Source organism: Anabaena sp. CCY 9402-a (assembly GCF_963920945.1).
GTDB lineage: Bacteria > Cyanobacteriota > Cyanobacteriia > Cyanobacteriales > Nostocaceae > Trichormus > Trichormus minutissimus.
In genome coordinates, this window is sequence record NZ_CAWUDL010000025.1 from 1 (window position 1) to 57,671 (window position 57,671).

At 41.4% G+C, this 57,671-nt stretch carries 43 protein-coding genes (1 of these 43 running past the window's edge); 23 read left to right on the top strand and 20 right to left on the bottom strand.

Translation table 11 applies throughout. The annotated features are described in order from the left end of the window. Positions 1-2,374: caspase family protein (locus tag ACM0OR_RS11340; RefSeq protein WP_414576287.1), on the bottom strand; the 2,374-nt coding region annotated here is incomplete at its 3' end. Between the two features lie 69 nt (positions 2,375-2,443). Between ACM0OR_RS11340 and ACM0OR_RS11345 the strand changes: the two genes are divergently transcribed. From ACM0OR_RS11345 to ACM0OR_RS11355, 3 genes are all read left to right on the top strand, one after another. Continuing rightward, positions 2,444-2,779 (top strand): CU044_2847 family protein, encoded by a 336-nt coding sequence (locus tag ACM0OR_RS11345; RefSeq protein WP_414576288.1) that lies wholly within the window; start codon positions 2,444-2,446, stop codon positions 2,777-2,779. Between the two features lie 813 nt (positions 2,780-3,592). Beyond that, complete coding sequence (locus ACM0OR_RS11350) at positions 3,593-4,870, top strand: serine hydrolase (RefSeq protein WP_414576289.1); 1,278 nt, start codon at positions 3,593-3,595, stop codon at positions 4,868-4,870. 305 nt (positions 4,871-5,175) lie between these two features. Beyond that, positions 5,176-7,662 (top strand): PAS domain S-box protein, encoded by a 2,487-nt coding sequence (locus tag ACM0OR_RS11355; RefSeq protein ID WP_414576290.1) that lies wholly within the window; start codon positions 5,176-5,178, stop codon positions 7,660-7,662. A 296-nt stretch (positions 7,663-7,958) separates the two neighbouring features. Here ACM0OR_RS11355 and ACM0OR_RS11360 read toward each other — a convergent pair whose 3' ends face one another. After that, a complete protein-coding gene (locus tag ACM0OR_RS11360; protein WP_414576291.1) occupies positions 7,959-9,815 on the bottom strand; it encodes a tetratricopeptide repeat protein in 1,857 nt (618 codons plus the stop codon). Between the two features lie 114 nt (positions 9,816-9,929). Next, positions 9,930-10,706 (bottom strand): ABC transporter permease, encoded by a 777-nt coding sequence (locus ACM0OR_RS11365; RefSeq protein ID WP_414576292.1) that lies wholly within the window; start codon positions 10,704-10,706, stop codon positions 9,930-9,932. A 383-nt stretch (positions 10,707-11,089) separates the two neighbouring features. On the opposite strand from ACM0OR_RS11365, the gene ACM0OR_RS11370 reads away from it, so the two are divergent. Beyond that, positions 11,090-12,238 (top strand): DegT/DnrJ/EryC1/StrS family aminotransferase, encoded by a 1,149-nt coding sequence (locus tag ACM0OR_RS11370; RefSeq protein WP_414576293.1) that lies wholly within the window; start codon positions 11,090-11,092, stop codon positions 12,236-12,238. 192 nt (positions 12,239-12,430) lie between these two features. Here ACM0OR_RS11370 and ACM0OR_RS11375 read toward each other — a convergent pair whose 3' ends face one another. Further along, complete coding sequence (locus ACM0OR_RS11375; RefSeq protein ID WP_414576294.1) at positions 12,431-13,180, bottom strand: DUF561 domain-containing protein; 750 nt, start codon at positions 13,178-13,180, stop codon at positions 12,431-12,433. A 505-nt stretch (positions 13,181-13,685) separates the two neighbouring features. Between ACM0OR_RS11375 and ACM0OR_RS11380 the strand changes: the two genes are divergently transcribed. Then, positions 13,686-14,558, top strand: a complete 873-nt coding sequence (locus tag ACM0OR_RS11380) for a peptidoglycan recognition family protein (RefSeq protein ID WP_414576295.1) — start codon at positions 13,686-13,688, stop codon at positions 14,556-14,558. On the opposite strand, the gene recJ is transcribed toward ACM0OR_RS11380, so the two are convergent. From recJ to def, 4 genes are all read right to left on the bottom strand, one after another. Next, positions 14,527-16,842 (bottom strand): single-stranded-DNA-specific exonuclease RecJ, encoded by a 2,316-nt coding sequence (gene recJ / locus ACM0OR_RS11385; RefSeq protein ID WP_414576296.1) that lies wholly within the window; start codon positions 16,840-16,842, stop codon positions 14,527-14,529. The two genes, ACM0OR_RS11380 and recJ, sit on opposite strands and share 32 nt — an antisense overlap. A 99-nt stretch (positions 16,843-16,941) precedes the next feature. Next, a complete protein-coding gene (locus tag ACM0OR_RS11390) occupies positions 16,942-17,745 on the bottom strand; it encodes a PD-(D/E)XK nuclease family protein (protein ID WP_414576297.1) in 804 nt (267 codons plus the stop codon). A 112-nt stretch (positions 17,746-17,857) separates the two neighbouring features. Beyond that, positions 17,858-18,061, bottom strand: a complete 204-nt coding sequence (locus ACM0OR_RS11395; protein WP_015138463.1) for a hypothetical protein — start codon at positions 18,059-18,061, stop codon at positions 17,858-17,860. Positions 18,062-18,073: 12 nt separating this feature from the next. Next, positions 18,074-18,637, bottom strand: coding sequence for a peptide deformylase (gene def / locus ACM0OR_RS11400; RefSeq protein ID WP_323267993.1), 564 nt, complete (start codon positions 18,635-18,637; stop codon positions 18,074-18,076). Positions 18,638-18,844: 207 nt separating this feature from the next. Here def and ACM0OR_RS11405 point away from each other — a divergent pair, with 207 nt between their 5' ends. Beyond that, positions 18,845-19,747 carry a cell division protein FtsX gene (locus ACM0OR_RS11405; RefSeq protein ID WP_414576298.1) on the top strand — a complete coding sequence of 301 codons (903 nt, stop codon included), beginning with the start codon at positions 18,845-18,847 and terminating at the stop codon, positions 19,745-19,747. A 16-nt stretch (positions 19,748-19,763) separates the two neighbouring features. On the opposite strand, the gene ACM0OR_RS11410 is transcribed toward ACM0OR_RS11405, so the two are convergent. Both ACM0OR_RS11410 and ACM0OR_RS11415 read right to left on the bottom strand, forming a co-directional pair. Continuing rightward, positions 19,764-20,408, bottom strand: a complete 645-nt coding sequence (locus ACM0OR_RS11410; RefSeq protein WP_414576299.1) for a Uma2 family endonuclease — start codon at positions 20,406-20,408, stop codon at positions 19,764-19,766. Between the two features lie 386 nt (positions 20,409-20,794). Further along, complete coding sequence (locus ACM0OR_RS11415; protein ID WP_414576300.1) at positions 20,795-22,594, bottom strand: SUMF1/EgtB/PvdO family nonheme iron enzyme; 1,800 nt, start codon at positions 22,592-22,594, stop codon at positions 20,795-20,797. A gap of 221 nt (positions 22,595-22,815) precedes the next feature. On the opposite strand from ACM0OR_RS11415, the gene rnhA reads away from it, so the two are divergent. Then, complete coding sequence (gene rnhA, locus ACM0OR_RS11420; RefSeq protein WP_414576301.1) at positions 22,816-23,721, top strand: ribonuclease HI; 906 nt, start codon at positions 22,816-22,818, stop codon at positions 23,719-23,721. Between the two features lie 192 nt (positions 23,722-23,913). Here the strand turns inward: rnhA and cruG are convergent, their stop codons facing one another. Then, positions 23,914-25,110, bottom strand: a complete 1,197-nt coding sequence (cruG, locus tag ACM0OR_RS11425; RefSeq protein ID WP_414576302.1) for a 2'-O-glycosyltransferase CruG — start codon at positions 25,108-25,110, stop codon at positions 23,914-23,916. Between the two features lie 158 nt (positions 25,111-25,268). Beyond that, the gene (cruF, locus tag ACM0OR_RS11430; RefSeq protein WP_190700702.1) at positions 25,269-26,177 is read right to left on the bottom strand and encodes a gamma-carotene 1'-hydroxylase CruF; all 909 of its coding nucleotides are present in this window, start codon (positions 26,175-26,177) and stop codon (positions 25,269-25,271) included. 405 nt (positions 26,178-26,582) lie between these two features. Here cruF and ACM0OR_RS11435 point away from each other — a divergent pair, with 405 nt between their 5' ends. Further along, positions 26,583-27,026 carry a hypothetical protein gene (locus ACM0OR_RS11435; RefSeq protein ID WP_414576303.1) on the top strand — a complete coding sequence of 148 codons (444 nt, stop codon included), beginning with the start codon at positions 26,583-26,585 and terminating at the stop codon, positions 27,024-27,026. Between the two features lie 64 nt (positions 27,027-27,090). Here the strand turns inward: ACM0OR_RS11435 and rpmA are convergent, their stop codons facing one another. Beyond that, positions 27,091-27,369, bottom strand: coding sequence for a 50S ribosomal protein L27 (gene rpmA / locus ACM0OR_RS11440; RefSeq protein WP_323267999.1), 279 nt, complete (start codon positions 27,367-27,369; stop codon positions 27,091-27,093). Between the two features lie 32 nt (positions 27,370-27,401). Further along, complete coding sequence (gene rplU, locus ACM0OR_RS11445) at positions 27,402-27,797, bottom strand: 50S ribosomal protein L21 (protein WP_190700809.1); 396 nt, start codon at positions 27,795-27,797, stop codon at positions 27,402-27,404. Between the two features lie 1,126 nt (positions 27,798-28,923). On the opposite strand from rplU, the gene ACM0OR_RS11450 reads away from it, so the two are divergent. Then, positions 28,924-29,103: a replication restart DNA helicase PriA gene (locus tag ACM0OR_RS11450; protein ID WP_237990313.1), complete on the top strand. Its 180-nt coding sequence runs from the start codon at positions 28,924-28,926 to the stop codon at positions 29,101-29,103. 18 nt (positions 29,104-29,121) lie between these two features. On the opposite strand, the gene ACM0OR_RS11455 is transcribed toward ACM0OR_RS11450, so the two are convergent. From ACM0OR_RS11455 to ACM0OR_RS11465, 3 genes are all read right to left on the bottom strand, one after another. Further along, positions 29,122-34,212 (bottom strand): eIF2A-related protein, encoded by a 5,091-nt coding sequence (locus ACM0OR_RS11455; protein ID WP_414576304.1) that lies wholly within the window; start codon positions 34,210-34,212, stop codon positions 29,122-29,124. Continuing rightward, complete coding sequence (locus ACM0OR_RS11460; RefSeq protein WP_190700715.1) at positions 34,182-35,519, bottom strand: P-loop NTPase fold protein; 1,338 nt, start codon at positions 35,517-35,519, stop codon at positions 34,182-34,184. Before ACM0OR_RS11460 ends, ACM0OR_RS11455 begins: the two co-directional genes overlap by 31 nt. A 631-nt stretch (positions 35,520-36,150) precedes the next feature. Then, positions 36,151-36,381: a hypothetical protein gene (locus ACM0OR_RS11465; RefSeq protein WP_323268001.1), complete on the bottom strand. Its 231-nt coding sequence runs from the start codon at positions 36,379-36,381 to the stop codon at positions 36,151-36,153. Positions 36,382-36,847: 466 nt separating this feature from the next. On the opposite strand from ACM0OR_RS11465, the gene ACM0OR_RS11470 reads away from it, so the two are divergent. From ACM0OR_RS11470 to ACM0OR_RS11485, 4 genes are all read left to right on the top strand, one after another. Continuing rightward, positions 36,848-39,850, top strand: coding sequence for a UPF0182 family protein (locus ACM0OR_RS11470; RefSeq protein WP_414576305.1), 3,003 nt, complete (start codon positions 36,848-36,850; stop codon positions 39,848-39,850). Between the two features lie 357 nt (positions 39,851-40,207). Further along, positions 40,208-41,290, top strand: a complete 1,083-nt coding sequence (gene psbA / locus ACM0OR_RS11475; RefSeq protein ID WP_414576306.1) for a photosystem II q(b) protein — start codon at positions 40,208-40,210, stop codon at positions 41,288-41,290. A 224-nt stretch (positions 41,291-41,514) separates the two neighbouring features. Beyond that, positions 41,515-42,906 carry a malic enzyme-like NAD(P)-binding protein gene (locus ACM0OR_RS11480; protein ID WP_414576307.1) on the top strand — a complete coding sequence of 464 codons (1,392 nt, stop codon included), beginning with the start codon at positions 41,515-41,517 and terminating at the stop codon, positions 42,904-42,906. 87 nt (positions 42,907-42,993) lie between these two features. Beyond that, the gene (locus ACM0OR_RS11485; protein ID WP_414576308.1) at positions 42,994-44,430 is read left to right on the top strand and encodes an FAD-dependent oxidoreductase; all 1,437 of its coding nucleotides are present in this window, start codon (positions 42,994-42,996) and stop codon (positions 44,428-44,430) included. 203 nt (positions 44,431-44,633) lie between these two features. Here the strand turns inward: ACM0OR_RS11485 and ACM0OR_RS11490 are convergent, their stop codons facing one another. Continuing rightward, entirely contained in the window at positions 44,634-46,118 is a 1,485-nt protein-coding gene (locus tag ACM0OR_RS11490; RefSeq protein WP_414576309.1) for a Rieske 2Fe-2S domain-containing protein, read from the bottom strand. A 158-nt stretch (positions 46,119-46,276) separates the two neighbouring features. Between ACM0OR_RS11490 and ACM0OR_RS11495 the strand changes: the two genes are divergently transcribed. From ACM0OR_RS11495 to ACM0OR_RS11520, 6 genes are all read left to right on the top strand, one after another. Then, the gene (locus tag ACM0OR_RS11495; protein WP_414576310.1) at positions 46,277-47,257 is read left to right on the top strand and encodes an aldo/keto reductase; all 981 of its coding nucleotides are present in this window, start codon (positions 46,277-46,279) and stop codon (positions 47,255-47,257) included. 96 nt (positions 47,258-47,353) lie between these two features. After that, positions 47,354-48,865, top strand: coding sequence for a threonine ammonia-lyase, biosynthetic (gene ilvA, locus ACM0OR_RS11500; protein ID WP_414576311.1), 1,512 nt, complete (start codon positions 47,354-47,356; stop codon positions 48,863-48,865). 144 nt (positions 48,866-49,009) lie between these two features. Next, entirely contained in the window at positions 49,010-49,240 is a 231-nt protein-coding gene (locus ACM0OR_RS11505; protein ID WP_414576312.1) for an addiction module protein, read from the top strand. A 28-nt stretch (positions 49,241-49,268) separates the two neighbouring features. Next, on the top strand, positions 49,269-49,523 hold the full coding sequence (locus tag ACM0OR_RS11510; RefSeq protein WP_414576329.1) for a type II toxin-antitoxin system RelE/ParE family toxin: 255 nt from the start codon (positions 49,269-49,271) through the stop codon (positions 49,521-49,523). 130 nt (positions 49,524-49,653) lie between these two features. Continuing rightward, positions 49,654-49,872 (top strand): hypothetical protein, encoded by a 219-nt coding sequence (locus ACM0OR_RS11515; protein ID WP_414576313.1) that lies wholly within the window; start codon positions 49,654-49,656, stop codon positions 49,870-49,872. After that, positions 49,869-50,153, top strand: coding sequence for a type II toxin-antitoxin system YafQ family toxin (locus tag ACM0OR_RS11520; protein ID WP_414576314.1), 285 nt, complete (start codon positions 49,869-49,871; stop codon positions 50,151-50,153). The genes ACM0OR_RS11515 and ACM0OR_RS11520 overlap by 4 nt, the downstream gene beginning before the upstream one ends. Positions 50,154-50,213: 60 nt before the next feature. Here the strand turns inward: ACM0OR_RS11520 and ACM0OR_RS11525 are convergent, their stop codons facing one another. Next, positions 50,214-50,552 carry a XisI protein gene (locus ACM0OR_RS11525; RefSeq protein WP_414576315.1) on the bottom strand — a complete coding sequence of 113 codons (339 nt, stop codon included), beginning with the start codon at positions 50,550-50,552 and terminating at the stop codon, positions 50,214-50,216. A gap of 165 nt (positions 50,553-50,717) precedes the next feature. Here ACM0OR_RS11525 and ACM0OR_RS11530 point away from each other — a divergent pair, with 165 nt between their 5' ends. Beyond that, positions 50,718-51,260: a Uma2 family endonuclease gene (locus ACM0OR_RS11530; RefSeq protein WP_414576330.1), complete on the top strand. Its 543-nt coding sequence runs from the start codon at positions 50,718-50,720 to the stop codon at positions 51,258-51,260. Positions 51,261-51,469: 209 nt separating this feature from the next. Here the strand turns inward: ACM0OR_RS11530 and ACM0OR_RS11535 are convergent, their stop codons facing one another. Continuing rightward, positions 51,470-52,936, bottom strand: a complete 1,467-nt coding sequence (locus ACM0OR_RS11535) for an AAA family ATPase (protein WP_414576316.1) — start codon at positions 52,934-52,936, stop codon at positions 51,470-51,472. Between the two features lie 266 nt (positions 52,937-53,202). Between ACM0OR_RS11535 and ACM0OR_RS11540 the strand changes: the two genes are divergently transcribed. The 3 genes from ACM0OR_RS11540 to ACM0OR_RS11550 form a co-directional block, all read left to right on the top strand. Then, a complete protein-coding gene (locus ACM0OR_RS11540; RefSeq protein WP_414576317.1) occupies positions 53,203-54,249 on the top strand; it encodes a zinc-dependent dehydrogenase in 1,047 nt (348 codons plus the stop codon). A gap of 129 nt (positions 54,250-54,378) precedes the next feature. After that, positions 54,379-55,671 (top strand): inorganic phosphate transporter, encoded by a 1,293-nt coding sequence (locus ACM0OR_RS11545; RefSeq protein ID WP_414576318.1) that lies wholly within the window; start codon positions 54,379-54,381, stop codon positions 55,669-55,671. Between the two features lie 549 nt (positions 55,672-56,220). After that, on the top strand, positions 56,221-57,671 hold the 5' portion of the coding sequence (locus tag ACM0OR_RS11550; RefSeq protein ID WP_414576319.1) for an EamA family transporter. 772 nt of this gene lie beyond the right edge of the window; the window shows 1,451 of its 2,223 coding nt (coding positions 1-1,451); its start codon is at positions 56,221-56,223; its stop codon lies beyond the right edge, outside the window.

The following is a 57,671-nucleotide window of genomic DNA, read 5'->3' on the forward strand; positions in this document are numbered from 1 at the left end:
ACAAGCGCACCGTGCCGTCATCACCTCCACTGACAATCGTCTGCCCATCCCTGCTGATGGCGACAGACCAGACCACACCCTTATGACCACGGAAAGGAGTGAATACTTTCATCGCTTGTTGCAGGCTATTCTTAACTGGAGCGAGAATTTGCTCTGGCATTTTCTCCAAGTTTTCACCTATGGCTTGTATTGCCAGCACAGAAGCTTTGAGTGGTTGGGTAGAGAGTATTTCCTGAATATTTGCTGTTTTCTTTTGCAATAAGGTTTTAGTGCGTACCCTGAGACCTATTTTCCGTTCAACACTCCGTTCTTTTTCATCATCATCACTGAGATGATAAAACTTTTTAGCCTGCGATGATAAATCAGGTTGTAACTTTTGCCAATTTTCCCGCACCTCTGCTAATAATCCTCTGGGCATGAGGTATTGTTCATCTTCTCCCTTGTGCAACCAATCCCGCAAAGCATCGGCTAATTTATCGTGTAAACGTCGCAAGTCTCGGTCTTGTTGTCGCCATTCTCGCAATCTTTGCCAACCTTCTATTAAGGCTTCATGAGCTAAATCAATCCAAACTTCTTCTCTAGCTTCGGTATCAGTTACTATTAAGCGTCCTTGGATCAAGTTTTCTAAAACTTGTTCTATGACTGGTTGCTCATCTGAGTTCTCACCAGCAACACTCAACAATTCATTTTTCGTTTGTCGCTGTCGCGTATCTTTATCTTCTGCACCAGTACGCACCAACTTTAAGAAAATCCGCTTAACCCAAGTTTGTTGCAGTTCTGTAAAACCTGCATATAGGTTTTCTGCATGACGATTCAATGCCCCAATTACTCCACCTAGTTCGTTAAAATTAGTGACTGTCAACTGGTGGGTTGTTCGATCGCGCTGTTCCCAAAGTTCAGTCAGGGCAAACTGCAATAATGGTAAGCAGCCTTTCTCTTGTCCTAATACTTCTTGCTGAATCGCTCCCAGTAATCCCTTTTCTAGCTGATAACCTTGTAACATAGCTGGAGATGCGATCGCTTCTTCTAATTCTGCACCCAATAATGGCGGCATATACACAGCCTGTTCCTGAATTAGTTGTGTCAGCGACTCATAGCTTAAACAGTATTCCAGAAAATCAGCTCGCATTGTGGTGACAATTGCTAACCGCCCTTCAGCAACTTGAGTTAACAACTCAATAAATCGCTGTCTCTCATCTTCCTTGCAACCAAGGGTAAAAATTTCTTCAAACTGATCTACCACCAACAACCAACGCTCAGAACCAGTCAGCCTAGAAATTACCGAAGATAAACCTGCTGTGTCAATCAACGCCGAAATTTCCCTAATTTGCGTGCGTTCAAACAACTGGGTAAAGGCTCGTTTTAACTCTGCTAACGGTTCAACTCCGGGCATAATTGGTTCTAAAACTCGCCAACCATTTTTTTCTAACACTGGAATCAAACCCGCCCGCACCACGGAAGATTTACCACTTCCCGACGCGCCAATAATAGGGACAAAATTAGCCTGTGCTAGTTTTTGTTGGATGTAGTTAACAACTTTTTGACGACCAAAAAAGAATTTGGCGTGTTGTTTATCAAAAGCTTCTAAACCTCGGTAGGGACATTCTTCACTCACTACCCCAGCAGCTACCGGATTTCTCGGCGGATACCAAACCAAAGGAATTGACCTACCGCCACCCATGTAAATTGCTTCTTGGCCGCTTCCCTTGAGTTTGCGTGTCACAAAACTCATCAAATCATTGGCGTTGATTTCTCCGGTAGCGTCATCCGCTTCTGAGTTAGCTAACCCGGCTAACACCGCCTGGGTAAATATTCCACCTTCAGCATCTTCCCTCGCTCTTTCAAAAGCACGGGAAGCAGTAATTAAACAATAGTCTTGTTTACTGTTGAATACCGGAAAACTAGACTTGATAAAGCTTCTCTCTAGTAAAGACCCGGCATAACAGCAGTCCAACAGTACCACAAGGCTGCTGAGTTGGGATTTACTAATGAGGGTATTGAAATCATCAAAGGCGATCGCATTTTGTCCATCTTTACTACAATCAGATGTCGCCAAATATCCTTTCGGTTCTCCTGTCAGGCTAGTTGCTTCAAAGCCATGTCCAGCAAAATAAATTAATGCTTCCGCACCTTTAGCTTTTTCTAGCAAAAATACTCTCAATGCTTGTCCGAGGTCTTTACCCGTTAACTTTTTATCAGGCGTGACTTGCCAAATATTCTCACTCTCAATTAACTTCCCTGGTAATGGCTGAACATCAAACCGACCATGTTGACTTAGTAGCTGTGCGATTTGTGCTGCATCGTTGACGGCTTTTGGTAGGTTAGTGAAGTTCTCATACTTAGCAATGCCAATTACCAGCGCATATCGAGCCATATTTATTTGGCAGATGTTTTTACGTAATATTACTAGAATAATAACTAAAAAACTAACTGAGGCTCTTAAATGTCAGAAATACAAAGTTTGATTATCAAAGACGGCGATCAAGAATACACTATCTATCTAGAATCCAAGACCGCCCCGGAAGTAATAGAAGAGGAAGAGCCTGGATACCGTGATGGTCTACCGACACTGAATATTAAAGATTTTCAAGACAAAATTCGTGGTTATGCCAAGTTAGCTGTTGGTGCATTTAAAAACTTACCTGAAGCTGAGGAGGTAACAGTTAAGTTTGGCATCAAGTTGGGTGGTAAAACTGGCATTCCATTTTTGACAGAAGGCTCGGCGGAGAGTAATTTTGAAATTGAGTTTAAGTATAATTTGTCCAAGAAAGTTACATGATATACTTACTCCTTTTCAGAAGACTCAAGTACCAATAAGCTTTGGTTAATGTCATTGCGAGCAAAGCGATCGCAATGACTGTAAATATTGTTACTCATCTATTTCACCTAACCGTATTGAGTGCGATCGCCTTCCATGCACCATAATTGCAGTTATGCTCTGGAAATTCGCTCTCAAAGCTTAAAGAGTCCTGCAATTATTTTTTAATTAAAAACATAAGCATTTTACTGATTAATGACTATAGTCGTAAATCAAGTCAATTAACCCAAGTTTAATAAATTTCACCTATTTTAAAAAATATTTTTTTTGTTATTATCTTGCGTATCAATCCTTACATATCGATATAAAATATTTTATCTTTCCAATCAATAAATCGAGTCAATTTAAACCCTTCAAAATCATAAAAAACATACAAATTTTCCTAATCGCATGAATTATATCATAGCCCCCTCCTCGCTTGCGGGGAGGGGGTTGGGGGTGGGTTTCTTGTACCTGAATCAACCAATAAAAACTCTATTTTCTATCTTCATTCCCCAAAAAAAGAGCAACTTGGCAACTATGGGATCACGATTTGTTGTAATCTTAATAAAATCTGTTCAGTTTGGCAACACCTGTTTCCAGGTGTATTGTCATGCTGTTAAAAAATATCGCTCTGATTTGTTGATTTCGCATTGGAACTATTTTATTTGACGAACGTCTCGATGTCAGCAAATACATAAAAGTACACCCTTGTTGGATCTTCTTCCGGAAAACCTAAACAAACCTGAGAAAATCTGGCACATACGCTCTATTGCTTCCTCATAACTCACACACATGAAATCACCTTTTGTCTTACTCAGCTTAATCAGCGCAGTCCTTTTATCGTCTCCAGTCAATGCAGCTAGACTGCAATCATGGAACTTCAACCCAGCTAAAAATCAACTGAGCATCACCACTGATTCTGAAGTTAAACCAAGGGCTTTTTTAATTAATAACCCGACAAGAATTGTCATTGACCTTCCTCAAACAAGCCTCAAAAGTGATACAATCCGTAAAAGCTTTGGGTCACAAGTAAAAGAAATTCGGGTTGGCAAAGTTGACGATAACACCACCAGAATCGTAGTTGAGTTAGCACAAGGTTATACGGCTTCTCCAGACAAGTTAGTAGTTAAAGGGGAGGCCGGATCAAACTGGATTCTCAACCTATCGGCAATTGAGAAGAGTGATACTCTAATATCTACTGCCAGTGAAGAAAAAGTTTTTATTCCTATCAGTAATAATTCCAATTTTGCAGGTGTTGTTCCTTTAAATAAAGAAATCTCCCAGCTTGATACTGAAATCAAAAAATTGATGGCTCGCTACAGTTCCCTCTCGCCGGGAATGTTTTTCTTGGATATGGAGACAGGAGAATATTTAGACATCAACGGAGAAAAAATATTTCCTGCGGCTAGCACAATTAAATTTCCCATTTTGGTGGCATTATTCCAAGAAGTCGATGCTGGTAGAGTCAAGCTAAATGAAACAGTGGTAATGCGACGTGACTTGATGACTGGTGGTTCAGGAAATATGCAGTATAAAAAAGCAGGGACTAAGTTTAGTCTTTTAGATACTGTCACTAGAATGATGACTATCAGTGACAACACTGCTACCAATATGGTGATTGATAGATTGGGCGGCAAAAATAAATTGAATCAGAAGTTTCGTACTTGGGGACTGCAAAATACTGTGATTCGCAATCTGCTAGGCGATTTTAAGGGTACTAACACAACTAGTGCCAAAGATTTAGTCCGCGTGGCAGCTTTAATTTCTAATAATAAGTTACTGAGTAGCAGCAGTAACACCAAAGTTATGGACATTATGGTGCAATGCAAAAATAGAAGTTTGTTACCAGTTGGTTTGGGTAAAGGTGCAGTGATTGCCCATAAAACAGGCACGCTGGGAAGAGTCATAGCAGACGCGGGGATTGTGCAAACACCTTCAGGCAAGCGTTACCTAGCAGGTATTATGGTGGCTAGGCCTTTTGGTGACGCCAGAGCAAAGAGTTTTATCAATCAAGTTTCTCGTCTAGTATATGGCTACCTAGAACAACCAGTATCAGCTAGACAGCTATAAAACTGATACAGCAAGACGTTAATTCAGTGCTGAATACATCAGGAGGTATTTCAAAACAGACTCAGCACTCATAACTTACTATGACTGTTGCGTAATTTATTTTTAGACATAAGCATCGGCAGGGTATCCATCACTGCCGATTATTTATTTGTAAATTTTTCCAGCAATCTTCTTGCTGATAGCAGTAATTGAAACATTTAGTTTGGGAATAATACTGGATGAGCCGCAATTGATTTTCAGGGAGCATTTAAATTAAATTTTGTATAAATATTCCAGTATGTTAGCTATCGGGAGGTAATACATAAATGTATGTTGAAGCACTAGAAGAGGAAATTCATCTTCTCCGGCAGCAAAACGCCGAATTAAAGCAACAATTAGCAACATCTACGCAAGAATCTTGTACAACGATCACCCGACTTGAAGGGGAATTAAAAGCATCCCAACACTTTTTGCAATTAGTCTTAAACACATTACCCCAGGGAATTTTTTGGAAAGACAGAGACTCGCGATTTTTAGGGTGTAATCAACGTCTATTGCAAGACGCAGGGTTGGCCTCACCCCAAGACATCATCGGTAAGAAAGATTGTGAACTACCTTGGCAAGAATTTGCCGAAGTTCATCGGCAAGATGATGCAGAAGTGATTTCAAGCAATATTCCTAAGCTTGGCTATGAAGAATCGCAAATAAGAGAAGACGGAACTCAAATTTGGCTCAAAATGAGTAAATTTCCCTTGCGTAATTTTGATGGGGAGGTGATTGGTGTTTTTGGTTTTTATGAAGATATCACCGAACGCAAAATCGTAGAAGATGAACGCGATCGCTTCTTCAATATCTCAATGGATATTCTCTGTATTGCTAGCTTTGATGGTTATTTCCAGCGCGTGAGTCCCGCAAGTGAGGCAATTCTTGGCTATTCCCAAGCTGAACTACTGTCAATACCCTTTTTGGACATAATACACCCAGACGACCAAGCAGCTACATTAGCAGAAATGTCAAAATTGAGCGAAGGAGTACGGGTTTTTCGGTTTGTAAATCGCTATCGTTGCAAAAACGATTCCTATCGCTGGCTATCATGGATTGCGGTTGCTTATGATAACTATATCTATGCTGTAGCACGAGACATCACTGAGAGTAAAATTGCTGAAGATGCCCTAGGCCAAAAAGAAGCCCAGTATCGCAACATTTTCGAGACTGTCAGTGATGGTATCAGTGTCATGGATTTAGATACTGGCAAGGTTGTTAGTATTAATCCCGCCTTTTGCCAGATGCACGGCTATTCAGAAGAAGAGATTTTTGGCTTAAGTCCCACAGATTATATTCATCCTGATTCTTTTCATTTATTTGAGAAATTCATCGCAACAGTTAAGACTGGAAGTGAGTTTCACTGTGAGGGCTTAGACGTCCGCAAAGATGGTACTTGCTTCGACGTTGAGGTGACAGCAAAACTCTTTAACTACAAAGATAAACCTCACGTCCTTTCAGTAGTACGCGATATTAGCGAACAGCAAGCTATACTTCGTGAACGCAAACGAGCTGAAGCAGAACAAACACGAATACTAGCCATTTTAGAAGCTACTCCTGATTTTATTGGCATTGCTGATAACACTGGTAAAGTTCTCTACTTGAACCAAGCCTGGAGGCAATTATTAGGTATCAAGACAACAGAAGAGTTCAAAACTTTAGTAATCGCCCAAAATCATCCTGATTGGGCTGGAGAAATTATCTTGCAGCAGGCCTTACCTGAAGCGATACGTTCCGGAATGTGGATTGGTGAGTCTGTGATTTTAAACCAATTTAGCCAGGAAATACCTGTTTCTCAAGTTATTTTAGCGCACAAATCCCTTAATGGTGAAGTTGAGTATTTTTCTACTATTGTGCGAGATATGAGCGAACGCAAACAAATGGAAGCTCGACTTAGACAACAAGCTCAAGATTTAGAACAAACTCTGCAAGAACTCAAACACACTCAGTCACAAATAGTTCAGGCGGAAAAAATGTCTAGTCTAGGTCAATTAGTCGCTGGAGTTGCCCATGAAATTAACAATCCTGTAAACTTTATTCACGGTAATCTTAACTATCTAGAAGAACATACACACGACTTATTAAGAATAATTCAGGTATATCAACAACAAAATTTAGCTTATAACTCTGAATTACAGGATTTATATACAGAAATTGACTTTGAGTACATCCAGGATGATTTACCAAAAATTCTAAATTCCATGAAAATTGGTACTCAACGTATCCGCCAAATTGTGCTGTCTTTAAGAATATTTTCTCGTATAGATGAAGCCGAGTTCAAAGAAGTGAATATCCACGAAGGTCTTGATAGTACCTTAATGATTTTGCAACATCGCCTCAAAGATCAACCAGAACATCCAGCTATTCAAGTTATTAAAGATTATGACAAATTACCTTTAGTAGAATGCTACGCCGGACAACTTAATCAAGTATTTATGAACATTATAGCCAATGCTATTGATGCTTTAGAAGAATTAATGATGAAAAAGCCTGAAATTTTGATTACTCCACAAATTCATATTCATACCAAGATTATAGATAAAAATTGTGTCTCTATTCGCATCACAGACAATGCTATGGGGATGTCTGAAAAGATTCAAAAACAAATTTTCAATCCCTTTTTCACTACTAAGCCTATTGGTAAGGGAACAGGTATGGGAATGTCTATCAGTTATCAAATCATTACAGAGAAACATGGTGGCAAACTAGAATGTTACTCAACTATAGGAAAGGGAACAGAATTTATCATAGAAATTCCAGTTCGACATTAAGCAGCTATTGATAATTAAAGTTATTAAAGACAGATGCCAAATTTTTCAGGATTTTCAACAAAAAAGCCTTTAAATATTAGTCATATTTAGCTCTAATTTTTGACTCCAGTTAGTTCAATACTTGTCGGTTAAGCTAAAAACATTAAATGAGGTAGGTTGGGTTGACATTAGAAAACCTAACATTTACGGACTTTTGTTGGGTTGCGCTGTCGCTTAACCCAACCTACAAAAACTCTTAACCGAACAGTATTGACTGCATTACTCATTACTCATTACTCATCACTCAGCACTCAGCACTACTCTTGGTATTGTGTTAACAACTTGGGAATATAATCATACCCATCGACACCAATAATAGCAATAATTTTAGGGCGATGTTGCTGGAGTAAAGTTTGAAAAACTTCTACTCCGATCTGCCCTTGTAAAATTATTAGTAATCCTGCTGGTTGTCGCCATTCACGCGAAGCTATTTGTTCTAAAAGATACATTCCTAAACAACCAGTGTAAACAGCTTTTTCAAAATTATGTAATTGATAATAAGCTTCAGCCAGATAAGCTAAATTTCTACCTTGCAGATATAAATCACCAGAAATTTGGGCTGTTTTAAAACCATCTTCTAGATATTTAATTGCATTTTGTGAGTCTGCAATTACTAAATAAGCAATACCCAAGCTGCTGAGACATAAGGCTTTACTTTGAATATCACCTAGTTTCTCTGATAACTTTAATCCTTGTTCTAAATAGTTAATTGCTGTTTCATAGGTTTCTGGTTCTACTTGTTCCAGTTGTTGTGCTTGCATGACTTCGCTGTAACCTAAGTTTACCAGGGCGTTGGCTTCTCCTGTGCGTTGGCTTTGCCCGCCGTAGGCATCGCCTACTTGTCGGCTTAACATTAATGCTCTTTGACTATTATTAATCGCTTCAGGATAATTTTTCTCTTGCACGTAAGTACGGCTTAAGTGATTGAGATTGGCAATTTCACAGGGGCGATCGCCTGAGTTTCTGGCAATTTCCAATGCTTGCTCATGAAAATGTATAGAACGCTTATATTGTCCCAAAGCACGTTGAGAATACCCTAAAAGTGTCAAAATTCGCGCTTTTTCCTGAGTTCTCGCCACTTTACTCAATGGTTCATCTAAATAATCTAGGGCATCTCGCAAATAACTACCAGAAAAGGACGCAAAAATCCCACCATAAAGGGGAAAATAGGGACGTTGGGCAAAGGTGCGTAAAATTTGGAGCATGATTTGTGATGCGCCATTACTGTACACTGCCTGACTTTGGAAACCACTTGCCAACTGACTCCAAAGGACAGCAAAGGTTAAAAAGGTAGAAATCGATAATTTTGAGCCGGCTTGAATATTGTATGCTTGTTGGTCAAACCAACTAACTAACCCCCGTTGTAAATACTGCAAAATTATCGCTATTTCCACCCAATCGCTGAGGGTGAGATTACTTTGGGTTTCTGCAAATGAAATGGCAGATTGCTCTACTGCTAAGGTACGTAATAATTTTTGGGGTAACTCACTATTAACTTTTTTCGCCCAAGTTCCCCAAGGGCCAGTTTCTCCAGCGACACCGCCAAATCCTAGGGCTTGATTTGACTCATACATCCAGCTTACCAAGTGGTCTTGCAACCTTTGCCAAGCAGCTAAACCACGGGTAATACCTTGGGATATTTGCGCTATATCTTCGTTAAACTGGGCAAATTGTTGCAAAGATTTGGATAATTGCTGTAGTTGGGATATATTCAGGGGATTTTTAAGATTGGGGTCAGTCAGACGCAAGAATATAGCTAGACGTTCATCAGCTGCAGCTGTCGTAATTTCTTGAGAGGCGGAGGCGATCGCTTCTGTAGTTTTATTTTGTTCTCTATACCGTTGCCATTGACTTTGAATTGTCTTAATGGCTCGTAAACTCCGGTTAGCCTTAGCTTTTTTCAGTTCATCTGTTTCACTATCTACCTGAGTTTGGATAGCGTTGAGGCGATCGCTCAAACCTAACTCGAAGATTTCTCCCGTGCCAGCTAAGATAGTTTTTTGCAGCATTTGATACACCATCTCTACAGAGCTAATTTTGCCCTGGAGGGTGAGTTGGACAATTTCATCAATCAGTCCGAGATAGCGATCGCGCAATGGCAATGAGTCTGACACTTTAGTTAATAGAGAACGTCACATCAATTCTAATTTTAGTGTACAGGGCATTGAGCATTGGGCATTGGGGTAAAATCTCCCCTGTTCCCCTGCTTATAATAAATCTCCAGTCTCTCACCTCACCAACTGCGCGGCGGAGTTAAAAAACTGACGACACAATCCTTTAGTAATCAAAACTGTTGTGAGTAAGTTGGCGAAAGCCACCATAAAAATAATCACAATTTCGTAGGATACAGCCTCTAGGGGTGTGATACCAGCTAGTAACTGTCCCGTGGTAATTCCAGGGATAGCTACCATTCCCACTAAAATCATTTGGTTAATTGTCGGTAGTAATGCGGCGCGGATGGCTTCCTTGCGGTATTGACTGGTGGCTTGTTGAGGGGTTGCGCCTAAACTTAAGTGCGTTTCGATTTCGTTGGGAAAGGTGTTCATACTGTTAACTAGACGTTCGCCAGCGATCGCAGCTGCATTCATCCCATTTCCTAACACAATCCCCCCCAGAGGAATGAGATAGCGCGGTTCGTACCATTTATCTGGTTGAATGATTAAGAAGTTGGTATACAGCAATGTCATCAGGGTACTGACAAAAATTGCCCCCCAAACCAAAGGCAATACACCAGGAATCTTTTGACTGATGCGATTTCGTGAGACAATCGCCGTAATCGTCAGCATAACTACTAAAATCGCCAAAACTGCCCAATAATTGTTTAAAGCAAAGATGAAGTCTAATATGTATCCCAAAACAGCTAACTGTAGGATGGTTCTACCAGTGGCGATCGCTAAATTTAACTCTAGTCCCAATCTTTCCCAAGCAGATATCCCAATAGCGATCGCCATTAATCCTACAGCAATCACTAAATCAACCAAATCCAACTTGATTAAATCCTGCATTGGTTATTTATCTCCTCAGAAACACAGGTGACAGGTGACAGGTGACAGGTGACAGGTGACAGAGAAGACGGAAGGAAAGTCTTCCTTTCATTTTTTACTATGCTCTATACCCAATCCCCAGCTTTTCAATGAGTGGATTTGCAATGAGTGGATTTTGGATTGAATAATCTAAAATTCCTAGTCCCCAAAATAGTCAGTTTGCAAACAGGCACTCATAATTTACCACTGATCCAAGTTTTACCCATAAAATTATTCCGGTAATAACCCCTGATTAATACGTATCTAAGGTGACAGTCCTTGCTAGCTTGTTTGAGAAAAATTCCCTGTGCAAAAATTGACAGTCGTAGTGTATCTTTTGTATCTTCAGATAAAATGAAAACTTTATGATCCAAAGCATAAATTTTGTTCCAGCTTTTGATATCAAGCAGCAATATGCCTCTCTAGAAGCAGAAGTTAGTGCTGCTGTGGTAGAGGTTCTGGCTTCTGGCCGCTATATTGGCGGCCCTTTAGTGGAAAGTTTTGAGCAGCAGTTTGCTAATTATCACGGTGTAAGTGATTGTGTAGCTTGCAACTCAGGCACTGATGCGTTATATCTGGCACTACGCGCCTTAGAAATTGGTGCAGGTGATGAAGTTATTACTACGCCTTTTACATTTGTCGCCACAGTCGAAGTGATTATTTCTGTGGGTGCGAAGCCAGTGTTTGTAGATATAGATGCAAAGACGTTTAATCTGGATTTGCAACAAGTCGCAGCAGCAATTACACCCCAAACTAAAGCGATTATCCCAGTGCATCTATTTGGACAGCCTGTGGATATGACAGAACTGATGGCGATCGCACAATCTCACAATGTAGCCGTGATTGAAGATTGCGCTCAGTCTACAGGTGCGATTTGGGATAATCAAAAAGTTGGCAGTATAGGACATTTTGGTTGCTTTAGTTTCTACCCTACCAAAAACCTGGGTGCTTGCGGTGATGGTGGAGCGATCACCACTAATGATCCGATGCTAGCTGCTAAGGTGCGGATCATTAAAGAGCATGGACAAAAAAACCGCTATCAATATGAAGAAATTGGGGTAAATAGTCGTTTAGATGCTATACAAGCCGTAATTTTGCAGATTAAGCTACGTTATCTCGATAAATGGAATCAACAACGTCAGGCGATCGCCGCTTATTATCAACAATTCCTCACTCAAATTCCCAGTATCATTGCACCGCAAGAATTAGTTGGTGGTGTCAGTGTATGGAATCAATACACTATCCGCGTATTAAGTGAGGGACAAAATGGTGCTACCGCCACACACCGCGACTCGGCACGCAATCAACTGCAAGCAAAGGGGATAGGTTCAATGGTTTACTATCCTTACCCTTTACATTTACAACCAGCCTATCAACATCTTGGCTATCAGCCAGGACAATTACCAGTAGCAGAGCAAATTTGTCATGAGGTGTTATCTTTACCCATGTTTCCAGAATTAACACCCCAGCAGCAAGAACAAGTAATTTATGCTTTAAAGGATATTCTGGTGTAGAGGGACTGGGGACTAGGAATTTTAGATTTTAGATTTTAGATTTTGGATTGAATAATCTAAAATCCACCCATTGCAAATCCACTCATTGCAAAGCTGGGAACTGGGGACTGGGGACTGGAAAGACTTTGTTCCCAATACCCCACTCAGCACTCACTACTCAGCACTCACTACTCAGCACTCACTACTCAGCACTCAGCACTCAGCACTCAGCACTTTTGTATTTGCCAAGGCTTCTACTAAACCACGCACAGCAGCAATCATCGCCACTTCGCTATTGAGTTGGTTGATTGCAGAACCGACACCCACACCAGCTGCACCAGCTGCGATCGCCAATGGTGCAGTCACGTTAGAAATGCCAGAAGCACACAATACTGGAACTGAGACAGCACGAGAAATTTCATAGGCTGCGGCTAAGGTAGGAGCAGCTTTTTCAATTAATCCCAAGCTTCCAGAGTGAGATGGCTGGCTGCTAGTACCGCCTTCAGTTTGGATGATGTCTGCACCAGCTTTGACTAGTTCTTCAGCTAGTTGTACCTGTTGATCTAGTTCTAGAATATGAGGAACAGTCACAGATAAGGTAATGTTTGGTAGGAGAGCGCGGGTTTGATATGTTAACGCCAAGACTTCCTCGGCTTCAAATTTGCGCCCTTGAGCGTAAAAAGCATCGAAATTACCGATCTCAATCAAATCTGCGCCAGCAGCTACTGCTGAGACAAATTTTTCTGGTTCTACTGCGGATACACAAACGGGTAGGTTGATTAATTTTTTAGCTAGCTGCACTAAAACAGGATCAGCTGCAATATCTACAAAAGTTGCACCACCCAGTTCAGCTGCTTTCACAACGGCTGCGACACGATCAGCATCAAAGTTGTTCAAACCGCTAATAACTTTCAGGACACGGTGGTTAGTAAATGCACTGTACAGTGTAGAAGGCATTGCCATAGTTGTTCTTTTGAAGCTACGAAAATAACCTCTATTTTACAGCCCCTTAGGGACTTCCAAGTAAAAAAATATCCCGTCGCTTTGATGACAGGAAAGCAGGGGGAGGGATAATCGGTTTGATTTCAGAAATTGGATAATTTATTTTTTGGAGTTCCCTAATCTCAGTACAAGGGACTCCATGCAAAGTTTCAGCTAAATTATCTCAACTGTTAGAGTTAAGATATCATCTGTTTAATTTCAGTCAAGCATTCTATCGGGTTTCAGCAGCATTTGTATTCACAGGGCATAGCAGATTAATTGGACACATCGCTACAATTTAGTAATTTATAATCTCTCCCAAGCGAGATTATAAAAACAAAAATATCAGTATTTATATAAATATAGAGAGAGAAAGTTTTTGCCAAAACTATCTAAATTTTTATGATCTTAAGGTCAATTTTTTAGTCTATTTTTGACTAAAATTAACATATTAAGATTATTTTTAGCTGTTTACCCAAATAAAAAAATGAGTTTTAGAGATTGGGCAACTAGGGTAATATTAATTTCTCTAGTGTTCTTGGCTTTGAGTATGGCACTGTTGATTGGGGAATTAACTAAACTAAAAACTAATACAACAACATCAGAGCCGGCAGCGATCGCCTGGAGTTCATACCCCCAAGCAAAATTACAATCTGATCAGATCCTAGCGGAAAAATCTCAAAATCTGCTCAAATCTTCTACAAATAATGATCAGAGTAGAGGTAGATATGAAACTACAAAGGCTTTTAGCAAATACAACCCTCGATATGTAGTGGCGGCGGTGCATCCTAGCAACTATGGAGAAAGGTATAGTAAAGATGCGAATGGTGCAGTTTTAAATAATCAACCTATTATTGTTATTCACGAAACTAGTAATAGTGCATCTAGCGCGGTGAATTTTTTTCAAACACCCCATGAAGATGAAAATGTGCAAGCGAGTTACCATGCCATCATTGTATTAGATGGAACTGTGATTTATCTTGTCCCTCCCCAATATCGAGCTTTTGGTGCAGGTAACTCTATTTTTGATGGCTTAGATGGGGCTGAAACCGTCGAAACTAAAGCTAATTTACCCCCATCTGTGAATAATTTTGCTTACCATGTTTCCTTAGAAACACCACCAGACGGACGGGGGAATAATTTCTTAAAATCTCATAGTGGCTATACGGAGGCACAATATCATTCTTTAGCTTGGTTAATTGCTCAAAGTCAAGTTCCAGGCGATCGCATCACTACCCATAAAGCCGTAGACCGTTCTGGAGAAAGAGTTGACCCTTTAAGTTTTGATTTTGATAAATTTAGGGGTTTACTCGATAACTATCGTCAGGTTAATCCAGTCTATTCAGCATCGCCACAATAGTAGACAAAGGGACTTCAGCAAAATACTGCTGCTGAAAATGTTCTTCGCTGATGGCGGCTAAAAACTGTGCAACTGCTACATCACCCTTGGTTTCGGAGACAGTGCTGGGATTCCAACTAACTAGCAAATCACGGTCTTGTCTTGTGACAGTGAATCCCCAATATTTTAAAGCTTTAATTCCCAAAAATAAGGTGCGATCGCTAATCTTCAGTTTCTCTAAAAGTTGGACACGGGTAACTAGTTGATTTGTCCGACTCAGATATTTAGCAATACCAACTAAAGTTAGCCAAATTTCCTTCGGTGGTTGATGGTTAGGTTTAGACCAAGCGATCGCTAATTGTTGATTATTATATAGACATCGCCGCCACCAAGCGCGTAAATCATCCCAATGAGTAGGGCATTCTTCTAGGATGAGGGATTGGGGATTGGGAAATTGGGAGGGACTGGGGAGGTTGCGCCAATCTAGGATATGTGCAGAGTGTTGGGTGTTGAGTTCTGAATTTTCACTGGGACGGACGGCGATTAATCTGATTTCATAGCGTTTTTTATAGGTGTTGTAGTCTAATTCTGCAATGCAATCACACTTACCTAGGGGTAATTCTTCTTTGTAGTGTCCCCACCAAATCCCAGGAAAGGGGTTTTTGGTAGAATCATCGTGGATATTAAAATCAGTCTTAATGTACTGTACTTTTTTCCCTTGCCAATCTTGCTGATTACGATGCCAAGCATTCTCAAACCAGCAGTTCTGAATGAATAATTTGGGTACAGGATTGCCCATTCCACAAGGTTCTAGCAGTTTCAGTTCTAAAAATAACTCTTTACCTAAATCGGCTACTGTGACTACTATATCTGCTTGCACTGTAGGGGTAAGGTTGACACTACCCAACGATTGCCGCAATTGCTGATTAATCGCATCCCTAAATAAAGGAATATTCTCTACTGGTAAACTCAACCCAGCCGCAAAGGGATGTCCGCCAAAGCGATGCAACAAATAAGCTTGGTCTTTCACCAACTGGTATAAATCGACGGAGTTTACCGAACGGGCAGAACCTCTTGCTAGGGGAGTGGGGGTAGAATTTTCAGTAGTCCCTTCTGTACTTAACAAAATCGTTGGGCGACCGGTTTCTTGGGCGACTTGTCCGGCGACTAAGCCTAAAACACCAGCCGGCCATTGGGGGTCTTCTAGGACAATCACGCTAGTAGTGGAGAGGTCTAACTGTGTGAGTTTTTGAGTTACTTGGGCTTGTACGTCTTTTTGTAGAGATTTGCGCCTAGTGTTGGCAAGTTCTGTAACTTCTGCTAATTCGTTGCAGTGTTTTACATCCCGACTGGTGAGTAATTCCACACAGAAACTAGCATCGCCTTGGATGCGACTAACAGCGTTGATGCGGGGGCCTAAACCAAAGGAAATATCTGTGGGGCGATCGCCATTTTTCTGGCATAATTCCAATAATCGCCCTACTCCTGGTCTACGACGCATGGCTGGTGGTTGTTGCAAATCAGCTTGCAGTCTTTGAATACCCAACTGTGCTAAATATCGACAATCGCCAGTTAACTGGACTAAATCGGCAATTAACCCGACTGCAACTAAATCTAATAAATTCTCTAAGGGGTCTTGGGGAATACTAGGTAATTTTTCATATAGAGCTTCAACTAACTTATAAGCCACCGCCACCCCAGACAGATGAAACAATTGATGATCCTGCGGTAAATAACGAGGATTAATAATTGCTGTAACTGGTGGACGTTCTGCGGGTAAAGTATGGTGGTCTGTCACTATCACATCTATACCTAATTTTTGGGCATAGATAATTTCATCAATATTTGTACTGCCAGTATCGCAAGTAACTATTAATTTACAACCTTGTTTTGCTAAATTATCTATTCCTCGTTCATTTAAACCGTGGGATTCTTTTAAGCGATTGGGAATGTAATAAGTTAACTGTTGATGTTGAATAAAAAATTGTCCTAACCCATCCCAAAGTACAGATGTAGAAGTGATACCATCCGCGTCAAAGTCTCCCCAAATGGCTATTTTCTCACCTGCATTCCGTGCCTGTTGCAAGCGTGCCATTGCTAGTTGCATCTCTTGCTCAAACTCAAATGGGCTAGCTGGTTGATATGTTTTATGGTTAATAAAAGCAGCTAATTGTGATTTATCTTTAATACCCCGTTGCCAGAATAATTGGGCTGCAAATAATCCACTTGATGCAGGCGTATGCTGTTTTACTAATTGGATAAACCACTCTGGGGGTTGTTCAGGCGTTGTTAAAATCCACTGCATTAAATTCACTCAAAATTAAAGTCAAGTTCGTAGTAAGGACTTTAGTCCTTATTTTTGCGTATAGCTTCTATCTGATAACTGATGATGCCCCATTCCCAATTAAATTGATACTTCTTGAATATTAGCGAGATTTGGTAAAGAGTTTTGAGTATTTGCTTCGTCAATAGTAGGAATCCGATCGCACTTCATGGCAAACTGACAATAATCACAGGCTTTGTTCCCTACCAACACTTGGGGAAATGGCTGGTTTTGTTGATAAAGTGCTAACCAATTAGTTAATTTATTTAACAACTGATGAAGTTTTTGATCTGTTTTTTCGTGTTCGCTAGTGCTGTAAGTAAATTTAAGATTTTGCGGTTTACCTTCAGACTGGATAAACCAATAGGTCATAGAAATATTTTCTGGCAAGTATACGCTAGTCTCCGCTAAGACGTACATATATAAGCGAGTTTGCCAATTTTGGGCTAACCTGCGTTTATCTGGTGGTTTGGGATAAGTTTTCCAATCTAAGATTTGGGCTTGCTGGGAATCGCCTATGAGTAAATCATAAATAACTGTCAGTAAATAATCTTGCACTTGCAGGGTGCGGTAATGTTCACTTTCACGGAAAGTTTGCTCATCTGTTGTAGGTTGAATAATCTCTGGTGCTGCATCCGCAAAAGCAGACATCCAACTTTGTAGTTTTATATCTGTTGCTAAAAGATAATGAATTGGTAAACCCATTTCTTGCTGCTGCATCAGCAAGTGAAAGCGACTACCTAAAGTCTGGCGTTCTTCCTGTTCAGGATCTAAAGGCGAGTTGAGTTGTTCTAAATAAGTGTGCTGGAATTTACGCGGACAAGTCTCCAGTAAATTGAGATGTCCTTGAGACAGCCTTAATAGTTGAGTAGGAGTGATCAGCATTCTCCTATTTTAGAAGCGATCGCCCAACTCTGCGCCCCCTGCAATGAGAAAAGGGGAAAGAATGAGTCTAACTTGTTCACTTCATCCTTTCCCCTTTTTATGTACCTGATGCTTATTTAATGTTAGCCCTTGCGTCCCTAACTGCGGCAACAAAAAATAATCCTGTCAGAGGAATACTCAACGCTAAGATAATTGAGGTGATTTGCACACCTAAATCTGGCTGTCCCGAACTTAATTCAAACACTGAACCAACAGCCGCGATCGCTGTTACACAAGAGCTTCCTAGAAAAAAACCGCTTTTTGGAGTTAAATACACTACTAGACCACCCTACCCTACTGGTTTGACTGCTTGATATGAGAAGCCATTTTTAGATAACTCCTGCGCCAAAGTCAAGGAGTTTTCCACACGATCTACAAACACTACCCCATTGAGGTGATCCATTTCATGCTGAATGCAGCGTCCGAGTAAGTCAGTTGCTTTCAGGGTTTGGGGACGGCCATTTTCATCTTTATAAGCCACTTCCACCACTTCGGGACGTTTTACATCCAGATATACGCCGGGAATGCTTAGACACCCTTCCTGAGCCATAGAAACGTCGCGGCTGACTTGTTTGATGGTGGGGTTAATCAAGATCAGTGGCGGATTCTCTGGTTTATCGGGTTCGCAGTCGATAACTATAAGTTGTTTATGAACTCCTACTTGGGGTGCAGCCAAACCTATGCCATCACTGCTGTACATGGTTTGTAGCATTTCGCGGATAAGTTGACGAATTTCATCATCTATTTTGGTGATGCGTTTGGCGGGTTGACGCAAGACGCGATCGCCTAGATAGTGAAGTTGCAACGGTGGGTTTTTTAACTTTTTTTTCTCAACAGCAATTTCAGAAGGCATGACTCTCGATTGGCTAGATTGTGAAAATTCTAATTAATTTAATTCTATCAATCTAGTTAGTGGTCAGCTTGACTGGGAGCATCTTAAATGTCTGATTTTTCAACGCAGAGGCTCGCTGAGTTTTACGCAGAGGGGTAAGAGGGTTTTAATACAAGCTTCGTGTATAAAAGGTAGTGTTGTCCTGCATGAAGCTAATTGGGGTGATCTATGTTTAAATTTCTGACAAAACTTGACTACCTGCTGAAAGAAACTTTCCTGGGGTTGCTGCGTGGCGGTTGGATGAATTGGGCGGCTGTTAGTACGGTGACTGTATTATTATTCTTGTTTGGTTTGAGTTTGCAAACTTCTTGGCAAGTGGAAAAACTCCTCAACCAATTCGGTAGTCAGCTAGAGGTATCAGTTTATCTGGATTCTGGTACACGCGCTCGAACTATTGAAACACTCGTGGTGCAAATGCCAGATGTAGTAAATGTGCAAACTATTACTAAAGAGCAAGCTTGGACTAAGTTAGTTAAGGAAATGGGAATTTCTGATATTGATGGTGCGACGCAACAACTAGGCGAAAATCCTTTGGTTGATGAGATGAAGGTGAAAGCACGTAACCCTCAAGTTGTCCCTAATTTAGCTACGCAACTGGCTAAGTTACAGGGAGTGGAGACGGTACAATATATCGATGAGGCGGTGAAACGCATTGCACAGTTACACCGGGGTTTAAATTTGGTAACTTTGACCATTACCAGCATTTTGACATTAACCGCGATCGCTGTCACCACTACTACCATCCGTCTGATTGTCTTAGCGCGTCGTCAGGAAATTGAAATTATGCAGCTAGTGGGTGCAACGGCGGCGTGGATTTACCTACCATTTATTTTACAAGGAATTGCCTTTGGTTTAGTTGGTGGTGCGATCGCTTGGAGTTTCATTTCTGTCATCCAACAGTTCATCAGTCAGTTACTCACCAATCAACCAGAATTTATTCAATTTATTACCAACGGTTTACAACTTACTCCGGCACAAATTTTACTCTTACCCTTAATTCTGTTAAGTTTTGGTGCAGTTGTCGGATTAATTGGCAGTTTATTTGCTGTCAGACGTTTTGCTAAAAGTTAATTCTTCTAAGTATTTATCAAATATTTTGATAAAACTCATTACCCGCTTCAACTGAGTCTGAAATTAAAACGCACCGCTCTAGCAAAGCAATATCTAACTGTGGTAACACTTCACTTCTAGTTATTGCTTCATAACCATAAGTATCAGTAAAAATGTTGGCTTGTTCATCTTGAGCATCGTCTCGCAGATGGTAAAGCTTAAGTTTGTCAAGCTGCCAAAACCAAACCTCTGAAACTCCTAAGCGTCGGTAAGTTTCCAGCTTACTTATGCTGCCACTAGTAACAACTACTTCTATCACTAAATCGGGAACTTCCTTTTCTTCTCCTATGCAGTAACATTCGTCTGGTTCTGCTCCTGCTTTTTTGGCTTGATTTTTAAAGGTTGTACTTCCCAAAGGAAAATGTTTAATCTGTTTTTTCCATAAATAAAGCCATAGAAGGGATACAAACCTGGTTTTTACTGATTCATGTTTTCTTGATGGCGACACAATTTCTAATATTCCATCTAGATAAGTAACATGGTACTGGGAATTATCCGCTAGTTTGGCTAATAGTGCCTCATAAAATTCCCAACTTACCCCGCTACTGATAAATCTTTCCTCTGGATCATCAACAAGACCCAGCCTTGACTCGTCAATTAGTTCTTTAAGGCTGCTAACCATCGTTCTGGAATTCCTCGTAAGCTATGTCGACTTTGCCAAATGTAATATATATTTTCACTCTTAATAAATGCAAAAAGCAAAGATTAAGTTGGGAGCATCCTGTTTCGGCAGCCCTGCGCTAAGGCGCACGCTACGCGAACAGACTAGAAGTCTGGGGCTACACATAACGAAGTCCGCCTGCGCGGACTCTCTGAAACCCGCGCAGGCGGGTTTTGTTTGTATAGCCGCGATTTCCAATCGCCCGGTATTTCTTCCAAAAGTGGATGCTCCCGATTAAGTTCTACTCAAATACATTTATTCAACTATTATGTAAACTAGGCTGTCCATTCTGTACAGACTTCATCCTCCTGCTACAGCTTAATTGTTGTCAAAAATCACCTAAATTCCTATAAAACGAGGCGAAAACCGAAATAGTCTCCACGGAGATTAGCTGCGCTTCTAAGGCGGTTCGTACTGCGACAGTTAGTTGGGTTAGAGAGCCAAGAGCCACCACGCATCAGTCGCAAAGTATTATCTCCACCAGCTAACCAAGCACTACCATCAGTAGGAGCTTCATTATAATTGCTATGCCCATAATCTTGACACCATTCCCAAACGTTACCGTGCATATCGTATAAACCAAAAGCGTTAGGGGAAAAACTACCTACGGGTGTCGTTTCTTTGTGATATTTACCTTTTGGTGCAGAGGCATATGTATAGTTGCCATTATAGTTGACTAAATCCGTCGTAATTGTTTTACCAAAATGGAATGGTGTAGTTGTTTTTGCACGACAGGAATATTCCCATTCTGCTTCACTGGGGAGTCTATATCTACGTCCTGTTTTCTGACTCAATTTTTTACAAAATTCTACGGCATCATTCCAACTTACATTTTCTACAGGCAGTTTCTTACCTTTGAAATTGGAAGGGTTAGTACCTATAATTGCTTGCCATTGTGCTTGAGTTATTGGATATTTACCCATCAAAAAATCTAGAACCTTTACCTCATGTTGTGGTTTTTCAAAATCGTACCCTTCTCTTGGTGGCGAACCCATCATAAAACTACCGCCAGGAATCGATACCATCTCTAGAATGACACCATTTCCTAAGTCTTCTTCAAAAAAGTTTGCACTCTGACGTTTACGGTCAATTTCTTTTCCTTTTTCATCGACTGTAACCACATCAAATTCAAAGTTTTTTAAAGGTAAGCCATTATTTGTTTGACTGGGTTGAAAAGGTGTTGATAGTGGTTGAGGAACTGATAAAATAGTGGGTGCAACTTGAGTTGGATGATTATTCAAATCTTGTAAAACTTCTGCTGCTGATTGATATCTTTCCCTGGGTAAATGTTTAAGCAGCTTATCTAAAATTTGTCCTAAATTATCACTAATACTGATGCCTTTTTCTTGTGAAATATCTCGCCATAACCACTGAGCATTATAGACATCATAAAGACGATCAAATAAATTACCAGAGGCATCCTGTCCAGCTAAACATTGAGTTAACAGCCGCGCACAAGTTGCACCCAACGCATATAAATCACTAGCTGGAGATGCAAAACCTGACATTTGTTCACTAGGTGCATAACCAACGGTAAAAATTCCTGTGGCTTGTCTGGCTAGACTGGTTTGAGTAACTTGTTTTGCGCCGCCAAAGTCAATTAACACTAGTTTGCCATCACTCTGACGGCGCATGATATTTTCTGGTTTAATATCTCGGTGGATGACGTTGCGATCGTGGATAAATTGCAGAACTGGTAATAAATCTGCTAGAACTTGGCGAATTTTTTCTTCTGTAAAAGTTTGTTGTCGCAGTTCTGTTAATAAAGTCTGTCCTTGAATAAATTCTTGGACTAAATATAAGCTTGAACCTTGTTCAAAGTAAGCCATAAGCCTGGGAATTTGGGAGTGATTTTCTCCCAGTTCATACAGGCGTTTTGCTTCTTGTTTGAATAATTCTGCTGCTTTGGCGAGTGCAGCCGTTCCTTGGACTTGAGGAAAAAATTGTTTGATGACACAAGGATCATCAAATCTAGTTATGTCTTGGGCTGCGTAAGTTTTGCCAAATCCACCTTCTCCTAGTAGGTTTAAAACACGGTAGCGGTTGACGAGTAGGTTGCTGAAGTTGCTGTGTCCGCAAGTCAGGCAAAATTTATTACCGTCTGGGTTCAAGGGGTTGGAACAATTAGGATTTTGGCAGATTTGCATAACTTAGAGTTACAGCAAGTTTATTGTCAACAGTATACTAATTTCCCTGCCAAACTTAAGTGTGTCATTAGAAAATCAGGATTAAAGTCCTGACTACGAAGCAATAAGTATATTTTTTAAACTCTACTGGAAGATTGATTTTTACTACGTTAACGTATATATTGCTTCCCATCTTTTGCCGCTAAATTCCTTGTCTCCCAATGCGGTTTGATATTTTTACTATGTCTACCCAAACAATCGAAAGCATATACACCGATGGTGCTTGCACCGGTAATCCTGGCCCTGGTGGCTGGGGTGTTGTTGTCTATTTCAGTGATGGCTCAATTCATGAAATGGGCGATGCCGCCAGTCATACTACGAATAATAAGATGGAGATGCAGGCTGCGATCGCCGCTTTACAATTTCTCCAGTCCTCTCGACAAACTGAACCTATCACCCTCTATACCGATAGCGAATATTTAATTAATTGCGTGACTAAATGGGTGAAAGGGTGGAAACGAAAAGGCTGGAAAAAGGCAGACGGCAAACCAGTTCAAAATCAAGACTTGCTAGAAAGTCTCGATGAACTCAATAGCAAACAGGTTAACTGGCATCATGTGCGAGGTCATTCTGGTAACGTAGGTAACGAACGTTGTGATGTAATCGCTCGCAGCTTTGCCACTGGCAAAATCCCATCTCTACAACAATTATCTACTTCTAATGCTTACAAATCTTTACCTAATAACAATGAAAATATTGTATCAAAAGTACCTAATCATGTTACAACCTCTACAATAGTTAACAAAAAGACACAAGAAGTCGCTACTTCCGCATCAAACACAATCGCTATGGAACTACCTACCGCACACGCTGCGGCTACAGTCGAAGAACAGCCACCTGAACAAAGGGTTGAACAACTCCGTAACTTAGTTGAAACTCTACGTATTGCTGACGAAATTGCCGCTAAAGGCTACCTGATTACCAGTTCTGAATTAGCTTACTTGATGGATGTCCATGCTAGTGCTGTCACCAGTCGAGGAGACCAATGGCGATGGCGAAATTGGATAGTCTCAAGGGTGCGACGTGAAGGAAATCAAATTCTCTGGGAACTAGAAAGAGGCGATCGCCTAGGAGGTGAAGAAGAGTGAGTGAGTGCTGAGTGCTGAGTGCTGAGTGCTGAGTGCTGAGTAAGTGAGTTAGGAGGGAAAAGTGTTGCGTCAGGGAGTCAGCGAGTAAGAACTGTTCAAGAATCACAACTCAACACTTACATATTCTTGTAATACTTCACTACTCATAACTCATAACTCATTACTCATAACTCAGCACTCATTACTCAGCACTCACTCACCATATTTTCTGCCTCGCCACTCTTTCGGCTGACGCAACGCAGATAAGAAAATTCTTACTACTGCTAGAGGATCAGCAAAGGGAGAAAGCCAAAATAGCCAGCTACCTTGAGCATTTTTAAAATCATAGGAAGGTGCGATCGCTAGTAACATGGCAAAGCGAATCACCACCAAGAATAAATTCAATCCCAATAGGCACAGTAGAGGCAATGTCCCAGGTAGGGGAAGCAGTAACCCAAGTAAGAAGTAACCCAGTAAAATTACTAGGGGTAAACCCTGAACTGACGACAGTAACCATAAGTCCCCCCAAACTTGAGCAGTAGGTGAAGCATCTTTGAGGTCGAGACTGCGCCCCCATTCTTTCCACGTTTCTAATGCTCCCTCATACATCCTGACTTTTAATACCTTCGCACCATCTAAAAAACCTACCCTAAAGCCTTGATCGGCAATGTAGCGTGCTAAGGTCACATCATCACAAAAAGAACTGCTAGCACTGCTATAACCACCTACAGCAGCCAAAACAGACCGCCTACATAAAAAGCACTGTCCATTGGCCATGACTCTCTCTGGTTGCTCTGTAGTGATTCCGGCTGGGTCGAAGCGATAAAGCAAAGTCATTAAGAGTGCAGGTTGCAGCCAACATTCTCCGGGATACTTGAGGATAAACTGAGGTGAGAGGGAAACTAAGTCGTAACCCTGTGCTACTGCTGTTTTTACTAAGCCAGCTACTAAGCTAGGATGCGGTTCTGTATCTGCATCCATTCCTAAAAACCATTGACTATCTTCTGAGCTATATAAAAATCCATTATGCAATGCCCAAGGACGACCCACCCAATTAGCAGGTAAAGGATCATCATTAATGAGACGAAAGCGGGGGTCTTTCTGCTGTGCCGTTTTTACTAAGTCAGGAGTCCCATCTTGGGATTTACTATCTACGACAATAATTTCTCGAACTTCGTAACTCTGCTGACTCAAACCAGCTAACAAGGGACTAATTCGCAAAGCTTCATTCAGTGTAGGGACGACAACGCTAACACTACCCAAAATTTCCGGTGTTGGTTGTTGGGGTTGAATGGGGGGATTGCGTCTTGGCCCCTTAACTAGACGCGAAAGCAGTATCGCTGTTGCAGGTAGTTGAATAAGTAAGAACAATAGCGATAGGGAGCTTTCTATGATCAAAGCGTTGTCCACAGTAAAAATATTGTGCAATTGAAATCGTAACAATAACAAAGATTTATTTTCGCTTGAATTGGGTATTGGGTATCGGGCATCGGGCATTGGTAATGAGGAAAATTTCTTCCTATTCCCCATTCCCTATTCCCTATTCCCCAATCCCTAATTCAGTTTCTTTACTTCAACGCAACTTTAACGCTAGCTACGGAGATTTCATTTGTGACTGCTCCAACAGCAATTTGAGATGGGGAAACTGTCGCTTTCCACCATAAAACTACTGCTGGTGCTACACCTAAGACAAAACCCAATAATACGGGAATAGAGAAGCCAGCAGCCAAACTCATGACAGTGGCAAAACCAAAGTTGCTTAAATAGATAGCTAGGGGTAAATTTAACTGCGATCGCTCAAATTGAATGGGGTTATTTCTCCACAACAATGCCGCCACAATCATAAATACCGAACCTGTACCCATCCAACCAGCAAAGTTTTGATAGGGCATTCCAAAAAATGCGCCTGGTTGTTGCCAATACCAGAAGGGTAAGGCAGTTTGGCTCATCGCTGGGTCAAGTACAAAATCCCAAGAAGTTAGTAGCAACGCACCCAAAACGATCGCACCGGCATGGCGTAACAAACTAGGCTTTTTGTCAACGGCTAAACCGGCACGTCCCAACAGATAGGCAGCACAGCCCACATAAAACCATGACAAGGGAATAGTAAATGGCACTAACCCAGCAATTTTATACCCTAAGCCACTTAAATAACTGTAGTGACCGAAAGGGAAACCTGTACTAGTTCCTAGAAGTTCACTGGTTAAGGAAATCAATACCGCAGGCAGCATAAACCCTAAAGTACGACCTAAACCTAATGTCCGCAAGGCATATAAAAATACAGCTGCTGCACCTAAAATCATGTAGACTACTCCACCTCCAGCCATACTCCACTGCATGGCTGTTTGTCCCATCTCAGATAGATGAAACAGGACTTCGGCATTAGGTACAATCAGTAGTATCCCCACCAATCCAAACACCATTGACACAATATGACCAATCAGGCATACGCGCTCAACGATAACAAGCTGTTTCATGATCATTCCTTAAACAAGATGTGAGATTTAGCTACTCTGCTGCTACCAGTTTACAAATGTTTACGAAAATATTTAACTAATTTTGACCGTAATTCTCTGCAAAAATTTGTTGAACTTTTTGCCAGAGAACGAAAATTTATTGGTTGTATCTACAATAAATGGGATGATAAGCTTATAGTTTAAGCTATATAATGCCACAATATATCTAGATCAGTTCAGCTTTCTCTGGAGATGAGTTTGGCTATACCCAATAGATTAGGACTTGCACTGACACTAATGAATTGGCGGCTTTCATCATGACTACAAAAAATGCTGTGAATGTGAGCAAGCCATGATACAAATCACTAACTCTTCAGTGGTGCAAGAACTAATTTAGACTAAATAAATTGCAATCATCACCAGCCCATGTCAATCGTCACAAAAATTCCTTGGATAGCCCTAGGGCTATTACTTCTTAGCTATAGTACCTTGGGTTGGGCATTATCTGATATACAAGCTCCCTTGTTTGTTTGGCTTGTGGTTGTACTGAGTTTGCTGCTTTTGGTTGGTACTCTAACTGCGCCTTATTCAACCTTGGCAAAATACTCTAGTATTTTGCTGGGTTCAAATACTAAGACTTTCGTCGCTACTATATTGGGGGCATTTTTATTTTTTATGATGCTTGCCTGGTTTAGAGTATTTCTTGATACTTTGCTGATTATTTCTTCTGCCATCCTAGCGAGAATTGATTTTCAATCAGCCGGTTTTAAAGAAGGACAAGCTTTTATAGTTACATCTGTTTTTTCAATCGCAGGTGTTGGTTTGGGCGGAATAATACATACAGTAGTTGTACAGCAGTTATGGTGGTAGCTTTTCTGCTTCAAAATCTACAACCGTTAAAATTTAGCTTGGGCGACTATGCCCAAGCTAAATTTTAGCTAGCTACTACTTCTGCTGCAACTGCTGGATAAACGCTGACCTTTTTGCGGGATTTACCCTTTCTTTCAAAGGTAACTACACCATCAACTAAGGCGAATAGAGTGTCATCTTTGCCAATACCAACATTGTTACCAGGATGAAACTTAGTACCACGTTGACGCACGAGGATATTTCCCGCAATTACAACTTGTCCACCAAACCGCTTCACACCTAGACGTTGAGCATTAGAATCGCGTCCGTTGCGCGTACTACCCGTTCCTTTCTTATGAGCCATAAATTCCTTCTTTTATTGCTTATTTTTGACTATTATTCAGCAGCCACAACTTCAGCAGCAACTTCCGCCACAACTTCAGCAGTCATTTCTGCTGGAGCAGTGAAGACTGTACCGTTAATGGTAATGGAATCAATCATCAGTCTAGTAATTTCCTGGCGATGCCCCCGTTTTTTGCGGGTTTTCTTTTTGGGCTTCATTTTGTAAACCAGGACTTTGCGGCCTCTCAGATGGCGCATTACAGTACCTTCCACTGTTGCACCTGAGACTAACGGCTGTCCAATGCTGACTTCGCCGTCATGCTGCACTAGTAAGACTGCATCTATTGTAACTTTTTCATCTGGCTCGACAGCGAGCAGTTCAATATCGTAAAAACGACCTGGCTCAACTTTAATTTGTTTGCCGCCAGTTTCAATAATCGCGTAAGTCATTAAATCGTCCTTGAGGTTGCCGTACAGGTAGCTGACTGAAAATGATTGTGTCAGCATTTGCATGGTGTCTACCTGATCCGAGCAGGAATAAGACAGACAATCTAAAATTGTATTTTATTAAATAGTAATAAGTCAATTCATTAATAATAAATTTTTGGATGATGGTTATAAAAATTCAAAATAGAGAATTTATGGAAAAATTTAGTCAGAATTTACGAAATCCTCAAAATGCTTGATGTAGTTAGTAGGGACACAGAACAGCACCAACAAATCTGAGCCAAGATATCTCCTGACTCAGATTTTCTCTTTATTTGGGTGACTCTCAATTTGTTGCTGGCTGCGATCGCCTGATAATCCTCCTATTCCTTTACAGTGCTGAGTGGTTGGTGCTGTTAGCGGTAGCGCGGCGTTTAGCCGGTGGTGAGTGCTGAGTGCTGAGTGAAAAACTACGTTTTCCAAATATTCTGATGACGATATTCTACGAAAATCAACCTAGATTCCTTGAATTTTCTGGGAACTATGGTTAGGTCGTACTATTTCAAAAAATTAATCATTGTTGCTCAGGATACTGTGTTGTTAGGGATCACAGGTAATCAAGAGTGTTTTCTGAGTTGCCCTTATCGTCAGCTTAAAGCAGCAGTTTTTGTTTGAGATAGTCAACTACCCCATAATATGTTTGTTTTTTGCTCGCTCTGTCTAGTTTCACAGATCCAAGATGTCTAATTTGTAAGTTTTAGATTAAATGAAAGATTAACTAAACCTTAAGAAAGTAATTTTGTTACTAAAGCTACAGTAATTAGCTAATTTTGACATTTGAATACAAAGATAGCTTTTTAGTTTTTTGGAAATGACTGTTAATACCTTTATCTCAAGATATTACCCATCGGGATCAGTCAAATTCTAAGGAACGTTCTATAAAATATTAATTCTTATATCTCTAGTAGGATGGTCAAATCACCGGAAAGTTAAGATAATAACCAATAATTCCGCCCAATTTTCAAATTGACAACCTTGTTTAAGATAGACAGCTAAAATTTTAGTTGTTTAAAATTTTCTCTGTTAATAAAATTTTTTAGCTACAATAGCATTTTTTTCGCATTTACCATCATTACAACCGGGGTTCACAATGCAGATAGTACAAAAAATTTACTGCCCAAACTGTGGTAGTGGGGCTGAACGTCACTATATTTCTGATAGCCAATTAACTAGAACACAATGCCATAGTTGTGATTACTTGATGATATCTTGCACTAAGACCGGTAGAGTAATTGAAGCTTATGCTCCAGGCATTTATGCAAGAAAATAGTTGAGGGCGTAGGGGTGACTATTTATTGGGACATAAGGCGCGATCGCCTGCAGTTAATTTAGAGTTAGTCTGTAAATAATCCTGGAGAAAATCACAACCCCTCTCCAGGAGATTGGCTAATTTTAAATCAGCTAAGTTGCGAAAAATTACCCTACCATTACCGCTACCGGCTGCCAAAATTTCACCATCGGGGCTAAAACTGACGCTGGTTATCTTTTCCTTGTCGCCTTTTAAGGAAATGAGTAAAGTCCCTTCCCTATTCCACAGCTTGATTTGCTCTTCACTACTAGCGGCTAAAGTCTGACCGTCGGGGCTAAAAATGACACTAGTAAAATTATTGCCATCTCCAGATAGAGTTTTTAACAACTGACCATCCCATCGCCACAGTTTGATGGTGCTGTCAATACTTGCGGAAGCCACAATTTTACTATCAGGCGACCAAGCTACACCGTTAACTTGGCGGTTGTGGTCTTTGAGGGTGTGTAGAAGTTGACCATCCCGATTCCAGAGTTTCACAGTTAAATCATCACTGACGGAGGCCAGTAATTTACCATCGGGGCTAAAGCTAACCCAATTTACGGCATCCTTGTGACCTTTCAGGGTGCGGAGTAATTTACCGTCTCGACTCCATAACTTCACTGTTTGATCTTCACTCGCTGAAGCTATGATTTGATGATCTGGCGACCAGGCTACACCCCAAACTGTATCTGTATGACCTATGAGTGTATGGAGCAATTTACCGTCTCTACTCCATAATTTCACCATTTTATCTCTACTTGCTGAAGCTATAACTTGACCATCTCCAGACCAAGCTACACCCCAAACTATGTCTTTATGGTCTTTGAGAGTTTGCAAGAGTTTGCCATCATGAGTCAAGATTTTCACTGTATGGTCGCGACTAGCAGCAGCTACTGTTTGAGTATTGGGTTTAAAACTAATGCTAGTTACCCCAACATGATCATTATTAGTTTGGGGGTTAGGCTGCAATACATCGTCCCAACGCCAAAGTTTGACTGTTTTGTCTCGACTGGTAGAAACTAAGGTGTGACCGTCAGGACTGAAACTAACACTATTTACCCAATTGTTATGTCCTCTCAACGTCCCCAACAACAAACCTTCTAAAGTCCAAAGTTTTATGGTTTCGTCGGTACTTGCGGAAGCAATTGTCTGACTATCAGGGCGAAAACTGACACTGGTGACTCCCCCGGTATGTCCTGTAATGTTTTTCAAAAGTCGCCCTTGGAAATTCCAAAGTTTGATGTTCTGGTCTAAACCCGCACTAGCAATAATTTGACCATCGGGCGACCAAGCGACACTTAAAATTACATCCTCATGACCATTCCAGCTTTTGAGGATTTGTCCGTCACGCTTCCACAGCTTAATAGTTTTGTCAGCACTGACTGAAACTAGAGTTTGACCATCTGGCGACCACGCTACAGCTTGAACTACATCCCGATGTCCTGTAAGGGTTTGGAGTAATTCACCATCCCGACTCCAGAGTTTAATTGTCTTATCGGTACTGGCGGAGGCGATCGCCTGGCCATCCGGGCTAAAATTAATACTATTCACCCCTGCTGTATGTCCTGATAGGGTTGTCAGCAGTTCCCCTTTGTGATTCCACAGTTGAACTGTATTATCTTGACTAGCTGAGGCGAATGTTTGACTATCAGGACTGAAGCTAACATGATTAACTACTTGAGTATGCTGGGATGTCGTCGGAACTAGGCTACCATCAGCACGCCAGAGTTTGAGGGTGTTGTCAGCACTAGCTGAGACGATTAACGACCCATCAGGACTAAATGAAGCACTGTTAACACCAGAAGTATGTCCTTCTAAACGGTTATATTCCTTCACTCCTACAACTGCTTGATATAGTGCTGTTTGTACCTTTTCTCTGGTGTAAGGGTCTACCCAAACAGCCCGTTGTAATTTGCGCCCCGCTTTTATCCCTTCTTTTAAAGCATCAATACCCTTTTGGGATGCAAATAACGCCTCACTGGAAACACTCAAAGTTTTAATTTCGCTATCTACGGCGGTGATAATCGAAATACTTAACCCCAATATGGCAAATACAGAAGCCCCCAAAGCAATTGTGAGTGAACGATTTAATTTCGCTTCACTGAGTCTTTGCTGTTTTTGACTTTCTGCAAGTTGGGCGGTTAATTCTTTTTCTTTGAGTTCAGCGCGGAGTTGTTCTATTTCTAGTTGACTCAATTCTTCACGCTTACGTAAATCTCGCAATTCTGTGACTAAATCTAATCCTTGCTGGGGTTGAAAATCTGTAAGTTTGCCTTGCTGCTTTTTTTGCCGGAGTTCGCGTTTGAGTCGTTCAATTTCTGTTTGGCTTTGTTCGACTTTGTGACGCAGTTGGTTGAGTTGTGCTTGGAAGCTTGATTCTTGTTGTTGCAAGTAACGAATTAAATCTACTAAGTAATCGTGAATTAGTTGATAACGTTCTGGCATATCGGGAAACAAAACGACTAAACCAGAACTAACTAAAATATTTAAAACTAATTCTAATTGGGCAGAATCTTCTAATTCTGCCAGTTCTGCACCTAGTTCTGCACGAGTTTTAAAGGGTCTGTTGTTGCTTTCATCTGTTAATAAATATAAAACTAGTAAAGCTGCCCGTTCATTTTCCTCTCCACAATCTTTGATCAGGGCTTTGATATATCTTTCTATCAGTTTATTGGGGCGATATGGCTGATATTGTGCTAGAGTCGTGATGCCTTCATCTTGCAATTGTGCGCCAACTAATTGCAATTCAATGGGGCGAATTTCTCCCATTTCTGTTGATAAATCTTCAACCAAGGCATCAATTAATTCAGATTCTAAATTAGAATGGGAACGGGCGGTTAATTTTTGAATAATTGCTTTGGCGTATTCTGGAGACAAATTATTTAATTGATAGCGGATATGTTTATCCAGAATATTATTATTAATGGCTTCTAGATGAGAAAGATGTTTGAATTCTAATAACTGATGTAAATAATCTTCTCTTAAAGACAGAATGACTTTGACAAAAGATATATTTAAACAGTCACTCACAAATTGATCGAATTGTTGTTTTTGTTGGCGGTCAGTGCAGCCAAAGAAAAATTCTTCAAACTGATCAAAAATTAAAACTGTAATGAGATGATTATCAGCATTTTGATGTAATTGCTCTAAGATATAGCCAATAGTTATAGGTGTTTCCGTTACTTTTGGAATAGCTGCATCCCCTTGGAGGTGAGAAATTGCCACATTCAAAGATTTACCCAATTCTCGTACCCAATCGGTGTAAACTTGCAGCACTACAGGCACAGCAATTTGATCACCAATAGCGCGATTTTGCAACGCTGGAACTAACCCGGCGGTGACGGTGGAACTCTTACCCACCCCAGAGGGGCCATGAATCACGATCAGTTTTTGGTCAGCGCGGCTAATTCTGCCAATTAAGTTATTAATATCTCGTTCCCGACCGGAAGCTGCTATTTCTAAAGCGATGCTACTACTTCCTGAATGTGACATTAAAGCTGGGTTGGTAGCTTGTCGCTGGGGTTGCAAACGACCTGCACCGATAAAAGCCCGAAAGCCGTATTGTTGTTCTACAGAACGGCGTTTTTGGCGGATGCAATAGGCTTCTAAATAACGCCCGGCTTCAAAGTAGAGCGATCGCAATTGCCGCAGCATTCTAATATAACGATGGGCATCATATTGATGCGTGCTATTTTCTAAAGCTATGGATAATGCTTGAGCAGCTTTATCTAAATATGCTTGCGCCACTACTTTTTCACCCAATTTTTGCTGGGCTTTGGCTAAGACTAGGTAATAAATCTGCGTTAATAGCAGAGGAAATAGACAATCATGGGGTTGAGTGTCGTTTTGTTGTGACTCATCTAACTTGAGTAGGGAAACATGGGCTAAAATACTCGCTTGTAACCAACGCGATGCTTGGACGGCGACTTGTGCTAAAAAACCATAGTCACAAGCTAGCTGAATTTGACTACCGTAAGTTTGATGTAACTCTAGAGCATTTTCGGCGACTATCTGTAATTCGTCCCACTCTTCTAGATGTTCCAAGACTTCCGCCAATTGACCGATAAATTCCGCCGCGATATCGGGTCTTTGCGCCACTTGTAAAATCTGCAAGCTTTGTTCTAAGCAAGATTTGGCTGCTTCCCAATGGGAACGGTTTTCTAACTTGTTCTGCTCGGCTAAACGACAATGACACAACCCAATATAAAATAGCAACACTCCCTGTCTAAGTAAGGGGGGAGATGGGGGATTGGGGGGAGATGGAGAAGAAAATACACCCTCATCAGCTTTATTTCCTGTATCTTCACTAGCTACTAGTTGTTGCCAAACCAGTAGACTTTGGCGAAAATGATTTAAGGCGTAGTGGATGCGATTACTCACATAATCATCCAGACCAAAAACAAACCTTAAACTAGCGTGTAATTCTGGCTCTAGGGTAATCCCACGCTCATGTAGTTCATTTATAGCCCAGTGGAGTTCATCACTATGTTCCCAAACTTGTTCTAGGGTGGAATAATTTTCTGTAACTTGTGCTGCTCTGCGTTGTCCTGGCTCGTTGGTTAATACCTTGGCGAACAAAGAGTCAGTTTCTTGTTGCAAAAACTGCTGCAACTCTGGAGTAGTCATTTCAAACCGAATCGGTGTCGCCGCCCAACTGGCAAAATCGGGAGCTAAACGCACCAATTTCTGCAAAACCTGCTCATTTACCCAAAAAACCATAGGAAAGTCATGACGTTTGGGTAATTCATCACGAATATGATTAATTGACCTGAGTAGATCGTCAATTTCATCTACAGTTTCTAAACCTAAAACCATCAATGCTGATGGCGGTTGACTCTCAGCCACAAGCTGAAAATGTAGGGCTGTGTAAAGACTTCTCGTGTTGTGGGGTAAAACAACTTTTTGGATGCGGGCTACCCCAACCGCTAATTTATCTAGTGATTCCAGAACACGCTCTTGTAATACTCGATAATTGCAGCAGACTACAACTACAGAAAAATGACCGCAAGAAAGCGTGATTGCTCGCCATAAACTCTGTAAAGCCCGTTCATTGGCTGCTTTTATATCTGCTGGTAATTGTCCTTCAACCATGACTTAAATTTTTGTGTCTCGGCTAAAACTGGGTTGACAGCAAACCAAGCCCCTTGGTGGTCGCGGTATTCAAATACAAATAAACTACGTAATAAAGTGTGGTATTCTATATCACCTCTAACCCGTTGTTGCTGCACCACTTGGAAGATTAACTCCCACTCGTGGCTGTCAATCGGGTTAACGCGGTAATCCCGTTGTCTTTGAATCACCAATTCGACACATTCCCGGCCAAAGGGTGGATCTTGTTCTCGCAGACAGTCAAACAGCAACCCCAACAAGTCGCGCACATGACCACCACTGATCAGGCACAATCGATCTAGTGTTTCTAAGTTATCAAACACTTCTGTAATTAAGCTTAAGCGATCGCTCGGCTCAATGTCAGGGAAGGCTCTAGCTAAGACCATTTGGCGGATCAAGTTTAGCCCTTGGTTAAAAATCTCCCCAGAACGCAGCCGCACCGGAATCATCGGTAAAACCTTCGGTGCTACCCCACCGCCTAAACGGTGTTGCAGTTCCGCACTATCATTGGAAAAAGTTAAAGCCAAGGGAATGGTGTAAACTACATGACAATTAAGTTTACGTAACTGTTCACCCCTGTCAATAAATAAGTATTCTGGCAGCGATCGCCCCGATGGTAAAGGGCGAATTGCTACCCTATCTAAGTTATCGACAATTACTACTAAGCCTTTTTTCCCTTTGGCTTTGAGTTCTTTGTCAGCCCGTTCTAATAGTTCTTGATTAATGGACTGCAAAATATTTTGAGTGCGCGGTTCGAGATAGTCACGCAAGCGGCGACGCAGTTGGGGGCTTTCTTTGGTTTTAGCGGTAATTTTGGCAATCCCTACAGATAACTCCGCTTCTACTCCCAAGTCGATGGGGGTTTGCAAAAAATCCACCACCTCACTAAACAACTTAGTGAAATAGTTGGGTTTGATGCGGATTTTCATCGCTTCGAGACTTTCGCTCACCTGACCCGCGATCGCGAGTAGAATATCAGTCACATCCACATCTGCCATTTCTAAGACGTGGGTTGACTCAAAATACACTACATGAAATTGCTGTTCTTCTAACTCAGCCTTGAGACGCAATAACTCTGTAGATTTCCCACAGCCCAAATGTCCTGTAAATAATTGACAGGTGGGTGCATTCGGTGATATGCGGCTAATAGTGCGCTGCAAGGCCTCAATGATTTTTCCACCCCGCACCGATGCAAAATCAATATAGTACCTGCGATCGTTTTTATTGCCGATCATTAGTGGTCTACTCGGATTGCAAGCCTGATAAAATTTTTCTAAGTCTAGGGGCATAGGTATAGAGGTTACAGGTGAGTATTTTGTAATTAGCACTCATTGCTAAATAGTCAGCACGTTGCTCACGCCACGCTAACAGGAATCTTATAGAGAAGCAATTAATACCATCTCTACTTGGTTCTCTAGCATCTAGCCAATATAAAACCTACTAATTAAATACGTTACTTTTTAGCAATTTATGCTTTAAATTAGGAATTATTATCCAAATTATGCAATAATTCAGCAAAATTCAGGTTATTTTGCTGCTTCGTTGTACTTTTGTATACAACAGAAAAAATTAAAACTAAATTTAATAAGTACAAATACAATTAAACTTACAGATCGCAAAAATATCGGATCTGATCAAATACCCTGTTATCAATATTAAGAATATTTCACAGTTCAAAAGGTACTATGAAGTACATTTTGAATGTATTTTTTGTATATAAAAAATACATTCAAATATTCTATTGAATATTTTTTGTAACCAAATTATTCCTCTACAACTAAAAAAAATCTTTGTATATTAAAATATACTTGGGTTCATTGAAACAAAAACTTAATCTTTAGCCGTATCAATATTTACAAACAAGCAACAGCAAGCAATCTGCCGTTTGCTCTTAGCTGCAACAATTTCTAGATGGAGAATTTATATTTTGCAGTCACGTCTCCGCAAGCAATCCTCTGTTTGATCTCGTCCATCTGCTATTTGCCATGACCTCACCTGTGATTGATTATTTGCTTTTTGATCAACCACAACATTTATAGGGAACGATTGATTTGTGAAACTAGATGCTTCACTATGACTGATAAGATTGACATCGGCATTAGATAAATAGATAGGTAATGCCACCATGCCAATATAAATCCTCCTATTCATACCAACCTCAGTAAGAAATTTCCGATTGCGTTACTTTGTAGATGCCACCTGATAAACCGGAATTAAAACCCTGAGCATTATATATTTGTGCTTATATTGTGTCGATTTACTCAATGCTACAGGTCGCAGAGACGCAATTGATCAATTACCTGTTCCGGGGTTGTTGAGCTTGGGTATTAACTACAATGTAGATACCAGTCACCAACGACAGTAAAATTGGTTAACAGGATTGATACCAAAAACCAAATGTTGAGACTGTCTTGAATGAACTTTTTTGTTTCGAGTCAAAAATCAACAGTCAATCAATTCCCATTCCTATTTTCTCATACTCAATTGGGTTTAAAAATAGGAAATAATAGGGACTGTTGACTGGGGATTGGGAACTAGGGGATAGAATATAAGTTTTTGACTTAGCAAGCTGCTCACGCCCTGTTACCGCTAACACAACTCAGCAATTACTAAAATTATGTTTAAGAACTGGTTCTTTAGAATATTAATAGTATTCCTGGGGCTGTGGATGTTCGTGGTTATCAGTTCGCGCTTGGGAGCAGAAATTTTTTGGTTTCAGGAAGTCGGTTATTTGCGAGCATTTTTAGTCAGGCTGGTGACTCGTGGTGGTTTATGGGTGGTCATAACTGCGGTGACGGCTGCTTATATATTGGGAAATCTGGTTTTGGCGCAACGGCTGAAGTATCCCCACTCTGTTGAGAGTGAAGAAGTTCAGCTAGAGGCGGTGAGTCTGAGTAGCGAATTAAAAAAACTGCTGAGTCCTCAATATGCTCAACGTCGTCAGCCTCGCAAACCCGATGAGAAACTTTTAAAACCGTTAAAATTACGCTGGCTACTACCCCTAGCTATAATATTGAGCTTATTAGTGGGGTTAATGCTGGCTCACTACGGTCAAATTGCTATTGGGTATTTTTCTGCTACTAACAAAACTCACCTCATCGTTCCCTTTCGACTAGAAACACTTTGGCAGTTAGGCGTACAGAGTTTTAGTCAAGTTTTATATTTAGGTTTGGCTATTGGTGCAGCGATCGCTATTTTAATTTATTCCCAGTTTTTACTCAATGCGATCGCTGTAATTCTCAGCGTCTTATTGGGCATGATCATGTACCATAACTGGGCTAAGGTGCTGCAATATTTCCACCCTACATCTTTTAATAGCACTGAACCTTTATTTGGTCTGGATATCAGCTTTTATGTCTTTTCTCTCCCCCTGTGGGAACTGCTAGAAATCTGGCTGATGGGGATGTTTTTGTATGGTTTTGTGGCTGTTACCCTTACCTATCTTTTATCAGGTGACAGCCTCAGCCAAGGTATATTCCCCGGTTTTTCATCCCAGCAACAGCGTCATTTATATGGGATGGGTAGTTTATTGATGTTGTTGGTAGCTTTCAGTTATTGGCTGAGTCGCTATGAACTAGTTTATTCTCCCCGTGGGGTGAGTTATGGGGCTAGCTATACCGATGTTCATGTCCAGTTGCCAGTTTACAACGGTTTGTGTGGGTTGGCGTTGGCGATCGCTACTTACTTACTTTGGCGAACTATCTTTTGGCGGCCAGCATCTCGGTATCGTCAATTTGTCTTTTATGGTTTAGGTTTATATTTATTTTCCGTGGTCGTAGCAGGTAATATCTTGCCCACGGTGGTACAGTATTTGATTGTTCAACCCAACGAATTACAACGGGAAGAACCATACATTCAGCGTACTATTGCTTTGACTAGGCAAGCATTTGATTTAGACTCAATCAACGCCAAAGATTTTAATCCCCAAGGCAAACTGACAGAAGCCGATATTAGAAACAATGACCTGACAATTCGCAATATTCGTCTGTGGGATCAGCGACCACTGTTAGAAACCAACCGCCAATTACAACAATTTCGACCCTACTATCGCTTTCCTGATGCAGATATTGATCGCTACACCATAGAAACTGAAGTTCAAGCACGGCGACCAGCAGCACCCCGATCCTTACCAATACCAGACTCGGAAATAGATGAGGCTACAGAACGGCGACAGGTACTAATTGCCGCACGGGAATTAGACTATAGTGCAGTCCCCCAGCAGGCACAAACATGGGTAAACCGACATTTAATTTATACCCACGGTTACGGCTTTACGATGAGTCCTGTAAATACAGTCGGGCCTGGAGGATTACCAGAATATTTTGTCAAAGATATTGCTGGCGGTGATGAAAGTCCATTAAATACCGCCAATCAAGCCATTCGTGACAGCATTCCCATTGGGCAACCCCGAATTTATTACGGTGAGATTACTAATAATTATGTAATGACAGACACAAGAGTTAGAGAATTGGACTATCCCAGTGGTAGTGACAATGCTTATAACACCTATGATGGTTTGGGTGGTGTGCGGATTGGTGCAACCTGGCGACGGTTGTTATTTGCCGCATATTTGAAAGATTGGCAAATGTTGTTTACACGAGACTTTTTACCGGATACTAAAGTATTGTTCCGGCGGAATGTCAAGCAAAGAATTCGCGCGATCGCACCTTTTTTAAAATTTGACAGTGACCCCTATTTAGTCAGTGCTGAAGCTAATCCAGAGTTTCCTGGCATTGAAAATTATCTTTACTGGATTGTGGATGCTTATACTACTAGCGATCGCTATCCCTACTCCGATCCCAATAACGAAGGCATTAATTACATTCGTAACTCAGTCAAGATCGTCATTGACGCTTACAACGGCACAGTGAAATTTTATATTGCTGACCCAAGAGATCCTATCATTGCCACTTGGTCGGCTATATTTCCTCATATGTTCCAACCCTTCAGTGATATGCCGGTCATGCTCCGCAAACATATCCGCTATCCGGTAGACTTCTTCTCAATTCAATCTGAACGGTTGTTGACCTACCACATGACAGATCCCGTAGTATTTTACAACCGGGAAGACCTGTGGCAGATACCCAAGGAAATTTATGGCAGTGAGTCCCGTCTGGTAGACCCTTATTATTTGATTACCAGCCTACCCGGTGTCCCCTTTGAAGAATTTATTTTGCTCTTACCCTACACACCGAAGCAAAGGACTAACTTAATTGCTTGGTTAGCAGCGCGATCGGATGGGGAAAACTACGGTAAGTTGCTGTTATATAATTTCCCCAAAGAACGCCTAGTATATGGGCCAGAACAAATTGAAGCCCGCATTAATCAAGACCCAGTAATTTCTCAACAAATTTCTCTATGGAATCGTCAAGGTTCTAGAGCTATTCAAGGGAATTTATTGATTATTCCCATTGAGGAATCTTTGCTATATGTTGAGCCAATTTATCTAGAAGCAACTCAAAATAGCCTACCGACTTTAGTGCGGGTAGTCGTAGCTTACGAAAACCGAATTGTCATGACGCAAACCCTAGAACAAGCATTGCAGGCAATTTTCCAACCAGAGGTAACACCAGCACCAGCTATTATTCGTCCTGTGGAAGAACCTACACCAGAAAGTTAGGAATTGGGAATGGGATTTTTTTAATTCTGCTTCCCCCTCGTTCCTGTGCAGTCAACAGTCAACAATCACTTCTTTTCTATTGCAATTTATTTAAGAAACTTAATTTAAATTTATGGGAAAACATCAAAAATTAATGTAAAACCGAAATTATAGAGCCGGGAAAATTGCCCCGTAATTCTACCATCTCCCAGGGGAAATGAGTTAACGATATTTCGAGTATTTGTAGTGTGAGGCGAGTTAAAATAATCCCGGTGATAGGGGAGAAGGTATTTGACGAAAGTCTTTGAAAACATCTGAACTTCTTAATTTTTAGGAATTGAGAAAGCTTGTTGTTAGCACTTTATCAATACCATAGCCATGACCTCAATTTTAGAAAGAAACGAAAGAGGTAGCTTTTGGGATCGTTTCTGTCAATGGATTACTAGCACCGAAAATCGGCTTTATATCGGCTGGTTCGGGGTTTTAATGATTCCCACATTGTTAACAGCTACCACCTGTTTTATCATTGCCTTTATTGCTGCACCACCCGTTGACATTGACGGGATTCGAGAACCAGTAACAGGTTCTTTGTTGTACGGCAATAACATCATTACTGGTGCTGTTGTACCCACATCCAACGCCATTGGATTGCATTTCTACCCGATTTGGGAAGCTGCGTCAATGGATGAATGGCTCTACAACGGCGGCCCTTATCAACTGATTATTTTGCATTTTCTCATTGGTATCTTTTGCTGGCTTGGTCGGCAATGGGAGTTGAGCTATCGTCTAGGGATGCGTCCTTGGATTTGTGTGGCTTACTCTGCACCTGTAGCGGCTGCGACCTCTGTTTTCTTAATTTATCCCATTGGTCAAGGTAGTTTTTCTGACGGGATGCCTTTAGGAATTAGCGGCACTTTTAACTTCATGTTTGTCTTTCAAGCCGAGCATAACATTCTCATGCACCCATTCCATATGTTAGGTGTGGCGGGGGTGTTCGGTGGGGCATTGTTCTCTGCCATGCACGGTTCTTTGGTATCTTCTTCCCTGGTGCGGGAGACAACAGAAGTTGAGTCGGTCAACTACGGCTACAAGTTTGGTCAAGAACAAGAAACCTATAGCATTGTGGCGGCTCACGGTTATTTTGGGCGGTTAATTTGGCAATATGCCAGTTTTAACAACTCCCGTTCTTTGCACTTTTTCTTGGCTGCTTGGCCTGTCGTGGGAATTTGGTTTACGGCTTTGGGTATCAGTACGATGGCGTTTAACCTGAATGGGTTTAACTTTAATCACTCGATACTTGATTCTCATGGTCGTGTGATTAATACATGGGCTGATGTGCTGAACCGTGCCAACTTGGGTATAGAGGTGATGCACGAACGTAATGCTCACAATTTCCCGCTAGATTTGGCTAGTGGTGAGGCTGTACCTGTGGCTTTGCAATCTCCGGTTATTCATGGTTGAATCTGCATGAGTTGAAAGGGAAATTTCAACGCAGAGGGACGCAAAGTGCAGCGCAGAGGTACGCGGAGAATTTGTTAGGAATTGGTGTAAATTAAAAAGCTCTCTAATTTAGAGAGCTTTTTTTGGGTGGGATGAAAAATATGGAAATGTCTTATTTTAGGTTTAGTCTCGATTTTTACTGAGCGATTCAATATACAATCTAGAATTTAAAATCTCTCATCAAAATGACAAACCTAACTCCTAATTCCAGTTTTAGTGTCACGCTGCGGTTACAAATTCCTAATCGGGTGGGGATGTTGGCAGCGATCGCTCAGGCTATTGCCGAAAGTGGCGGAAATATCGGTACAATCGATTTAATTGAACAAACTCGCCACGTTTCTATTCGTGACCTGAATGTTGATGCTGCTAGCACTGAACACGCGGAAACTATTGTGCAAGCAGTTAAAGGTATCCCTGACATTAAGCTGTTAAGTGTTCACGATCGCACTTTCAATTTACATCGGGGTGGCAAAATTAGCATTGTTAGCCGTATCCCCCTCAAGAGCGTGTCTGATTTGGCAATGGCTTACACTCCAGGGGTAGGAAGGGTGTGTACTGCGATCGCTCAAGACCCCACAGAGGTTTATAATTTAACTATCAAACAAAATACTGTCGCCATTGTCACTGATGGTAGTGCGGTTTTAGGCTTGGGTAATCTTGGCCCCCATGCAGCTTTACCAGTGATGGAAGGTAAGGCGATGCTGTTTAAAGAATTTGCCGGTCTGGATGCGTTTCCTATTTGCTTAAATACCCAAAATACAGAAGAAATTATCCAGGCGGTAAAACATATTGCTCCCGTGTTTGGGGGTGTAAATTTGGAAGATATCGCTGCTCCCCGTTGCTTTGAAATTGAACAGCGATTAAGGCAGGAATTAGATATACCCGTATTTCATGATGACCAACATGGTACGGCAATTGTCACCTTAGCAGCATTATTTAACGCTCTGAAATTGGTGCAGAAACCCATTGCAGATATCCGTATTGTCATTAATGGTGCTGGTGCGGCTGGAGTAGCGATCGCGCGTCTACTCAAGAAAGCGGGAGCAGAAAAAATCTGGATGTGCGACTCTAAGGGGATTATCTCCACCAGTCGCACTGACTTAAATGAAGAGAAACAGGAATTTGCCGTTAAAGCCCAAGGTACGCTAGCAGGCGCAGTCCAAGGTGCAGATGTATTTATCGGTGTTAGCGCACCGGGAGTATTAACACCAGAAATGGTGAAATCTATGGCTAAAGATGCCATTATCTTTGCTATGGCTAACCCCATCCCAGAAATTCAGCCGGAATTAGTTAGCAAAGATGTGGCTGTCATCGCTACCGGTCGTAGTGACTACCCCAACCAAATCAACAACGTTTTAGCCTTCCCTGGAGTGTTCCGGGGTGCTTTAGATTGTCGGGCGCAGACAATTACTACCACCATGTATTTACAAGCAGCTCATGCGATCGCGGCTTTAGTTAGTCCCTCAGAGTTAAATCGAGAACATATTATTCCTTCTGTGTTTGATGGGCGTGTTGTGACTGCTGTAGCGGCGGCGGTACAACAGGCGGCGCGTGAAGAAGGGATTGCGCGGAGCTAATCAATTCAATATGGGATGGACTGCTGACTCCATCCCTAAGCTATAGAGTTCTCAAATAGAATATAGTTAGTTTTGGTAAGCAAAGTTATGTTAGCTGATATCTACGATGTTGTCATAGTCGGGGCAGGGCCGATTGGACTAGCAACTGCGATCGGTTTACACAAGCGGGGAATTGAAAAAATTTTGGTATTAGACCAAACCCGCGCTTTTCTTCCAGTTGGTCAAATTTTAGATTTACTTCCCAATGGCTTAAAATCTCTGAAATATTTAGATGCTCATGCTTACATGGTTGTAAAAAATACAGCCCTTGGGTTATCTAATTATCAAGCATCTAATCAAGAAGAAAATCTTCCCAAAACTGTACCCAAATGGTTTTATAGAAATTTGCAAGGGCAGGTAATTCGCTCAGTTTCCCTCAGTTTTGATGATTGGGTTCAAGAATATGGCGAAGGAAGAGTGTCACTAGCTTGGTATGATTTGCAGACAACCTTAAGACAACAATTACCCCAAGAAATTGTCAAAGCTAATCACCGTTGTATAAATATTGTAGATGACCTAGAAAATGATTGTGTGCGGATAGATTGTGTTTCTGACACTACAACAGAAGGCAATCCCTATGCCCATTGGAATGATAACAAAGCCGAAAATGTAGATACAAATTCCCCAGCATCAGTCACTAATAAATCATTTCGAGCTAGGCTGGTTGTAGCTGCCGACGGAATTAATTCAACAATTCGTCGAGTGCTTTACAAAGGTAGCCCTTACCAAGATTATGCCCAGCCAGAATATTCTGGATTTGCTGCTATATATTGCCGGGAAATTGCTGATATTCCCCAAGAAGTAGAAACAGAAATTGCAGCAAAATTCTTACAGAACTCACGAGTTACTACTATCTGTCATGATGAGATATCCAAAAATGCGGCCGGTGAGATGGAAGATACAAGGATGATGTTATTCCGCAGTCGCATTACTAATCAATTTGGCTATCTCATCCACTTACCTATACCTTTGGTAGCTTTACAAGGTAAATCTGGTAATTCTTTGATTGAGTTAGCTGTACAAGCCTTTGAGCAAGCTGGATATCCCGATGTCCTAAAACAATTAGTCCGGTTATCACCTCCAGAAAATATAGAACAGCGTCCTTATTACATTCATCGGGCAATTATTTCTGAGAGTGAAACCAAACCAATTCAACCAACTTGGAACGCCGGGAGAGTTGTTTTAGTTGGTGATGCGGCGCATGGAATGCCTCCATTCATGGCTCAAGGTGCTAATCAAGGTTTAGAAGATGCTTTAGCAGTGGTGGTATTAATTGCTCAAATTGCCGCAGAAAATAACTGGAATAACAGACAAGCCATAGCAGAAGCTTTCCAAAAATATGAGCAGTTGCGTCGTCCGTGGATGGCCTATGTGCAACAAGCAACATTAAATCGACATCCCTATTCTTCAGATGATAATTGGCAGCAATATAGTCAACAAATTTATGGGCGTAATGTTGAGCAAGTGATCAAAGAGTTAGTTTAGTTCGTAACGATGCTCCCCCCCGCTACGCTAAAGTAATTCGTAATACCGCTACGCGGAAGCAAGTTCTGATTTTTCACGTTATGTGGAAAAGCTAACGCGAAACCTAACCCCCTTCCCTACTTTCGCGGAGCGTGTCGTAGACAGGGAAGGGGGAATATGTAGAGATGCGATAAATTACGTTTCTACAAGTGGGGTGCTTTGTATTATGGATTGCGAAAGTGTTGAAATTCATAGGCATAAAATAGCCGACTGAATTTTTGCAACAGGTATCCAACTACTGCAAACAAAATTCCGCCTCCTAGTGCTAACCAAAATCCTGTCGGTGGGAGAACTGCCACAAATTTCTCTAAAGCGGCTTGTGTCGCTACCATGCGTGCGTCTAATATAACTGCCAACAAGAAACATACAGCTGCTACTACATAAGCCGACATCTTTAAACGATTGATGTTAGCAAGGGCATTTTGGCAAACTGTACAGTGTTGCGTGTGGGTTGTCCAGACATCGAATAACTTTTGATGCTCTATTTCTCCCAAAGGTAAATCATGGCTGTAGCCTTCCGCCCAAGGGATACCGCCGCCAGCGCGTTTGTCTAGCCATTGGCGAAATGTAATCACCATCTTGTCTTGGGGATTAGGTGTAAAGACAGCATCAAGCCATTTACCCTGTTTTCTCTGGGCAATAGTTTTTTCTTGATAATGCAGAAATACCATATCTTGGTGCAGGAACAAGGAGGCTAACACATGACCTAACCAAGTGGGTAAGGGTAGACCAAAAATTGATAATCCTTGGGGTTTTTTGCCTTGGGGATTTTTGACGAACACTTGACAGCCAATATGACGACACCATCCTGGACGGGTGGGAGTAGCATACAAAGCCAAAATGAATTTGCCGCCATCTTTCGGGGTGGAGGCAATTCTCATATGACAAGGTGGCTGGAAGTCGTGAATTGCTTGCTCAATGTTGCCGGTTGTGGGTTGAATTTCAAAAGCAAAGCCATCCTGTGTAGATATCTTGCGGGTGGGAATCATGTCATAATACTTAGCATCTTTATAGCGATCGCCTACAATCCCATGATGAGAAACTGGTACATGGGCAGGATCGGCAACGTTTTCCATGAAATAATCCCATCCATAGGGCAAATCCCGGAAGTTCCAAAAAAATTGCTCCACTTGCTCTGAATTTTCTTCTAATTCGGGAACAAGGCGTGGTTTTCGCCACTGGCTTTCTAGTTGGGCTTTTTCTCCAGTTTCCCCCCATACCCACAATAAGCCTTGATGCTCTTGGGTAGGATAGACAACCGCACAGGATTTGGGATTGTCACAGTTTTTTTCTTCCGTCTGTTTATCTAGAGACTGAGGAATACTGACACATTTACCTTCAGCATCAAACCGCCAAGCATGATAAGCACATAGAAGTGTACCATCAGCTTCTACCCGTCCTTGGGAAAGGGGAGCAAGTCGATGGGGACAAAAATCTTCAAAGCAACGCCATTTTCCTGTACCATCCCGCCACAACACAATATCTTTGCCTAACAACTGCATCGCATGGGGACGAGTAGGATCAAGATATTCCACAACCGCTATGGGATACCACTGCTTTGTCCATTGGAATATCCCTTCTTCTGCTTGCAGTTGCTCGTTTTTCAGACTATTTAATATATTTCCCGGCAAGTTGATATCAGTAGTCATATACTAATGCTGTATTTTTTAGATGACATGACCCTAGCTTAGTAAATTTTTCAGGTTCGTAGTAAGGACTTTAGTCCTTAGATTGAGGACTAAAGTCCTCACTACAAACTTACTAGTATTGTGATTAAATAAACGCTGAATTTTTAGGATAAATATATATGCAGGCTAGCCAAGAATTATCTTTACCACAGATGGGTTGCGGAACTTGGGCATGGGGAAACCAATTGCTTTGGGGCTACAGTGAAAGTATGGACGACCAGTTACAAGCGGTGTTTAACCTGTGTGTAAGTAATGGTGTGACCCTATTTGATACAGGCGATTCTTACGGCACTGGACGCTTACAAGGACGTAGTGAATTACTTTTAGGACAATTTTCTCGCTCATATCAAGGTGTCAACCAAGACCATATCTGCATTGCCACCAAGTTGGCTGCATACCCTTGGCGATGGACACGCCAGTCAATGATTAAAGCTTGTAACGCTTCAGCACAACGCTTGGGTAGAAATGTTGATTTAGTACAGATGCACTGGTCAACGGCAAATTATGCCCCTTGGCAAGAGGAGGGACTTTTGGAAGGTTTAGCTGATTTGTACGAGCAAGGTTTAGTCAAGGGTGTGGGATTATCTAACTACGGCACTAAACGCCTGCAACGTGTACATCAAAAGTTTGCGGCGCGGGGAATACCGATTAAAACTCTGCAAGTGCAATACTCACTGTTATCTACATATCCTGTCACCGAATTGGGACTAAAACAAGTGTGTGATGAACTGGGTATACAACTAATCGCCTACAGTCCTTTAGGTTTGGGGATATTAACAGGGAAATATACAGAAAATAGCTCTTATCCTAAAGGTATCAGAGGTTTATTATTTAGACAATTACTCCCCGGAGCGCGATCGCTCTTAGCCTGTTTACGCGCTGTGGCAGAATCTAGAAATAAAACTATGTCCCAAGTCGCCATTAACTGGTGCATTTGTAAGGGAACTATGCCTATCCCTGGAGCAAAATCTGTCACCCAGGCGCAGAATAATATTGGTGCATTGGGTTGGCAATTAGATGCTGGTGAAATTGCGGAGTTAGATCAAGCAGCAGCCAGTACAGATAAAAAGATGGTGCAAAATATTTTTCAGACTAAATAATTGAATTAGTAGCGATCGCTAATAACTACCAAAGTATGGTGACAAACTTAACGTAAAATTAATCCTTATCCAGCCCTTGCTCATCCCATCTACCCCATGTTTTGTGACTACCTAGTACAAATTCTGACTGCTCGTGTATACGATGTTGCTCAGGAATCTCCTCTGGAGTATGCCCCGAATCTTTCTGCCAGACTGAATAATCAACTCTTGTTGAAACGGGAAGATATGCAGTCTGTATTTTCCTTTAAGCTACGCGGTGCTTACAACAAAATGGCTAACCTCACGCCGGACTTACTAGCACAGGGCGTAATTGCTGCCTCTGCGGGTAATCATGCCCAAGGTGTGGCATTGGGTGCAAGTCGGTTAGGAACAAAAGCCATTATCGTTATGCCTGTGACTACACCCCAGGTAAAGATAGATGCAGTCAAGGCGCGAGGGGGAGAGGTGGTACTGTATGGGGATACCTATGATGATGCTTACGCCTTTGCTCGACAACTGGAGGCTCAAAAGGGTTTAACCTTCATTCATCCTTTTGATGATCCTCATGTCATAGCTGGACAGGGAACTATTGGCATGGAAATTCTCAGGCAATACCAGCAGCCAATTCATGCCATATTCGTGGCGATTGGTGGCGGTGGCTTGATTTCTGGGATTGCTGCCTATGTGAAACGTCTCCGTCCCGAAATCAAAATTATTGGTGTAGAACCAATAGATGCTGATGCGATGCACCAATCCTTGAAAGCAGGTAAACGGGTGCGGTTGTCTCAGGTGGGTTTATTTGCTGATGGGGTAGCAGTGCGGGAAGTAGGCGAAGAAACCTTTAGGCTGTGTCAAGAATATGTAGATGAAATCGTTTTGGTGGATACCGATGCCACCTGTGCCGCAATTAAAGATGTGTTTGAGGATACCCGCTCTATTTTAGAACCTGCCGGGGCATTGGCGATCGCCGGTGCAAAAGCCTATGTCGAACGGGAGCAAATTCAAGGACAAACCTTAATTGCGATCGCCTGCGGTGCAAATATGAACTTTGATCGTTTGCGTTTTGTTGCCGAACGCGCCGAATTTGGCGAACGCCGCGAAGCCATCTTTGCAGTCACAATTCCCGAAGCACCAGGAAGTCTACATAAATTTTGCGAATGTATTGGTAGACGCAACCTAACAGAGTTTAACTATCGCATTGCTGACGAGAAAATTGCCCATATTTTTGTCGGGATGCAAATCCAAAACCGTGCTGATAGAGTCAAGATGGTAGAAACCTTTGAAGATTGTGGTTTTCCCATTATCGATTTAACTGATGATGAACTGACAAAACTGCATTTAAGGCACATGGTTGGCGGACATTCTCCCCTAGCACACAATGAATTACTCTATCGGTTTGAGTTTCCTGAACGTCCCGGCGCATTGATGAAATTTGTCGCTTCCATGAGTCCTAACTGGAATATTAGTATGTTCCACTACCGCAATAATGGCTCAGACTACGGGCGGATTGTGGTAGGAATGCAAGTACCTCCCCAGGAAATGGCAGAATGGCAGATATTTCTTGATAGCCTCGGTTACGGCTATTGGGATGAAAGCCAAAATCCGGCGTATAAATTGTTTTTGGGTTGAGGAAGTTGGTGGAACACTGTCACCATTCTTTACAGTTAACACTCAACAACTTGAAGCGGAATAATTTATTTTTGAGAGTTTCCTAAAGCAGTGATGGTCGGATAGTTAAGCCTATAATGAGAATTGTTGGGAAGACTCCAAAGCATGAGTGAAACTGCCGAAAAACTTAAACTTGAACTTTCTCAGCTTTCTGCAAAAGAACGTGCTGAAATTGCCTACTTTTTATTTCATTCTCTAGATGATAATCTAGATGATGATATAGAAACTATTTGGGATACGGAATTAACCAAAAGGTTGGAAGATATTAATCGTAAGACAGTTATGGGAGAACCAATATCTCAATTTTTTGAAGAGTTACGAGAAAAGTATTCGTGAAGTTTATTGTTAAGAGCTTGATGCTGCAATAGCTTACTATGAAACGCAGAAAGTAGGCTGGGGACTAGATTTACTATATCAAATAGAAAAATTTATTCTCAAAATTCAGCAAAACCCGAATTTAGGAACTCCATACAAAATTGAAGGAATACGCCGCTATGCTATTCAACGTTTTCCCTACCTAATTTTTTATACGGAGCTTGAAGAAGTGATTTGGGTTATAGCAATAGCTCATGGTAAGCGCAAACCAAATTACTGGAAACAAAGAAATCTTGAAATTTAACATCAGGCATTTTAATTAGGAAATATCAGGCGATCGCCTGATGTAAACTAATAACAATCAGCATTCGATAGATAAGCTCCCTGAACATTTCAGCTATAATTGACTTAATATTAAACCTCAAATAAAACCTATGACACAACAAATCTCAACACTACAAAAAGCACTTAATGTTGTAGAATCACTCGATCCAGAGGAACAAGCGATACTAGTTGATATTATTAGTAAACGGTTAAGCCAACAACGTAGGAATCAGTTATTAACAGAAGTTGCACAAGCTAGACACGACTACCAACAGAGGAATATTAAACAAGGTTCTGTTTCTGATTTGATGGCGGAGTTAGATGAGTGAGAACTTTAGTTTGGAGTGCAGGATTTGTACGTAAGTTTAAGCGTCTCATCAAGAAAAATCCACAGTTGCGATCGCCGATTGAAAAAGTCTTACAATTATTAACCGAAGACCCTTTTGATTCCAGCTTACATACTCATAAATTAAAGGGTGATTTAGATGGAGTATGGTCTTGCTCAATAGATTATGATAATCGCATTTTATTTGAATTTGTTCCTAGCCCAGATTCAGGAGAGGAAGATATACTGTTACTCACTCTAGGCTCACATGATGATGTTTATTAGTCGCATCCATAACATCAGGAAATTCTAGTTAGGAAATATCAGAGCGATCGCCTGATATTATCATCGCGCTACACCATAATCAGTATACTGACGCTTGTAAGGAGCTTGGAAACCTAGGACAATATCCTCTTTTGGTACTCCCATCATCACTAATTCCTCTGCTGGATTGCGATCAGTTAAATTCTGTTGCAGCCATATTTTGCCATCTTTAATATCAAAATGTAGGATACATCGATAAATACGATTAAATCCTTGCCAACCTACATTCATCCATTGATAATGATTGCGTTCTGTGTCTAAAATAAGTTGGACTTCAACATCATTCTCCAAAACATCATCATTAGCATAGTTAGTCAACAAAGTTTTAACTAAGTCTTGGTATTTTGCTAATTTATCCACTTTACAATCACCTCATGTTCTGGCTCATAGGCTTTTTTAACTGATTCATGAAAAATATCTTTTGCAGACACAATTAAAACTAAATATCTTTTTTACCGATTTTAACGCAATAGACGGGAATTTTAGAATTACTATATTAATTAAATGTCTGTTTCAGGAGGTGTTATGTCCCTGACAATTCAAGACTTGGAAAAAGTACAGCAGCAGTTTCCTGAATATCGCATGGAATTATTACAGGGGAATATTGTTGTTATGAGTCCATCAGGATATGAATCAGATGAAGTTGCAGCTTCAATGATTGCTAAGTTATATAACTGGGTGAAACCTCGTCAACTTGGAAGGGTAGCTGCTTCTAGTGCAGGTTTTAGATTACCTAATTCTGATTTAAGATCCCCTGATGCTTCATTTGTCTTAGCAGAAAGGTTGCGTCGTTCTCCCAAGTCTTTTGCTCAGTTAGCTCCTGATTTGACAGTAGAAGTAAAATCTCCCAACGATGATTTAGAACAGTTGCGGGTAAAAATCCGCGAGTTTTTGGCGTTGGGAACGCGGGTAGGAATTTTGATTAACCCAGATAATCATACGGTTGAGGTACTTTATCCAGAAAAAGAACCAATAATTTTACACGATGGTGATGTACTCACTGTTCCTGATTTGCTCCCTGGATGGGAAGTACAAATTTCTGATTTGTGGTCTCCAGAATTTGACTAGTTATCAGAATTTACGCAAGTGTCACAATTAATAGTTGGTGCGTGAGCCTATAAGTCTCATTAAGCTAATCTTCATTCATTTTTCCAGACTGATTCGCTTGTAGTAAGGGCTTCAGCCCTGGTTTTATGCAACTTAAATGCTGATTAGCTTACTACGCTCAAATACTTTTGCAGTGCTAGTTGCGGAAGTTCTAATTTTTTATCTGGAACTTAGAGATTTACGGATAAATCTTCTGCTGTAATTAGAGTTAGCTGAGAATTATCTAACTTGTGAAGATCATGGACAATACGATTAGCTTGTTGTTCAATACTCCGTTCAAATAAAGCGCGAGCGAAACGTCCATTACCAAAATTCTTGTCTCGTTTAACATGAGCAAGTTCAAAAGTAGCTTGTAAGATAATATTTGCTGAAGGATCGAGAGTATAGCCATTATCTTCGCAGAATTTCTTGAAAATTAATAACAATTCATGGGGATTGTAATGATCGAGGTAAAATAAACGGTGCAGACGGGATTTAAAACCGGGGTTGGATTCTAGTAAACTATCCATTTCCTCAGTGTAACCCGCTATAACTACCGCCAAGCGATCGCGATGATCTTCCATGCGTTTAATTAATATCTGCAATGCTTCCTTGCCATAATCATTAGGGCTATCTTCGGGTGCAAGGGAGTGAGCTTCATCGATGAACAGTACACCATCTAAGGCTTGCTGGACAGCATTTTCCACCCTGAGCGCAGTTTGTCCAATATACCCACTCACAATCCCGGCGCGATCAGTTTCTACAACGTGTCCGCGTTCCAGAAATCCTAATTGTTTATACAAACGCCCCACTAAACGGGCAATTGTGGTTTTACCTGTCCCTGGAGGTCCGTACAGCATCAGGTGTAGTGATGTGTCTACAGTTTTCAGCCCGCGTTTTTCCCGTTCGGTTTGCACTTTCAAGTAGTTGGCTAGAGAGAAAAGTTGTTGCTTGGTGCGTTCATGCCCAACTAGTGCTTTTAAGTCTGCAAACACTACCTCTAGACTATCGTCATGGGGTGGCTCATGCTCAACAAAGGTAGCTTTGGTTTCATATCTAGATTCATAAACCTCTAGACTCACATCACTGAGGTCTTTTTCCGTGTCCGGCGCACTCACCATCAGGCTATGAACTTTCATTTTGATTTTATCGTGAATGACAAAACCAAAATTTCGCCCTGGGACATCCATTAATTTGTCTGCGGGGAATTTGTCTACAAGGGTACTGTTAATGTAGAACTCGACAAATTTACCTACACGGCAAATCTCTAATAAGTTCACAGCATTACCACGCTGAATGCGATCGCAGCGTTTCCAATCTGTATAGTTGACAAAACTACCATTTCTGACCTCAGCAATGCGATAACAAGCATGACCAGAAATCACAAACTCAAAAAAATTGCGATCGTCTAACAGTCCCCAAACGAAACCATATCCATGATCATCTACACCAGCAGCTTTTTCTAAGACCATATGAATATGAAAATCAGTCCTGTCATAAAAGAACTCCGCCGAGTTCCACGATAGCCAATAAGCATCACCTTCACGTTTGTGGTCAAATACATAGTGACCCACTTCCATGTAAAGGCTGCACTCTGAGCTATCTCGTGTCACCCAACTACAACGATTATCTTGAAAGTGTTCCTCAAAAATTAGCATTGCGTTCCTCTGTAGCTCTGTGTGTAGAATCAGCTGCTAACTATATTCATTCTAAACACGCCTCAACAGACTTACTTTATTGCTAAAGCCCACCAATCTTTCTACCACAAGTATTTCAGCCTCCATAGCAGCAGATTTTATTCATGGGGAATGGGCTAGTTAGATTACCAGCAAGATTTCATCCTTTGAACAAAAATGTTGAGCTTTGTAGCTTAACATAGGCGACTAATGTTACATCTATTAACGTTGAGCAGTGGAAAATCAACGTGAAAGCACAGGTATTTAGAGGTGTTAATCAACTCTCTTACGAAGAGATCCCCGTACCGCATCTGGAAGCAGACGAAGTTTTGGTACAGGTGGAAGTAGTTGGCTTATGTCAGTCAGATATAAAAAAAATTCGTTATCCACTTTATGAACCACCGCGCATCTTTGGCCATGAAACAGCCGGGACGATCGCCGCAGTAGGTTCGCAAGTGCTAGGTTGGCAGGTAGGACAACGGGTAGCAGTCATGCACCACATACCTTGTATGCGTTGTGCCTACTGCATGAATGATAATTTCTCCATGTGCGATCTGTACAAAAATATCTCCACCACCGCAGGTTTTAACGCCAGTGGCGGCGGCTTTGCTGAGTATGTCAAAGTTCCAGGTCATATTGTGCAGAATGGCGGGTTAATCCCGATTCCTGACAGTATTAGTTTTGAAGAAGCCAGTTTTGTTGAGCCTACCAACTGCTGTTTAAAGGCAGTGAAAAAAGCGCAAATTGCCCCCGGACAGACTGTTTTAGTAACTGGTGCAGGGCCAATTGGTTTAATGTTTATCATGCTGGTGAAGTATTTCGGGGCAGAAGCGATCGCCACTGATTTATTACCCTCTAGAATTGAAAAAGCTGTAAATGTTGGTGCAGAAGCAGCTTTTGACGCGCGTGATCCCGATTTACCAGCCAAAATTCATGCCCTTACTGGTGGACTAGGTGTTGATGTCACGTTGCTAGCTGTCCCCAGCGAAAAAGCTTTCTTTCAAGCCCTAGATTGTACTCGGAAAGGTGGCAAAATCCTATTTTTCGCCGAATTTCCCGACGAAGTAGAAATTCCTATTAATCCCAATCTCCTCTACCGTCGAGAAATAGACCTCATGGGTAGCTACAGTTCCTCCTATCGCCTGCAAAATCTCTCGGCAGATATTGTATTTAATCGTCGCATTGACGTGCAAGCCTTAATCAGCGATCGCTACCCCCTAAAAGACTTATCAGCAGCCGTAGACCAAGCGATCGCACCTACCCCAGAAACCTACAAAATTCTCATCTATCCCTAGGTTGGGGACTGAGGACTAGGGAATTGAAAATAATCTTTCCCTTGTCTCCTTTGTCTCCCTTCCAAAAATTTTTAATTTTTAATTTTTAATTTTTAATTGATCTCTGGGTCTTCCCCCCTATCCCCCAATATGGAAATACCGATTACATTACTGATAGTAGCCCTACTAGCCTTCTATGTAGCTTGGAATCTGGGAGCTAACGACGTTGCTAATGCAATGGGAACTTCCGTTGGTTCTAAAGCTATTACTCTGAAGCAGGCACTAATTATTGCTGGGGTATTAGAGTTTACTGGTGCTGTTTTATTCGGTCATCAGGTGACAGCCACCCTAGCAACAAAAGTAGCCAACCCTAACTTATTTGCGGCGACACCCCAAGTTTTAGCTACTGGGATGATCACAGTGCTTATTTCTTCTGGTGTATGGTTGCAAATTGCTACAGCAAAGGGTTTACCTGTATCTTCCTCCCATGCAGTCGTCGGTGCGATCGCTGGTTTTAGTTGGGTAGCTTTAGGCATAGAGGCGATTGATTGGTCAACCATTGGCTCAATCACTGTTGGTTGGATTTTAACACCAGTTATCAGTGGAGCGATCGCCGCTTTATTCTATAGTCAAATCAAACACTGGATTTTGGATCAACCTCATCAAACCAAACAACTACAAGAGTGGATTCCCTGGTTGAGTGCAATTCTCATCGGGGCTTTTGGTGTAATTGTCCTACCTTCTTTCACTCAACCCGTAACCAATTTTTTAATTGCCCAATTCGGTATTCACATTCCACCCCACGACATCCCCTTGATCACAGGTGCAGTAGCCGCAGTTACACTGACTGTTTTTAGTTGGCGACAGCTAGAGGAGTTAGAGGGCATGGGGCAGAGGGCAGGGGACAAGGAAAATTTCAACCCAGTCAACACCAACACCGAATCCCTATTTGCCCGTTTCCAAGTCCTAAGTGCTTGCTTTGTCGCCTTTGCACATGGTTCTAATGATGTCGGTAATGCGATCGCACCTGTAGCGGCGATCGTTTATATCAATCGCACGGGCCAAGTACCAACAGCAGGCATTAATATTCCCCTATGGATCTTAATTCTTGGTGGTGCTGGAATTGTTGCTGGTCTAGCTGTTTGGGGTAAAAAAGTGATCGCTACTATTGGCGAAAATATCATCGCCTTACAACCCAGTAGTGGATTTTGTGCTGAACTCGCCACAGCTACCACCATCCTCATCGCCTCTCGGCTAGGTTTACCTGTTTCCACCTCTCACGCCCTCGTTGGTGGTGTAGTCGGTATTGGTCTGGTGCAAGATATAAATTCGGTGAAATTTCAAACCCTCAAGGGTATAGCCGCCGCTTGGCTAGTGACTGTTCCTATCAGTGCAGTTCTCAGTGCGACCATCTTTAGCATTGCTCGGATGGCTTTTGTTTAATGTCAATTGTTATTACTCTCTGCTAATAACGCAAAAACTAGAATTTATTTTGGCAGAATGGCATTTAATTAATTAAAATGCTTCTTAAGGGCTGATTTGAATTTCTCCCTGAATCGAAGCTATAAATTGTTATAAAAGCTACATTCTGTAAAAATTACCTGTAACTTGAAACTCTTCTAGCAGTTTTTTATAAATCACCTACATAATTGCAACCAGCTATTAATTGCTATTGCTACAAAAATAACAAGTATTTATATTTAGGTGAGATTTTTTCACGAGAAAATATCTTACTGGGTCAGAGAATCATGAAAATCAGACGGATGAAGTGCTGAAAGGTCTGTGATATGAAAAAAACACAGTATAGTCAATCTGTGAGTCACATAATATGCTTTGTCAATACTGGGGTAAGCATGACACAATGGCGTTGATATCCGTAAGTCCTGTGAAGATTTTCTATTTTATCTGACAAAATACAAGAAACTGAGTATGAGTGCCGCAAATTTTACAGGAAGCAGCTTTATCGTCAAGGTGTATAGAGGTTAGAAACTAATGGGGCGATTTGAGAAGCGACCAGACAACCCACGAGTCCGAGGCGACATATCCAGAGCAGCAGAATCAGCTCTATTGGCTGTTGTTGAGGATTTAGAAAACCTCCAACAAAGTGTACTTAAATCCTTACAAGAAGATGTTAAACGGCTACAAGGCGAGAAAGACCGTTTAGCAGATGAAATTCATCAATTAGTCGAAGAAAAAGAACACTTACAAGAAGTTAGGCGGATTACGGAACAACAAGTATTAATCCGTCAGTTATCAGAAGCTTTAGCCAAGCACATCTGTTCACAACTGCAATCATCACTAGCGAAGATAGCTAGCCAAACAGAGAATCAAATTGCTGCACTCAAGTCAGCCCAAAGTAGCAACATTGTCACTGGAAACCAACAGCCAGCAGAAAAAATGCTCGGTAGTTTGGATGATAACTTGACGATCGCCTTTAATTCTCTTCAACAAGAACTTAAAAACTATCAAAGTAATCTGTCCCAACAGCTGTCTCGGATGTACAGCCAACAGCAGCAAGGGGAAGCCATTTTAGAGGATTTCATCAGTCAACTGCGTGGGGATCTAACAAAAACGATTCAAGAAACCTCACAATTAGTAGCTAAATCATCTCCATCTACAGTATTACAGCCTCCCAAAAATCAACCTCCCAATACTGCCAAAGTGGTGAATTTATCTCCACCGACAGTATTACAACCGCCGGAAGTCCAATCTCCCGCTTCCTTCCAAACATCTCCATCCGTAGAACAAGTTACTCAGATTCAGGCTCAATCAGTTTCTCCCGTTACAGAAAAACCCCCTGTACCCCCACAGTCAACACCAATTATAGTCCCACCAGCAGCACCAAAAACTGCTGAATCAACAGCCTCACGACCTGAACCGATTTCTGTTTTACAGCCGGAAATATCTGAGACTGAGATCACCTCAAGGGAAATCAAATCTCCACAACCTGAACCAGTTTCAGTTCTGCGCCCAGAGATATCGGTAACTAAGATTACATCACCACCACCAGAAAAACTAACTGAATCGATTTTTTCACCCAAACCTGAATCTTCCGCAAACAAAGGGAAAGGCAAAGAGCCAATCTCTGTAATCCAAAATGACAATCCGTCCCCACAATCTGCGTCAGCATCCAAGCGGGGATCACCATCTCCCACCAATAAATCCCGCAGTTCCTCTAACTTATCACCAGTTCAGATTGGCTTTTTGTTGATAGTTGCATCTGCTGTCATGTCATCGCTGTACAACGTAGCCATCAAGGGGATGTTTTATAAAACTTCTCAAACCTCTGCTGTGTTGGAAATAGCAGGTTTAATTTCGCCGACCGTGGGAAATATTATGTTAATTCTCACTTTGCGGTTGATGGTGGTAGTACCACTAATGATGCTTTTAGCTCCCATGATGCACCCCCAAGTATGGGAAGACTTACAAAGTCTCAAGGAGTC

What these genes read in the sequence shown, in the direction of transcription:
- ACM0OR_RS11345 (WP_414576288.1), top strand. Translation starts at nt 2,444, where the DNA reads ATGTCAGAAATACAAAGTTTGATTATCAAAGACGGCGATCAAGAATAC.
- ACM0OR_RS11350 (WP_414576289.1), top strand. Translation starts at nt 3,593, where the DNA reads ATGAAATCACCTTTTGTCTTACTCAGCTTAATCAGCGCAGTCCTTTTA.
- ACM0OR_RS11355 (WP_414576290.1), top strand. Translation starts at nt 5,176, where the DNA reads ATGTATGTTGAAGCACTAGAAGAGGAAATTCATCTTCTCCGGCAGCAA.
- ACM0OR_RS11365 (WP_414576292.1), bottom strand. Translation starts at nt 10,706, where the DNA reads ATGCAGGATTTAATCAAGTTGGATTTGGTTGATTTAGTGATTGCTGTA.
- ACM0OR_RS11370 (WP_414576293.1), top strand. Translation starts at nt 11,090, where the DNA reads ATGATCCAAAGCATAAATTTTGTTCCAGCTTTTGATATCAAGCAGCAA.
- ACM0OR_RS11375 (WP_414576294.1), bottom strand. Translation starts at nt 13,180, where the DNA reads ATGGCAATGCCTTCTACACTGTACAGTGCATTTACTAACCACCGTGTC.
- ACM0OR_RS11380 (WP_414576295.1), top strand. Translation starts at nt 13,686, where the DNA reads ATGAGTTTTAGAGATTGGGCAACTAGGGTAATATTAATTTCTCTAGTG.
- recJ (WP_414576296.1), bottom strand. Translation starts at nt 16,842, where the DNA reads ATGCAGTGGATTTTAACAACGCCTGAACAACCCCCAGAGTGGTTTATC.
- ACM0OR_RS11390 (WP_414576297.1), bottom strand. Translation starts at nt 17,745, where the DNA reads ATGCTGATCACTCCTACTCAACTATTAAGGCTGTCTCAAGGACATCTC.
- def (WP_323267993.1), bottom strand. Translation starts at nt 18,637, where the DNA reads ATGCCTTCTGAAATTGCTGTTGAGAAAAAAAAGTTAAAAAACCCACCG.
- ACM0OR_RS11405 (WP_414576298.1), top strand. Translation starts at nt 18,845, where the DNA reads ATGTTTAAATTTCTGACAAAACTTGACTACCTGCTGAAAGAAACTTTC.
- ACM0OR_RS11410 (WP_414576299.1), bottom strand. Translation starts at nt 20,408, where the DNA reads ATGGTTAGCAGCCTTAAAGAACTAATTGACGAGTCAAGGCTGGGTCTT.
- ACM0OR_RS11415 (WP_414576300.1), bottom strand. Translation starts at nt 22,594, where the DNA reads ATGCAAATCTGCCAAAATCCTAATTGTTCCAACCCCTTGAACCCAGAC.
- rnhA (WP_414576301.1), top strand. Translation starts at nt 22,816, where the DNA reads ATGTCTACCCAAACAATCGAAAGCATATACACCGATGGTGCTTGCACC.
- cruF (WP_190700702.1), bottom strand. Translation starts at nt 26,177, where the DNA reads ATGAAACAGCTTGTTATCGTTGAGCGCGTATGCCTGATTGGTCATATT.
- ACM0OR_RS11435 (WP_414576303.1), top strand. Translation starts at nt 26,583, where the DNA reads ATGTCAATCGTCACAAAAATTCCTTGGATAGCCCTAGGGCTATTACTT.
- rpmA (WP_323267999.1), bottom strand. Translation starts at nt 27,369, where the DNA reads ATGGCTCATAAGAAAGGAACGGGTAGTACGCGCAACGGACGCGATTCT.
- rplU (WP_190700809.1), bottom strand. Translation starts at nt 27,797, where the DNA reads ATGACTTACGCGATTATTGAAACTGGCGGCAAACAAATTAAAGTTGAG.
- ACM0OR_RS11450 (WP_237990313.1), top strand. Translation starts at nt 28,924, where the DNA reads ATGCAGATAGTACAAAAAATTTACTGCCCAAACTGTGGTAGTGGGGCT.
- ACM0OR_RS11455 (WP_414576304.1), bottom strand. Translation starts at nt 34,212, where the DNA reads ATGGTTGAAGGACAATTACCAGCAGATATAAAAGCAGCCAATGAACGG.
- ACM0OR_RS11460 (WP_190700715.1), bottom strand. Translation starts at nt 35,519, where the DNA reads ATGCCCCTAGACTTAGAAAAATTTTATCAGGCTTGCAATCCGAGTAGA.
- ACM0OR_RS11465 (WP_323268001.1), bottom strand. Translation starts at nt 36,381, where the DNA reads ATGAATAGGAGGATTTATATTGGCATGGTGGCATTACCTATCTATTTA.
- ACM0OR_RS11470 (WP_414576305.1), top strand. Translation starts at nt 36,848, where the DNA reads ATGTTTAAGAACTGGTTCTTTAGAATATTAATAGTATTCCTGGGGCTG.
- psbA (WP_414576306.1), top strand. Translation starts at nt 40,208, where the DNA reads ATGACCTCAATTTTAGAAAGAAACGAAAGAGGTAGCTTTTGGGATCGT.
- ACM0OR_RS11480 (WP_414576307.1), top strand. Translation starts at nt 41,515, where the DNA reads ATGACAAACCTAACTCCTAATTCCAGTTTTAGTGTCACGCTGCGGTTA.
- ACM0OR_RS11485 (WP_414576308.1), top strand. Translation starts at nt 42,994, where the DNA reads ATGTTAGCTGATATCTACGATGTTGTCATAGTCGGGGCAGGGCCGATT.
- ACM0OR_RS11490 (WP_414576309.1), bottom strand. Translation starts at nt 46,118, where the DNA reads ATGACTACTGATATCAACTTGCCGGGAAATATATTAAATAGTCTGAAA.
- ACM0OR_RS11495 (WP_414576310.1), top strand. Translation starts at nt 46,277, where the DNA reads ATGCAGGCTAGCCAAGAATTATCTTTACCACAGATGGGTTGCGGAACT.
- ilvA (WP_414576311.1), top strand. Translation starts at nt 47,354, where the DNA reads ATGTTTTGTGACTACCTAGTACAAATTCTGACTGCTCGTGTATACGAT.
- ACM0OR_RS11505 (WP_414576312.1), top strand. Translation starts at nt 49,010, where the DNA reads ATGAGTGAAACTGCCGAAAAACTTAAACTTGAACTTTCTCAGCTTTCT.
- ACM0OR_RS11515 (WP_414576313.1), top strand. Translation starts at nt 49,654, where the DNA reads ATGACACAACAAATCTCAACACTACAAAAAGCACTTAATGTTGTAGAA.
- ACM0OR_RS11530 (WP_414576330.1), top strand. Translation starts at nt 50,718, where the DNA reads ATGTCCCTGACAATTCAAGACTTGGAAAAAGTACAGCAGCAGTTTCCT.
- ACM0OR_RS11535 (WP_414576316.1), bottom strand. Translation starts at nt 52,936, where the DNA reads ATGCTAATTTTTGAGGAACACTTTCAAGATAATCGTTGTAGTTGGGTG.
- ACM0OR_RS11545 (WP_414576318.1), top strand. Translation starts at nt 54,379, where the DNA reads ATGGAAATACCGATTACATTACTGATAGTAGCCCTACTAGCCTTCTAT.